This window comes from Streptomyces sp. NPDC055749 (assembly GCF_053617235.1).
On the sequence record NZ_JBSHFH010000051.1, the window covers coordinates 1 to 54,927 of the forward strand.

Consider the following 54,927-nt stretch of genomic DNA (forward strand, 5'->3'; position numbering starts at 1 on the left):
ACGCCCGAATAGCTCCGCTATTAGGACGCTCCGGCGCCTTGCGATGCACCGCACCAGACGCCGCGCCCTATCCGGCCCTGATCCGCCGGACAGGCCCTCGTCGTCCCCGGGAGAATTGATGGCCACGCCGCCCCACCAGCCCCTGCCCCCGTACGGGTTCGGCCGCCCCGCGCCGTCGCCGTGCGACATCTGCGGTGCGATACCCGCCACGCACACCGTCGTCCGCGGTCATCAGGGGCTCGTCGTCACCCTGCGCTTCCTGACGAAGGAAGGCACGTTCTGCCGCACCTGCGGAACCTCGCTGTACCGCAAGATGACCTCGGACACTCTGTGGCAGGGCTGGTGGGGACTGCTGTCCGTGTTCGCCGCCCCCGTCACCCTGTTCATGAACATCGGCGCCCGCTCCCGGATCCGCGCCCTGCCGCACCCGGTGGGGAATCTGCGCCCGCAGCTCGCCCCGGGCCGCCGCGTCCTGGCCAGGCTGCCCGCCCTGGTCATCATCGGCGCCCTCGTCACGGTGGTCGGCATCTTCGTCGTACCGCGGCTGATCCCCTCCACGCCGGCCAGCTTCACGGCGGGCGACTGCGGACGCAACAACGCCGAGTGGCCCGAGCAGGATCTCGAAGAGGTCGTGTGCAGCTCGGAGGAGGCCGAGTTCTGGATCTCGGAGAACGAGAAGTGCTGGGGCAGGGACTGGCTGGTGTACCTCGATTACAGCGCTGAGCAGGAGACGCTGTGCGCTCACCCCATGAAGAAGTGACCCTGGGCCTGTCGTGAAGTGACACCTGCGTCCTGCCGTAGGGGGATGCCCTGTCCCCGCGCACAGCCGATGCGGCAACAATGGGGGCATGAGCGACACGCCTGCCCCTCTCGCCGACCCGCATCTGATCTTCGACCCCGCGGAAGGCCGCCGGGATCTCGTGATCCTCGGCTCCACCGGGTCCATCGGAACCCAGGCCATCGACCTGGTGCTGCGCAACCCCGACCGCTTCCGGGTCACCGCACTCTCGGCCGCGGGCGGCCGGGTCGCCCTGCTCGCCGAGCAGGCGCGCCGCCTCCGGGTGCGTACGGTCGCCGTCGCCGCCGAGGACAAGGTGCCCGCCCTGCGCGAGGCGCTGCGCGAGGAGTACGGGGCGGGCGAGCCGCTCCCGGAGATCCTGGCCGGGCCCGACGCGGCCACCCAGCTCGCCGCCGGTGACTGCCACACCGTGCTGAACGGCATCACCGGCTCGATCGGCCTCGCCCCGACACTCGCCGCCCTCAAGGCGGGCCGCACGCTCGCCCTCGCCAACAAGGAGTCGCTGATCGTCGGCGGCCCGCTGGTGAAGGCGATCGCCGCCCCCGGCCAGATCATCCCGGTCGACTCGGAGCACGCCGCGCTCTTCCAGGCCCTGGCATCCGGCACCCGCGCCGATGTGCGCAAGCTCGTCGTCACGGCCTCCGGCGGTCCCTTCCGGGGTCGTACGAGGAGTGAGCTGGCCGACGTCACCAGGGAGCAGGCCCTCGCGCACCCGACCTGGGCGATGGGCCCGGTCATCACCATCAACTCGGCGACCCTGGTCAACAAGGGCCTGGAGGTCATCGAGGCGCATCTCCTCTACGACATCCCGTTCGACCGGATCGAGGTGGTCGTCCACCCCCAGTCGTACGTCCACTCCATGGTCGAGTTCACCGACGGCTCCACGCTCGCCCAGGCCACCCCGCCCGACATGGGCGGCCCGATCGCCATCGGTCTCGGCTGGCCGCAGCGCGTCCCGGACGCCGCACCCGCCTTCGACTGGTCGAAGGCGTCCAGCTGGGAGTTCTTCCCGCTGGACACCGAAGCCTTCCCGTCCGTCGGACTCGCCCGGCACGTCGGCACCCTCGGCGGCACCGCCCCCGCCGTCTTCAACGCAGCCAACGAGGAGTGCGTCGACGCGTTCCTGGCGGGCCGGCTGCCGTTCAACGGCATCATGGATACCGTCACCGCAGTGGTGGCCGAACACGGCACCCCTGCCACGGGAACTTCACTGACGGTCGCGGACGTCCTCGAAGCGGAGACCTGGGCGCGTGCCCGCGCCCAGGAGCTCTCGGCGAAAGCGACAGCGGAGGCGCGCGCATGAGTATGACGACGATCCTGTTGACGATCCTGGGGATCGCCATCTTCGCCGTGGGTCTGCTGTTCTCGATCGCCTGGCACGAGCTGGGACACCTCTCGACCGCCAAGCTCTTCGGCATCCGCGTACCGCAGTACATGGTCGGCTTCGGCCCGACCATCTGGTCGCGGAAGAGGGGCGACACCGAGTACGGCATCAAGGCGATCCCCGCGGGCGGCTACATCCGCATGATCGGCATGTTCCCGCCCGGCGCCGACGGACGTCTGGAGGCGCGCTCCACCTCACCGTGGCGCAGCATGATCGAGGACGCCAGGTCCGCCGCCTTCGAGGAGCTCGAGCCGGGCGACGAGACCCGTCTCTTCTACACGCGCAAGCCGTGGAAGCGCGTGATCGTGATGTTCGCCGGCCCGTTCATGAACCTGGTGCTGGCCGTCGTGATCTTCATGGGCGTGGCCATGACCTTCGGTTTCTCGACGCAGACCACCGAGGTCGCGGGAGTCCAGAAGTGTGTGATCTCCCAGAGCGAGAACCGCGACAAGTGCAAGAAGTCCGACCCGGTCTCGCCCGCGCAGGCCGCCGGACTCCAGAAGGGCGACAAGATCGTCTCCTTCGGCGGGCAGAAGATCGACGACTGGGCCACGCTCTCCGACCGCATCCGTGAGACCACGGGCCCCGCGACCATCATCGTGGAGCGTGACGGCCGTGAGGTGACCCTCGACGCCGTGCTCAAGAAGAACGCGGTGCAGCAGAAGGACTCCGACGGGCAGGTCATCCCCGACAAGTACGTGGTCGCGGGCTACCTGGGCTTCGCCGCACGCAGCGAGATCGTGCCGCTCTCCTTCGGCGACTCGGTCGTCCGCATGGGAGACATGATCGAGAACGGCGTCGACTCGATCATCGCCCTGCCGTCCAAGGTCCCGGACCTCTGGGACGCGGCCTTCAGCGACGGGGAGCGCGCTGACGACTCCCCGGTCGGCGTCGTCGGCGCGGCCAGGATCGGCGGCGAGGTGATGACGCTGGACGTCCCGGCGCAGAACCAGGTCGCGATGATGCTGTTCCTGCTGGCCGGCTTCAACCTCTCGCTCTTCCTCTTCAACATGCTGCCCCTGCTGCCGCTCGACGGCGGGCATATCGCCGGCGCGCTCTGGGAATCCCTGCGCCGCAATCTGGCCCGGATCTTCAGGCGCCCCGACCCCGGCCCGTTCGACGTGGCGAAGCTGATGCCGGTCGCCTATGTCGTCGCCGGAATCTTCATCTGCTTCACGCTGCTGGTCCTGGTCGCCGACATCGTCAACCCGGTCAAGATCACCTGACCCGGCCCCATGCGCACCACCGGTGGCCACCGGACACACGCGTCGTGTCCGGCTGGTCACCATTGGGTGGTTTGCCGGGGCGGAGTGCACACGCCGTTCCTCCGGTGCCGTAACCTCGAAGACCGGAGCCCGCCGATCTCGGGACCTTGATCCACACCTTGGGGATGCTCAGCGCATGACTGCCATTTCTCTCGGAATGCCGGCCGTTCCGACCAAGCTCGCCGACCGAAGGGTCAGCCGCCAGATCCAGGTCGGATCGGTCGCGGTCGGCGGAGACGCACCTGTGTCGGTGCAGTCGATGACCACGACGCGTACGTCGGACATCGGGGCGACGCTGCAGCAGATCGCGGAGCTGACGGCTTCCGGGTGCCAGATCGTGCGGGTGGCGTGTCCGACGCAGGACGACGCCGACGCGCTGTCGACGATCGCGCGGAAGTCGCAGATCCCGGTGATCGCGGACATTCATTTCCAGCCGAAGTACGTGTTCGCGGCGATCGACGCGGGCTGTGCCGCGGTGCGGGTGAATCCCGGGAACATCAAGCAGTTCGACGACAAGGTCAAGGAGATCGCGCTCGCGGCCAAGGACGCGGGGACGCCGATCCGGATCGGCGTGAACGCGGGTTCGCTGGACGCGCGGCTGCTGAAGAAGTACGGCAAGGCCACCCCCGAGGCACTGGTGGAGTCGGCGCTGTGGGAGGCGTCGCTCTTCGAGGAGCACGGGTTCGGTGACATCAAGATCTCGGTGAAGCACAACGACCCGGTCGTGATGGTGAACGCCTACCGACTGCTGGCCGCGCAGAGCGACTACCCGCTGCACCTCGGTGTCACGGAGGCCGGTCCGGCGTTCCAGGGGACGATCAAGTCCGCGGTGGCGTTCGGCGCGCTGCTGTCGGAGGGCATCGGGGACACGATCCGTGTCTCGCTGTCGGCCCCGCCCGCCGAGGAGGTCAAGGTCGGGCTGCAGATCCTGGAAGCGCTGAATCTGAAGCAGCGCCGTCTGGAGATCGTGTCGTGCCCGTCGTGCGGGCGCGCGCAGGTGGACGTCTACAAGCTGGCGGACCAGGTGAGCGCCGGTCTCGAAGGCATGGAGGTCCCGCTGCGGGTCGCGGTGATGGGCTGTGTCGTCAACGGTCCCGGTGAGGCCCGTGAAGCCGACCTGGGTGTGGCCTCCGGCAACGGCAAGGGACAGATCTTCGTGAAGGGCGAGGTCATCAAGACCGTCCCGGAGTCGAAGATCGTCGAGACCCTCATCGAGGAAGCCCTGAAGATCGCCGAGCAGATGGAGAAGGACGGCATCTCCTCCGGCGAGCCCCAGGTCTCCATCAGCTGACCCGGACCAACGCTTTCCACGTGCCCCGCCCGACGCTCCCCGTCCGGCGGGGCGCGGCCGTTCCGGGGCCGGGCCGGCCGCCCACTCTTCCGTCCCCCTCCCGGACGCGAGGGGCGCCCGCCGCGCCCTTTCGGTACAGTGCGGAAATCAGCAGACCGCATGGTGAGGCCCCCTCGTGTTGACGCAGACCACCACCCGGGTCCTCGAACCCAGCGACCTCGGCGCAGCGCTCGCCATCCTGGAGAGCGAGCCCGTGGCCAACGCTTTTGTCACGTCCCGCGTACAGGTCGCAGGACTCGACCCCTGGCGCCTCGGCGGCGAGATGTGGGGCTGGTACGCCGACGGGCGACTGCGCTCCCTGTGCTACTCCGGGGCCAACCTCGTCCCCATCTGCGCCACCGACGAGGCCGTCAGGGCCTTCGCCGACCGGGCCCGCAGGGCCGGCCGCCGCTGCTCGTCGATCGTCGGCCCCGCCGAAGCCACCTCCCAGCTGTGGAGCCTGCTCGAACCGGGCTGGGGCCCCGCCCGTGAGGTCCGCGCCAACCAGCCGCTCATGGTCACCGAGCGCCCCTCCGCCACCGTCGAGCCCGACCCTCTGGTGCGCCGCGTCGCCAGGGAGGAGATGGACATCCTCATGCCCGCCTGCGTGGCGATGTTCACGGAGGAGGTGGGCATCTCACCGATGTCGGGCGACGGCGGACTCCTCTACCAGGCCCGCGTCGCCGAGCTGATCGGCACCGGCCGCTCCTTCGCCCGCATAGAGGACGGCAAGGTCGTCTTCAAGGCGGAGATCGGCGCCGCCACCACCCTCGCCTGCCAGATCCAGGGCGTCTGGGTAGCCCCCGAACACCGTGGCCGCGGCCTCTCCGAGACCGGCATGGCCGCGGTCCTGCGTTACGCGCTGGCCGATGTGGCGCCGATCGTCAGCCTGTACGTGAACGACTACAACACCCCCGCACGCAAGGCGTACGCCCGCGTCGGCTTCCGCGAGACCGGAGCCTTCATGAGCGTCCTCTTCTGACCACCCGTTTTTGACCACCGCTTCTCACCACGCGGTCCCGTCCCGCCGGGTACGGCCAGTAGGGTTCGCGCATGGCAGCAGCAGTTCCCGGGAGCGGCCCCGGGGTTCCTGACGTCCTGGTCGGCCCCCTCGACCTGGCCGAGCGCGTCGACGAGGCACTGGCGGTGCAGGCCGTCGCCTTCGGCCTGGGCCCGGAAGAGGTCGAGGTACGCCGCCACATCGTGCTGCGCCACCTCGACCATCCCGAGGCGCGGGCACTCGGAGCCACGACCGCCACCGGCAGGCTCGTGGGATTCGTGTACGGGATGCCCAACGACCGCTCCCAGTGGTGGTCCACCGTCGTCGAGCCCTATCTGCGTGCCACCGGCTCCGAGGGCTGGCTCGACGGTTCGTTCGTGATCACGGAGCTCCACGTCCACCCGGACTTCCAGCAGCGCGGCATCGGACGCACCCTGATCACAGCGGTCACGGACGCCGTCGGCCTGCCGCGCTCCATCCTCTCGGCGATCGACACGGAGAGCCCGGCGCGTGGTCTGTACCGCGCCCTCGGCTACCGGGACCTGGCCCGGCAGGTGCACTTCCCCAGTGCTCCCAGGCCGTACGCGGTGATGGGCGCGCCCCTCCCGCTGCGCCGCGTGGAACCAATCGATTACCGCCCGCCCCTGCCGCCCGGCTAATCTCGGCCACATCACCCTTCCGAGCAGGAGTTCATCATGGCCCAGGTCCAGCGCATGTCCCGATTGATGATCAAGACACTGCGCGACGACCCGGCAGACGCCGAGACGCTCAACCACAAGCTGCTCGTCCGGGCCGGATACGTACGTCGCACCGCCGCCGGTATCTGGACCTGGCTGCCGCTCGGCAAGAAGGTCCTGGAGAACGTCACCCGTGTCGTCCGCGAGGAGATGGACGCCATCGGCGGCCAGGAGGTTCTGCTCCCGGCGCTGCTCCCCAAGGAGTCCTACGACGCGAGCGGGCGCTACGAGGAGTACGGCGACCTGCTGTTCCGCCTCAAGGACCGCAAGGGCTCCGAGTACCTCCTCGGCCCCACGCACGAAGAGATCTTCACCCAGATCGTCAAGGACCAGATCACGTCCTACAAGGACCTGCCCGTGGTCCTCTACCAGATCCAGACCAAGTACCGCGACGAGGCCCGCCCGCGCGCCGGTGTGCTGCGCGGACGCGAGTTCCAGATGAAGGACTCGTACTCGTTCGACACCACCGACGAGGGCCTCATCGAGGCGTACCAGCTGCACCGGGCCGCCTACATCCGCATCTTCGAGCGCCTCGGCCTCGACCACCGCATCGTCTCCGCGGTCTCCGGCGCCATGGGCGGCTCCGCGTCCGAGGAGTTCCTCGCCCCCGCCCCGGCCGGTGAGGACACCTTCGTCGACTGCCCCAACTGCGACTACGCCGCCAACACGGAGGCCGTGACCTTCAAGGCCGCCCCCGTCGACGGCTCGGCGCACGGTCCCGTCGAGGAGCTCGACACCCCGGACACCCCGACCATCGAGACGCTCGCCGCCTTCCTCGGCATCCAGGCGTCCGAGACGCTCAAGAACCTCCTGGTCAAGGTCGACGGCGAGATCGTCGCCGTGGGCGTACCCGGCGACCGCGAGGTCGACCTCGGCAAGCTCGGTGAGCACCTGGCGCCCGCCGTGGTCGAGCTGGTCACCGCCGAGGACTTCGAGGGCCGCCCCGACCTCGTACGCGGCTACGTCGGCCCGCAGGGCCTGGACAAGGTCCGCTACATCGCCGACCCCCGTATCGCCTCCGGCACCGCCTGGGTCACCGGCGCCAACAAGCCCGGCACCCACGCGCGCAACGTCGTCGCCGGCCGTGACTTCGAGGTCGACGACTACCTCGACGTGGTCGTCGTCGAGCCGGGCGACCCGTGCCCCAAGTGCGGAGCGGGACTCAAGCTGGACCGTGCCATCGAGATCGGCCACATCTTCCAGCTGGGCCGCAAGTTCGCCGACGCCTTCCAGCTCGACGTGCTCGGCCAGAACGGCAAGCCGGTCCGGGTCACGATGGGTTCGTACGGCGTCGGCGTCTCCCGCGCCGTGGCCGCGCTCGTCGAGCAGACCGCCGACGAGCAGGGCCTGTGCTGGCCCCGCGAGATCGCCCCGGCCGACGTCCACGTCGTCGCCGCGGGCAAGGCCCTCCAGACGGAGCTGGCCCTCGACGTCTCCGAGAAGCTGAACGCGGCGGGCGTCCGGGTCATCGTCGACGACCGTCCGGGCGTCTCGCCCGGTGTGAAGTTCACCGACGCCGAGCTGATCGGTGTGCCGAAGATCCTGGTGGCCGGCCGCCGCTCGGCCGAGGGCGTCCTGGAACTCAAGGACCGCCGCACGGGCGAGCGCGAGGAGCTCACGGTGGACGAGGCGATCGCCCGCCTCACCGACCAGGGCTGAGCCCGGCCGATACACCACGAAGGCCCCCGCGCACCTGCGCGGGGGCCTTCGGGCTGTTCGGGCGGCCCTGTCCTACAGCCAGCCCGCGAACTCCAGGGTCAGTTCGCCGTCCTGCCGCCGCCCCGCGGCCAGCGCCCGGATGCCCGACTCCACGGCCCGGAACAGCGTCCAGCCGTGCAGCCTCTCGCGGTCCACGTCGAGGGAGTCGGCGAGTTTCTTGATCCGGCGGCGGGCCGTCGCGGCGCCGCCGGGGGAGGCGATCAGGTCCTCGGCCCGGTCGCGTACCAGCCGCGCCAGATCGTAGGCCCGCTCGCCGACCAGCGGCTCGGGGCCGACCGTCAGCCAGGGGGAGCGCTCACCCGAAAGCACCTTGCTCTGGCGGAAGTTGCCGTGCAGCAGCAGGAGTTCGGGGGAGTGCGCGACCAGCTCCGCACGGGCCGCCAGAGCGGCGGACACGAGCGGCGCCAGCGTCGGATCGGCCTCGGCGGCCGCCCGCATAGGCCCCGCCTGACGGTCCGTCCGGTCGGCCACCGATTCGAAGGAGTGCCCCGCCGGCGGGTCGACCCACAGCCGGCGCAGCGTGCCCGCCGCCTCCAGCAGGGCCTTGGCCTCCGGGAGCGAGCGCAGCGACACCTCGTGGTGCAGCCGCTCCAGGAGCAGCGCGTCGCCCGGCAGGGCCCCGCCCGCGGGTTCGAGGAGCTGTACGGCGCCCCAGCCGTTCCAGTGCGCCAACGCCGCCCGCTCGCAACCGGGTGCGGCCTCGGAAGGCGCGATCTTCAGCACACCAGGGGTCCCGTCGGACCGCCGCACCAGGAGGACGAGGCTGCTGCGTCCGCCGGGGGCGGCCACCCGCTCGACGGAGAGGTCCTGCGTGTCTGCCGAGAGCGCCTCTTCGGTCAGTGCGGGAAGCCGCCCGAGCCAGTCGGCCGCGGCGGCGTCCCCGTACATCTCGCCGAGCGCTCGCACCAGACGCTGCGACGGTTCGAAACCCATGCGTGCCTTGTTCCCTTTCAGAGCCCTGGACCGCCCGGCAATTGGGGGCGGTCCATTCAGTGCGTCCCGCTCGTCCCTTCCGGACTCGCGGCTTCCCCGGCCGTGGCCTTCTCGGCAAGCCCGGGAAAGGCTACGCCGGTGCCCCGCCAGCGGACCGCGCGTACGGCGGCCTCCCGCAGGGCGCCCGCGGCCTCACGTCGCAGCGGCCCTTCGGCCGCCCGTACGAGATCGGAGTAGACGCCCGCGATCCGGTCCTCCAGTACGGCGGCGAGCCGCACCGCCGCCGCCGGGTCCCGCACCGCGAACGGCAGAGCGTACGCGGCATCCGCCGCTACGGGTGCACCGCCCAGGTCGCGCACGGTGCGCACCAGCGCGTCGCGCCGGGCGCGGTGCCCGTCGTACGCGGCCGTGGCCTCGCTGCCGCGCCGCCCGTCCAGCCGTCCGCCGAGCGCCGCGTAGCCGTACACCGCGGCGTGCTCGGCGGCCAGCGCGGCCTGTGCGGCCTTCAGTTGCTCCGTGCCGTCCCCGGCCCGCGTGTCCATGGCGCTCATGACGAGGTGTCCTTGGCGAGTTCGGTGAGCAGGTAGGCGTGCACGGCGCCGGCCGCCGCGACGGAGGCCAGCAGCCGGGCCAGCTCCGGTTCCGCTTCCATCAGGGACACGGTGTGGGCGTCGGCCGATCGGCGCGCCTCCGCGGCCAGTTCCTTCAGGGCGGCCTTCGCGTCGGCGGCCGGAGCCGGTCCCGGCGGGACGGCCGTTGTCCTGCCCGCGCCCTTCGACAGGGCCGCCGTGTGCTCCCGTACCGCCGACCGCAGCGGGTCGAGTCCGGCGGCCGTCGTGGGATGCGCCGCCGCGACCTGGTCGTACCGGGCGAGCAGGGATGCGCTGATCCGTGTCGCGCTGCCGCGCAGTGTCCGCTGCGCGCGGGCGTCCGAGGCCCGGGCGCGGGCCTGCGCGTCGGCCCGTGAACCGGCGTTCGTGGAATCCTTCCGGGCCTTCGGCCCGTCACCGTCGCCGCAGCCCGCCAGCACCGCGCCGATCGAAAGCGCTCCAGTGGCCGCGAGCGCGGCCCTGCGCGTCGTCCCCGTCCGCCGCACGTGTCTCCTCCGGGTCCCGTTCGGTACTGACTGGTTCTGTCCTGAAGTGATCACCGGTGGCGAGCGTACCCGCGCCCCGGGGCAGGCGGACGGCAACACCCCTCCGGACCGGATACCCTTTGACCTGACACACGACGATCCCCACAACAGCACACGCGGCCGAGGAGTCACCCGGGATGAGCACCACCCAGAGCGAGAGGCTGCGCGAACTGCTGGAGCCGCTCGTCAGCGCCGAGGAACTGGATCTCGAAGAGATCGAGGTGACCCGGGCCGGCCGCCGGCAGGTGCTTCGAGTCATCGTCGATTCCGAACAGGGTGTCGAACTGGACGCCTGCGCCGAGCTGAGCCGCGCGATCTCCGAGAAGCTCGACGAGACCGACGCGATGGGCGAGGGCGAGTACGTCCTCGAAGTGAGCTCTCCGGGCGCCGACCGCCCGTTGACCGAGCACCGCCACTACGTACGCGCCACCGGCCGCCTCGCGCGGCTCCAGCTGACCGAGGGCGACGAGCTGGTGGCCCGCATCCTCGCCGTCGACGACGAGGGACTCGACCTCGAAGTGCCGGGCGTCAAGGGCCGCAAGCCCACCGCCCGGCGGGTCTCCTTCGACGAGATCGCCAAGGCGCGCGTAGAGATCGAATTCAACCGCAAGGACAAGAAGGAAGAGGAGGCGTAGCCGTGGACATCGATGTGAAGCTGCTGAAGGGCTTGGCGCAGGACAAGGAGATCCCCTTCGACGTGCTCGTCGGGGCGATCGAGTCGGCCCTCCTCATCGCGTACCACCGCACCGACGGCAGCCACCGCAAGGCGCGGGTCGAGCTGACCGATCGCGGCCACGTGACGGTGTGGGCCAAGGAGGACCCGGCCGACCTCGAAGAGGGCCAGGAGCCCAAGGAGTTCGACGACACCCCGTCCGGCTTCGGCCGGATCGCGGCGACCACCGCCAAGCAGGTCATCCTGCAGCGGCTGCGCGACGCGGAGGACGACAGGACGTTCGGCGAGTACGCGGGCCACGAGGGCGATGTCGTCACCGGCCTCGTCCAGCAGGGCAAGGACCCGAAGAACGTCCTGGTCGACATCGGCAAGATGGAAGCCATCCTGCCGGTCCAGGAGCAGGTGCCGGGCGAGGAGTACACGCACGGCCTCCGGCTGCGTTCGTACGTCGTACGGGTCGCCAAGGGCGTCCGCGGCCCGTCCGTGACGCTGTCGCGCACCCACCCCAACCTCGTGAAGAAGCTCTTCGCGCTGGAGGTCCCGGAGATCGCCGACGGCTCGGTCGTCATCGAGGCGATCGCCCGTGAGGCCGGTCACCGCAGCAAGATCGCGGTGCGCTCCACCCGCGCCGGTCTGAACCCGAAGGGCGCCTGCATCGGCCCGATGGGCAGCCGGGTGCGCAATGTCATGGCCGAGCTGCACGGCGAGAAGATCGACATCGTGGACTGGTCGGACGACCCGGCCGAGATGGTCGCCAACGCGCTGTCGCCCGCACGGGTGAGCAAGGTCGAGGTCGTGGACCTCGGTGCCCGGTCCGCCCGGGTCACCGTGCCCGACTACCAGCTGTCGCTGGCGATCGGCAAGGAGGGGCAGAACGCCCGCCTGGCCGCCCGTCTCACCGGCTGGCGCATCGACATCCGCCCGGACACGGAGACGGACGAGGAGCGCGACATCGCGGACCGTGAGCGCGCCGAGCGCGCCAGGGACCGGTCCGAGCGGGGCTGATCACCAGCTCGGCCCGAGAGACCCGAGGGAATAGATCTGGGCGCCACGGCGCTGAGATCACGACAACATCCGTTCGATTCTTGCCCCAAAGGGGTGAGGTCGTTGCGGGGAGGTAGACTTAAACGTGTCTGGCCGGACGCACGCCCGCGCTTGCCCCGAACGAACCTGTGTGGGATGCCGGGAACGGGCGGCCAAGAGCGAGCTGGTGCGCATCGTGGTGGATGAGGGTGAATGCGTCCCTGATCCGCGCGGTACGCTGCCCGGCCGGGGTGCGTATCTGCACCCCGCCTCTGTCTGTCTCGACCTGGCGGTTCGCCGCCGGGCATTCCCCCGGGCCTTCAAGGCCAAGGGGCCGTTCGGTTCCGCGGCACTGCAGCGGTTCGTCGAGCGGGTGACAACGCAAGAAAAGTGAACGGCACGGGTCCCCGTGCGGTCAGGTACCTCGCGAGTTGGAAGTAGGTCGAGATTGCGATGAGCACTCGATGAGTACGCGATGAGTACGCCCATGAAGTAGCGACGGTCCGGCGGTAACCCGGACCTAAAAGGAGCGAAGTGGCTAAGGTCCGGGTATACGAACTCGCCAAGGAGTTCGGGGTTGAGAGCAAGGTCGTCATGGCCAAGCTCCAAGAACTCGGTGAATTCGTACGTTCGGCGTCCTCGACGATCGAGGCGCCGGTTGTACGCAAGTTGACTGACGCACTGCAGGGGCCCGGCGGCAACGCCGGCAAGTCCGCTGCCAAGCCTGGCGCGCCCCGCAAGGCCGCCCCCTCGAAGCCCGCAGCGCCCTCCCCGGCCGCTGCGGCACGTCCCGCTGCCCCGAAGCCCGGCGTCCCGGCCCCCAAGCCGGTCGCAGCCGAGGCCCCGGAGAGCAGCGCTCCCACCGCACCTTCCGCGCCGTCCGCGGGCCCGCGTCCGGGCCCCAAGCCCGCGCCGAAGCCCGCACCGGTCACCCCGGTGCCCGCGGCAGAATTCTCCGCTCCGGCCCCGGCTCAGCCGGCCGCGCCGCAGCAGCAGGCCCCGCGTCCCGCGGGTGCCACCCCCGGGCCCCGCCCCGCCACCCGTCCGGCTCCCGCAGCCGGTGGTCAGCGTGACGGTGGCCGCGAAGGTGGTCAGCGTGACGGTGGCCGTGGTGGCGAGCGTGGCGGCGACCGCCCCGCACGTCCCGCGGGCCAGGGCGCCCCGCGTCCGGCAGGCGCACGTCCGGCCGGACCTCGTCCCGGCAACAACCCCTTCACATCCGGTGGCTCCACCGGCATGGCGCGCCCCCAGTCCCCCCGGCCCGGCGGCGCCCCGCGTCCCGGTGGCGGTCAGGACCGTCCGGAGCGCCCCGGCGCCCCGCGTCCGCAGGGCGGCCCCGGCGGCGCCCCGCGCCCGCAGGGTCAGGGTGGTGCCCGTCCGTCTCCCGGCGGCATGCCCCGTCCGCAGTCCCCGCGTCCCGGCGGTGCCCCCGCGGGTAACCGTCCGAACCCGGGCATGATGCCGCAGCGTCCCGCTGCGGGCCCGCGTCCCGGCGGTGGCCCCGGCGGCGGCGGTGGCCGTGGTCCCGGTGGCGGCGGCGGTCGTCCCGGTGGCGGTGGCGGCGCAGGCCGTCCCGGTGGCGGCGGTTTCGCAGGCCGTCCGGCCGGTCCCGGTGGCGGTGGCGGCGGTTTCGCCGGTCGTCCCGGTGGTCCGGGTGGCGGCGGCGCTCCCGGTCGTCCCGGTGGTGGCGGCGGCTTCGGCGGTCGTCCCGGCTTCGGTGGACGTCCCGGCGGCCCGGGTGCCCGTGGTGGCACACAGGGTGCGTTCGGCCGTCCCGGTGGTCCCGCGCGTCGTGGTCGCAAGTCGAAGCGGCAGAGGCGCCAGGAGTACGAGTCGATGCAGGCCCCGTCGGTGGGCGGCGTCATGCTGCCTCGCGGCAACGGGCAGGCTGTCCGGCTGTCGCGCGGTGCGTCCCTCACGGACTTCGCGGAGAAGATCAACGCGAACCCGGCGTCGCTCGTCGGCGTGATGATGAACCTCGGCGAGATGGTCACTGCGACGCAGTCCGTCCCGGACGAGACGCTGAAGATGCTCGCGGACGAGATGAACTTCGTCCTGGAGATCGTCAGCCCCGAGGAGGAGGACCGCGAGCTGCTCGAGTCCTTCGACATCGAGTTCGGCGAGGACGAGGGCGGCGAAGAGTCCCTGGTCTCCCGTCCGCCGGTCGTGACCGTCATGGGTCACGTCGACCACGGTAAGACCCGACTGCTGGACGCGATCCGCAAGACGAACGTCGTTGCGGGCGAGGCCGGCGGTATTACGCAGCACATCGGTGCGTACCAGGTCGGCGCCGAGGTCAATGGCGAGGACCGTCGCATCACCTTCATCGACACCCCGGGTCACGAGGCGTTCACCGCCATGCGTGCACGTGGTGCGAAGTCCACCGACATCGCGATCCTCGTGGTGGCGGCGAACGACGGTGTGATGCCCCAGACGATCGAGGCGCTGAACCACGCCAAGGCGGCCGACGTGCCGATCGTGGTCGCGGTCAACAAGATCGACGTCGAGGGTGCCGACCCGGTCAAGGTGCGCGGTCAGCTCACCGAGTTCGGTCTGGTGGCCGAGGAGTACGGCGGCGACACGATGTTCGTCGACATCTCCGCCAAGCAGGGTCTCAACATCGAGGCTCTTCTGGAGGCCGTCGTCCTCACCGCCGACGCCTCGCTCGACCTGCGGGCCAACCCGAACCAGGACGCGCAGGGTATTGCGATCGAGTCCCACCTCGACCGCGGTCGTGGCGCCGTCTCGACCGTTCTGGTCCAGCGCGGCACGCTGCGCATCGGCGACACGATGGTGGTCGGCGACGCGTACGGCCGTGTCCGGGCGATGCTCGACGACAACGGCAACAACGTCCAGGAAGCGGGTCCCTCGACCCCCGTCCTGGTGCTGGGTCTCACCAACGTCCCGGGTGCCGGCGACAACTTCCTGGTCGTCGACGAGGACCGTACGGCCCGTCAGATCGCCGAGAAGCGTGCCGCTCGTGAGCGCAACGCCAACTTCGCCCGCAAGGGTGTCCGGTTCTCCCTGGAGAACCTGGACGAGGCGCTCAAGGCCGGTCTGGTCCAGGAGCTCAACCTCATCATCAAGGGCGACGCGTCCGGTTCGGTGGAGGCTCTCGAGTCCTCGCTGCTCCAGCTCGATGTCGGTGAAGAGGTCGACATCCGGGTCCTGCACCGCGGTGTGGGTGCGGTCACCGAGTCGGACATCGACCTGGCGACCGGCTCCGACGCCATCGTGATCGGCTTCAACGTGCGCGCCGCAGGGCGTGCGCAGCAGATGGCCGAGCGCGAAGGCGTGGACGTCCGGTACTACTCGGTCATCTACCAGGCGATCGAAGAGATCGAAGCGGCCCTCAAGGGCATGCTCAAGCCGGAGTACGAAGAGGTCGAGCTCGGTACGGCGGAGATCCGCGAGGTCTTCCGCTCGTCCAAGCTGGGCAACATCGCCGGTGTGCTGGTCCGGTCCGGCGAGGTCAAGCGCAACACCAAGGCGCGCCTGCTTCGCGACGGCAAGGTCATCGCGGAGAGCCTCAACATCTCCGGTCTGCGCCGCTTCAAGGACGACGTCACCGAGATCCGCGAAGGCTTCGAGGGCGGTATCAACCTCGGAAACTTCAACGACATCAAGATCGACGACGTCATCGCGACGTACGAGATGCGCGAGAAGCCCCGCGGCTGACCCGTACCTCAACAGTCGGGGCCGCTCGGCGGAGAAAGTATTCCGTCGAGCGGCCTCGGCCGTTCCGTGTACGGTTCTTGTGTCCCTGCCAAGCACTGGCAGGGCACGACCCCGAACCGGCGGGACATCCGGACACACATGTATGTGGGGACACTGTCCTTCGACCTGCTCCTCGGCGACGTACGTTCGTTGAAGGAGAAACGCTCCATCGTCCGGCCGATCGTTGCCGAACTTCAGCGCAAGTACGCGGTGAGCGCGGCGGAGACGGGTGAACAGGATCTCCATCGCAGGGCCGAGATCGGTCTCGCGGTGGTCTCCGGGGACACCGGGCATCTCACAGATGTACTGGACCGGTGCGAGCGGCTGGTGGCCGCACGCCCCGAGGTGGAGCTGCTGTCGGTTCGACGGCGGCTGCACAGCGACGAAGACTGAACGAGCAAGGCAAACCCAGAAGGAAGAGTGACGGACCGGTGACCGACAACGCGCGGGCCCGAAAGCTGGCCGACCGCATCCAGGTCGTGGTCGCGGAGACCCTGGACCGGCGAATCAAGGATCCGCGGCTCGGATTCGTGACGATCACGGACGCTCGCGTCACCGGTGACCTGCGGGAGGCCACGGTCTTCTACACGGTCTACGGGGACGACGAGGAGCGCGCGGCGTCCGCCGCCGCCCTGGAGAGCGCCAAGGGCGTCCTCCGCTCCGAGGTCGGCAAGCAGATCGGGGTCCGGTTCACGCCGACCCTGGCCTTCGTGCCGGACGCCCTCCCGGACAACGCCCGCACCATCGAGGACCTCCTCGACAAGGCGCGTGCCAAGGACGCGGAGGTGCGCGAGGTGTCGACCGGCGCGACGTACGCGGGCGGGGCCGACCCGTATCGCAAGCCGGAGGACGAGGACGACGAGGCCGACGGGTCCGACGAGAACGAGGGCCCTGCCTCCGTATGACTCAGCAGAACAAGACGCCGGACGGCCTTGTCATTGTCGACAAGCCGTCCGGCTTCACTTCGCATGACGTAGTCGCCAAGATGCGCGGCATCGCCCGTACCCGCCGTGTCGGCCACGCCGGCACGCTGGACCCGATGGCCACGGGCGTGCTCGTGCTCGGCGTGGAGAAGGCCACCAAACTGCTCGGCCACCTCGCGCTGACCGAGAAGGAGTACCTGGGCACGATCCGGCTCGGCCAGGACACCGTGACGGACGATGCGGAGGGCGAGATCACCTCGTCCACCGACGCGTCGGCCGTGACGCGCGAGGGCATCGACGCCGGGGTCGCGGCGCTGACCGGCGCGATCATGCAGGTGCCGTCCAAGGTCAGCGCCATCAAGATCGACGGCAAGCGGTCGTACGCGCGAGTGCGCGGCGGCGAGGAGTTCGAGATCCCGGCCCGTCCGGTGACCATCTCGTCCTTCAACGTCTACGACGTGCGCGCGGCCGTGGCGGAGGACGGGACCCCGGTCGTCGACCTGGTCGTCTCCGTCGTCTGTTCCTCCGGTACGTACATCCGTGCCATCGCCCGCGACCTCGGTGCCGGGCTCGGCGTCGGCGGACATCTCACCGCGCTGCGCCGCACCCGGGTGGGGCCGTACGGACTGGACATGGCCAAGACGCTCGACCAGCACCAGTCCGAGCTGACCGTGATGCCCGTCGCGGAGGCCGCCTCCTCGGCGTTCCCGCGCTGGGACGTCGACGAGCGGCGGGCCAAGCTGCTGCTCAACGGGGTCCGCCTGGACATGCCCTCGTATCCGCCGGGGCGGCCGGTCGCGGTCTTCGGTCCCGACGGGACGTTCCTGGTGCTTGTCGAGGAGCAGCACGGCAAGGCCAAGAGCCTCGCCGTCTTCGCCTGACCCGTCCTGCCGTTGGTCCCGCCGTGGAGCGGGCAGTGCCCCCTGTGCCCGCTCCACGATCCCCCTCCCTCGGAGAGCTCTGTCCAACGAGCTCCCGCGAATTCACCCCAATGGATGGGCGCTCGGAGTGAATACGGGGTGCACAGGGGCGCTTTTCCCCGGACCGTCACTCGCGCCGTCCGGTGCCGACCTACGGTCGGACCATGGGCAGCGGGGACCGGCCGGAGCTGGTAAGAATCTGCGATCGCGCGGGCCGGCCGCGGGGGACGGGATTTGTCGCGGACGACCGCGGCACGGTCGTCACCAGCCATGAGGCCGTCGCCACTTCCGTACCTCTGACGCTGCACGGGCGGGACGGCCGACGCTGCGCGGTCCGGCCCGACGACATCACCCCGCTGCCGGAGCTCGGCCTCGCGCTGGTGCGTACCGGAGGGCCCGAAGCCCTGGACGCGCAGCCGTTGCCGGTGACCGCCAGGGACCGGATCGGGACCGGGACGTATGTACGCATCGCCGCCCACGGGTGGCGCGAGGCGCGCGTGCTCGGGGTCACCCCGGCGACGTACACCGAGTCCGGCCGGAGCCACCGGATCGACGCGGCGATGGTTCTGGCCCTCGGCACCGACGGACGGGACGCGCTGCGGTCGGGCGGGACGGCCGTGGGTGGGCCGGTGATGGACCCGGAGACCGGTGCGGTGCTGGGCGTGCTCTCCACGGCCCTGAGCGCCGGACACGAGTCGGCAGGGCTCGCGGTGCCGCTCACCGGGCGCGTACGAGGGCCCGGCTCCGATCTCCTTCAGGCCCTGATGCGGCGCAACGCGGCCACGGTGCCCGGCTACGGACGCGACCTCAACCTGGCGGGCGCCCATCAGCTGACGGCCACGTCGGTCGGCTCGCTGGGGGGCCCTGGCAACCGTACGGAGCCCGTCGAGCGACCCGAGGTCGCCGGGGCCTTCGCCGCCTTCGAGGCGGGTACGGGGCAGGTGCTCGGCCTCGTGGGGGCGCCCGGCACCGGCCGCACCACCGAGCTCGCCGCCCTGGCCGCCCGCCGTGCGCAGGGTGCCGTACCCGCCCTCACGCTCTGGCTGCGCGGCGCCGACCTGCTGGCCGACGACACCTCGGTCGCCGACGCGACGGCCCGCACCCTCCAGCGGTCCGGCCGGATCGTCGCCGCCGCCGGTGCCGGGGGAGACATGGCTGCGGCCACCCCCGAGCGCGTGGCCGCACTCGCCACCGCTGCCGGAAGCCCAATGCTCGTCGTGCTCGACGGCCCGGAGGAGATGCCGCCGCTGCTGGCCCACCGGCTGGCCGAGTGGACCGGGGGGACGGCCCGCTGGCTGAGCGCCCACGGGGTACGGATGGTCGTCGCCTGCCGCCCCGAGCACTGGGAGACCGCCGGAGCGCTCTATCCGCCCGAAGCCCTGCACCGCCCCGAGCGGCCCGCCGGACGGCTGCCGTCCGCCGTCCGCCTGGGCGACCTGACCGCGAGCCAGGCGGAACGGGCCCGGGAGCGGTACGGCATCCCGGCCGACGCGATCACCCCGGGCCACGACCGCCATCCGCTCACACTGCGCCTGCTGGCCGAGGTACGGGACGCCCTGCCCCCGGACGTCGAGGGCCGGCCGGGCACGGAGGACGTCTTCTGCGCCCACCTGGACCTGATGTGCGTCCGCATCGCCGTCCGGATCGCGGCCGGGGACGAGCAGCGGCTCCGGGGCACGGCGGTGCGCCGCTTGGCGGCGAAGGTGGCGGGCCAGGTCCACGAGGCCGCCCGGCGCTGTCTCGGCCCGGGACAGGGGGAGCTGGACAGGGCCGCGTTCGAGGAACTCTTCCCCTGGCGTACGGGCTGGGCATCGGCGGTCCTCACCGAGGGCCTCCTGACCCCGGCGGGCGCGGGATACCGCTTCGCCCACGAGGAACTGGGCGACTGGGTCCAGGGCGCACACCTGGACCTGGACGCGGCACTGCAAGCCCTGGTCCACCGCTGGCACGCGCCCCCGCCCGCACCGGCCGCGACCGGACCCGAAGGCGGCCCGTCCGTCCGAGGTGGCCACGGCAGGAACCGTTACCGGAACAGCGGGAGCGTGCTCCCGCCCGACGACAGGGACGCCCCGCGCCACTACCGCAGAGGCGACGGCGGGCCGCCGCCCCAGGCCGGGAACGGCGCGGACCTGCCCTCCGCGCGCCGCCGTGCGGTCAGGAGCGGACGCGGGATTCCGGCACCTCGGCCCGCTTCCGAGCCGGTACCGGGGGCCGCCCCGGGCCCGGAGGAGCCCCGCACGCTGCCCGTGCCGCGTCACCGGATCGGCCCGGTCATCCAGGCGATGCTGCTGCTGGGACGGCGCCAGGGGACGTCCGCGCTCGCGCACCGCATGGCGGATCTCATCGAAGCGATCGACCGGCTCTCGACGCAGCCGGGGGCCGACGGGGACCCCGAGCGGCCGGCCGGCCCCGCCCCCGGGTCGCCGGCCGGGGGGTCCGGGGTCGGTGCCGGGCGTGGCGACGGCCGCCCTGGCGGGCCGGCGGGGGAGAGCCTGGCCGGTCGCAGCGGCCCCCACGGGCGGGCCCGGGAGAGCGCCGCCGGAGCGGACGGGATTCCCGTCTCCCCGGCGGGGAACGGGGACGCCGTCTGGTGGGCTGCTCATCTGCTGGGCGAGAGTCTGCTCCGGGTGCCCGACGCGCGGCCGTATCTCGGTGTGCTCCGGGTGCTCGCCGGGCGGATCACCCGGCGGACCGTCGCCGGTGACCCGCCCTCGCGACCCGGGGCGTACGGAGAGTTCGGGCCGTGGTTCTGGGGGCGGCTGCGGCTGCCCGAGGACGAGCGGATCGATCTGCTGCGGCGCCTCCTGCCCGCCGACGGCGCCCCGCGCACCGACGGGGACGCGCGGTACCTCGACGCCGTGGCACGGCGGCTCTCCGCCGCCCCGCACACCGTGCAGGCCCTGCTCTGCCGCTGGTTCACCGACGAACGGGCCCTGCACTCCGGGGATGGGCTGCCGATGCGGCCCACCGTGGCCGCCGCCGCGCAGGCGCTGCTGTACGCCCGACGCGACCTGGACATCGACGCGCTGACCGAGGCGCTCGTCGCCACCGCCCATCCGCGCGCCGAGGAGCTGCTGGGCACCCTCGTCGAGGACGAGCCGTCCGCGCTCTGCCGGGCCGTCGAGCGCTGGGCACGCGACGACGACCGGTCCGCACGGCGGGCCGCCGCGGCGGCGTACGCCACGGTCCTCCTCGCCCACGCCGCCTCGGACGCCGACCGCGCGCTGCTGCGCGGCGCCGCCCTCCACCTGCTCGCGCGCCCCGCCGACTCCGCACTGCACGGAGCTGCGCTCACCGTCCTCGTACACGATCCTGCGACCAGGGACCGCTACCTGCCACAGGCCCTGCGGGTGTTCGCCGCAGGGGACCCGCGGCTTCCGGTGGCACTGCTCGCCGAGGTGTTCCCAGCCCACCCCGGCCCCGTGCTCGCCGCACTGCGGGTGCGCCTGGCGCTTCCGGGCGAGGGCGCGGGGGACGTACTCCTGGCGCTGGCCGGGCTCGACACCCCCGCCCTGGCGTTGCACGCCGCCGATCTCGTACGGGAGTACATCGGCGCCCATCCCGAGGACGGGGCGAGGGCCGCCGCGTACGTCGACGCCCGGCTGGAGCACGGTCCCGCCGCCCGCGCGCTGCTGCTGCCCCTGGTCACCGGCCTGCTGCGGGACCGTCCCGCGCCGCCGCCCGTCCGCGGCGCCCTCGCCCAGGTGCTGGCCGCGCCCGGGAGCAGTGCCTCGCGTCCCCTGCGGGCCGAGCTGCTGGAAGTGCTGCTGGAGTTCGAGCAGGGCGCCGGCAGGGACCCCGGGGTGCTCGACGCGCTCCTGCACGCCGCCGCCACCGGCTCCGGCGCACGCTCCCCGGTCCGTACGAGGGCGCTGGTGCACCGCACGGGCATGCTCCTTGTACGTACCCCGGAAGGCGCCGCCCGCTTCGACCGCCGGCTGGTGGAACTGGCCCGCGACGTACCGGGATTCGCGGGCATGGTCACCGGCTGGCTGGCCGACGCCCCGCAGGAATGGGCGGCCGTCGTCGGTCCCAGCGCCCGGCGGACGCTGGAGGCCCTGGAGGCGTCACAGCCTGCGATGACGGTGCCGATGCAGGCCGTGGGACGTGAGCATGGCAGTCTTAGACCTGCGTAATGGACAGAGACACGTACACGGGTTCGGGCGAGGAGCGGTCACAGTGCAGCGCTGGCGTGGCTTGGAGGACATCCCCCAGGACTGGGGACGCAGCGTCGTCACCATCGGCTCCTACGACGGTGTGCACCGCGGACACCAGCTGATCATCGGCCGGGCCGTGGACCGGGCCCGCGAGCTGGGCATCCCGTCCGTGGTCGTCACCTTCGACCCGCACCCCAGCGAGGTCGTCCGCCCCGGCAGCCACCCGCCCCTGCTCGCCCCGCACCACCGGCGCGCGGAGCTGATGGCGGAGCTCGGTGTGGACGCGGTGCTGATCCTGCCGTTCACCACCGAGTTCTCGAAGCTTTCGCCTGCCGACTTCATCGTGAAGGTGCTGGTCGACAAGTTGCACGCGCAGGCCGTCATCGAGGGCCCGAACTTCCGGTTCGGCCACCGTGCGGCCGGGAACGTGACACTGCTCACCGAGCTCGGCGCGACGTACGACTACACCGTCGAGGTCATCGACCTCTTCGTGAGCGGCGAGGCCGGTGGCGGTCAGCCGTTCTCCTCGACCCTCACCCGCCGGCTGATCGCCGAGGGCGATGTGACGGGCGCCGCCGAGATCCTCGGCCGGCCGCACCGCGTCGAGGGCATCGTGGTCCGTGGCGCACAGCGCGGCCGTGAGCTTGGCTTCCCGACGGCGAACGTCGAGACCCTGCCGCACACCGCGATCCCCGCCGACGGCGTGTACGCGGGCTGGCTGGAAGTGAACGGCGAGTCGATGCCCGCCGCGATCTCCGTGGGCACGAACCCGCAGTTCGACGGGACCGAGCGCACGGTGGAGGCGTACGCGATCGACCGCGTGGGCCTCGACCTCTACGGCCTGCACGTGGCGGTGGACTTCCTCGCCTACGTACGCGGAATGATGAAGTTCGACTCGATCGACGAGCTGCTCGTGGCGATGGCCGCCGATGTGAAGCGCTCCAGCGAGCTGATCGCCGCCCACGACAACCGCGGCTGACGTACCGCGGCACACCTCACGGCCGTGAGGTGTGCCGGTTCCATGCCGGGGGCGCTACACCGCCGCAGCCCAGTGGCACGCGACCTGGGTCGCCCCGCCGCCCGCGAGCACCGGCAGATCCTTCGTACGGCACGCGTCGGCCACGCCCGCCCGCTCCGCCTCGCCCGAGGCGAGGATCTGGCAGCGTGCGTGGAAGCGGCAGCCCGACGGCACCTTCGACGGGTCCGGCGGCTCCCCGGTCAGGATCACCGGTTCGCCCTCGGCCTCCGGCAGTACGGACAGCAGGGCCTGCGTGTACGGGTGTTGAGGCGCCGTCAGGATCTGCTCCACCTCACCCGTCTCCACGATCCGGCCGAGGTACATCACCGCGACCCGGTCCGCGATGTTCCACGCAAGACCCAGGTCGTGCGTGACCACCAGCGCCGAAAGGCCCAGCTCGTCGCGCAGCCGCAGCAGCAGCGCCAGGATCTCGCCGCGCACCGACGCGTCCAGTGAGGCCACCGGCTCGTCGGCCACGATGAGTTCCGGCTCGAGCACCAGTGCGCCGGCGATCACGACCCGCTGGCGCTGACCGCCGGACAGTTCGTGCGGATACCGCAGGAAGAACCGCTCCGGAGGCCGCAGCCCCGCCCGCGACAGCGCCTGAGCCACCGCCTCACGCTCGTCGCCCGGGTACCCGTGGATCCGCAGGCCCTCCGCCACCGCGTCGTACACCGTGTGCCGGGGGTTGAGGGAGCCGCTGGGGTCCTGGAGCACCAGCTGGACCCGCTTGCGGTACGCCTTCAGCGCGCGGCCCGAGTAGTCCAGCGCCTCGCCGCCGAACGTGACCCGGCCGGCGGACGGCGGGACCAGGCCCAGCAGCGACCGGGCCAGCGTCGTCTTGCCGCAGCCCGACTCGCCGACCAGGGCGACGATCTCGCCCGGGCGGATGTCGAGATCGACCCCGTCGACGGCGCGGGCCGGGTCGGCGCCGCGACGGCCGGGGAAGGTGACCTTCAGGGCCTCCGCGCTGAGCAGGGGGGACAGGGGGGTCGTGGTCATGTCGTGCTCCTTGCTTCCTCGACGGCCGGTTCGACGACCGGTCCGCCCCCCGGCCCGACGAGCACACACGCCGCCCGGCGCCCCTCTCCGGCGCTCCGCAGCTGCTGGTCCTCGGTGGCGCAGGCGTCCAGCGCGACCGCGCAGCGGGGATGGAACGTACATCCTGACGGCAGCGCCGACGGGTCCGGCGGGTCGCCCGGCAGACCGCGCGGGGCGTGCCGCGACGCGAGGTCGCCGATCCTGGGGAAGGCGGCGGAGAGCGCGTTGCCGTACGGGTGCGAGGCGTTCTCGTACACCTGCTTGGCCGGGCCCTCCTCGACGACGCGGCCCGCGTACATCACGGCGAGCCGGTCGCAGGTGTCGGAGAGCACCGCCAGATCGTGGCTGATCATGATGAGGCCGAGATCCTGGTCGGCCACGAGCTGCTCGATCAGCCGCAGGATCTGCGCCTGGATCATCACGTCGAGCGCGGTCGTCGGCTCGTCGGCGACGACGAGCCGCGGATCGCAGGCCAGTGCCATGGCGATCATCACGCGCTGGCGCTGACCGCCGGACAGCTCGTGCGGATACGCGTCGGCGCGCGCGGCCGGAAGTCCGACCTGTTCCAGCAGTTCCCCCGCCCGCTTCCGCGCGGCCGCGGGTGTCGCCTTCTTGTGGAGCAGGATCGGCTCGGCGATCTGGTCCCCGATGCGGTGCACGGCGTTGAGCGAGTGCATCGCGCCCTGGAAGACGATGGAAGCCCCCGCCCAGCGCACCGCGCGCAGCCGGCCCCACTTCATGGCGAGGATGTCCTCGCCGTCGAGGAGGATCTCGCCCGACATCGTCGCGGACGCCGGCAGCAGTCGCAGTAGGGCGAGCGCCAGCGTCGACTTCCCGCAGCCGGACTCCCCGGCGATGCCGAGCTTCTGGCCGGCCTCGACCCGCAGATCGATGCCACGCACGGCGGGGACGGCAGAGGCCCCGGATCCATAGGTGACGTGGAGGTCTCTTACTTCGAGCAAGGGCTGCGACGCCTGCCTGGTCGTTGTCTCGGTCGTGGTCAACGGGTCACCCCCAGCTTGGGGTTGAGCACGGACTCGATCGTCCGGCCGCACAGCGTGAACGCGAGCGCGACGACGGCGATGGCGAGTCCGGGCGGAGCGAGGTACCACCAGTTCCCGGAGCTGACCGCTCCCGCTTCGCGGGCGTCCTGGAGCAGTCCGCCCCAGGAGACGATCGTCGGATCGCCGAGCCCGAGGAAGGCCAGGGTCGCCTCGGTGAGAATGGCGGTGGAGATCACCAGCGTGGTCTGCGAGAGCACCAGCGGCATCACATTGGGCAGGACGTGACGGGACATGATGTGACCGTGCCCGCCGCCGAGCGCCTTGGACCGCTCGATGTACGGGCGTGACTCGACGGACAGCGTCTGCGCACGGACCAGCCGTGCCGTCGTCGGCCAGGTCGTCACCCCGATCGCGAGGATCGTCGTCCAGACGGACCGGGAGAGCACGGTGGCCAGCGCGATGGCGAGCACCAGGGTCGGCATGACCAGGAACCAGTCGGTGATCCGCATGATCACGGTCCCGTACCAGCCCTTGAAGTGACCCGCGGTGATGCCGACCAGCGTGCCGATGGCCACCGAGAGGAACGCGGCGAGCAGACCGACGGTCAGCGATACCCGCGTACCCCACAGCAGCAGGGCCAGCAGACTGCGGCCGAACTGGTCGGTTCCCAGGGGGAATTCGGCGCTGGGGGACTCCAGCGGTCCGCCCGTGGCCTCGGTGACGCTCTGCGATTCCGCGCCCACCAGCACGGGAGCGGCGATCGCGAGGAGCGCGATCACTCCGAGCACGGCGAGTCCGACGAGGCCCGCCCGGTGGGTGCGGTACTGGCTCCAGAAGCGGGCCACGGCCCGGCGGCGGCGGGCCCAGGTGAGGGCGCGCGGGCTGATGTTCTTCACGGCGTCGGTCGCGGCAGTCATCGGCCCACCCGGGGATCGAGCAGCGGATAGATCACATCGGCGAGCGTGTTCATCAGGATCACCGCGGCGGCGAAGACGAAGAACAGTGCCTGCACCAACGGCAGGTCTGGCACGCTCAGCGCCTGGTAGAAGAGCCCGCCGAGACCGGGCCAGGAGAACACTGTCTCCACGAGGATTGCGCCCGCCACCGTATTGCCCAGGTTCACGAAGAGCAGGGTCACGGTCGGCAGCATCGCGTTCGGCACGGCGTGGCGGCGGCGTACGAGATCGTCGCGCAGCCCCTTCGCACGCGCCGTCGTCAGATAGTCGCTGCCCATCTCGTCGAGCAGCGAGGAGCGCATCACCAGCAGGGTGCGGGCGTACTCGACGGCGACGAGGGTGACGACCGGCAGCACCAGATGGTGGGCGACGTCGAGGACGTAACCGAACCCGCTCTCGTTGCCGGACTCCATGCCGCCTGTCGGGAAGATGCCGGGGATCGGGCCGATGCCCACCGACAGCGTGATGATCAGCAGCAGACCGAGCCAGAAGGACGGCACCGAGTACAGCGTCAGCGCGAAGGCGGTGTTGAAGCGGTCGCCGTAGGAACCGTTGCGCCAGGCGGACCTGGCACCCAGCCAGATGCCGATCACCGTGTAGATCACGAAGGCGGTGCCGGTGAGCAGCAGCGTCGCGGGCAGCGCCTCGGAGATCTTGTCCATGACGGGGGCACGGAACTGGTACGACGTACCGAAGTCGCCGGTGAGCGCCTTGCCGCAGTACTCGGTGAACTGCTGCCACAGCGGCAGGTCCAGGCCGAACTCGCGCCGCATCGCGGCGATCTGTTCCGTGGACACCTGCCGGCCGCCGGTCATCTGCTTCACCGGGTCGCCGGGAATCATCCGGAAGAGGAAGAAGCTGGTGACGAGCACGGCGAACAGGGAGATGGCCGCACCGGCCAGCTTGCCCGCCACATAGCGGAGATAGGCGGTCGTGCTACGGGATCGCGGACCGCGGGCCGACGGCCCGGCCGGAGCCGGGCCGTCGGTCTGCGCACTGTCCACGCCCGGCGCGCTCTTCAGCAGCGCGGGTGTGCTGTCTGTGCTCATGGACTATTCACGGTCTTCCGCGGTGGAACGACGACGCATGGCGAACAGCAGCCCGCCACCGGCGAGGACGACGACGGCGACACCGATCCCGATGAGGACTCCGGTGGAACTCCCACCGTCGTCGGAGGAACCGCCGGAGGCCGCGGCGGCCGGAACCGCCGACCACCAGCTCCAGTACCCGTCCTGACCGTAGATGTTGCCCGCGGCGGACGGCATCGTCGTGATCGACTTGATCTGGTCGGTACGGTACGCCTCGACGGCGTTCGGATAGGCCATGACATTCATGTACCCGGTGTCGTACAGCCGCGATTCCATCTGCTTCACGAGATCGGCGCGCTTGGCCGGGTCGTACTCCGCCAGCTGCTGCTTGTAGAGCGTGTCGTACTGCTTGTCGCAGATGAAGTTGTCGGTCGCCGCCGACTCCTTCGGCTTGGCCGGCAGGGCGTCACAGGTGTGGATCGACATGACGAAGTCCGGGTCCGGGTTGACGGACCAGCCGTCGAAGGCGAGGTCGTACTCACCGGCGTACCAGGGGTCGGAAACGTTGTCGATGCAGTTGACCTTCAGGCCGATGCCGAGGTCGCCCCACCACTCCTGGAGGTACTTGCCGATCGCCTTGTCGTTCGGGTCCGTGGCGTGGCACAGGATGCGGAAGTCGAGCGGCTTGCCGTCCTTGCCCACCCGCTTGCCGTCACCGTTCTTCTTGTAACCGGCCTCGTCGAGCATGGCGGCGGCCTTCGCCGGGTCGAAGGCGAGCTTCTGGTCGGCCGACGGCTGCCAGAAGTATTCGGCGTAGCGCGGCGGGATGTAGCCCTCGCCCTCCACGGCGTGGCCCTGGAAGACCTTGTCGATGATGGTCTTGCGGTCGACGGCCATGAAGAGCGCCTGACGGACCTTCTGGTCGAGGAGCGCCGGATGCCCGTTCCCGAACTTCTTGCCGTCCTTCGTGCGCGCGCCCGGGTTGGTCGCCAGTGCGTAGAAGCGCCGGCCGGGTGCGTCATTGACCTTGATGTTCTCGGCGGTCTTCAGCGAGGCGGACTGAGCGGGAGTCAGGCTGGGGCTGCCCGCGACGAAGGAGACCTCACCCTTGCGCAGGGCGGCGACGGCGGCGTCCTGGTCCTTGTAGTAGCGGAAGACCAGCTCGTCGAACTTGGGCGAGCCGCGCCAGAAGTCCTTGTTGGCCTTGAGCTTCACATAGCTGTCGACCTTGTAGTCCGTCAGGATGAACGGACCGTTCCCCACGATCGGGAACTCGGTGTCGTTGTTGAACTTCGAGAAGTCGCCGACCTTCTCCCAGACGTGCTTCGGCACGATCGGCACATCGAGCGCGGCCATCGTGGCCTGCGGCTCCTTCAGCTCGACGACGAGCTGCTCCGGGCTCGGAGCGGTCACCTTCTCGAAGTTGGCGACGAAGCTGCCGTTCGAGGTGGCCGCGCCCTCGTCGGTCATCATCTTGTTGAAGGTCCACGCCGCGTCCTCGGCGGTGACCTTCTGTCCGTCCGACCACTTCGAGTCGGACCGGATGGTGTACGTCCAGGTCAACTTGTCCGCCGACGGCTCCCACTTGGTGGCGAGCGCGGGGATCGCGTGGTTGTCCTTGGCGTCGTAGTTGGTCAGGTAGTCGTACATGAGCCGGTGGATGCTCGTGCTGAGCAGGCGCTGCGCGAGGAACGGGCTCAGGGAGTCGACGCTCTGTGCGACCGCGACCGTCAGAGTCGTCTTGCCGCTGTCGGCCTGCGCCTCCTGCGGCGCGGGTGCGAGTGGATTTCCCGGTACGACCGAACCGGCGGCGAGCGCCAGTGCGGCGGTGCCGGAGGCCAGGAGGAGACGCACGCTGCGCCGTGGGCGGGGGGATCGGGGTGGAACTCTTGTGACCATGGGACGTTGACCTCGCGTCATGACTCGCATGGAGAAGGCGGGTGGATCTCTGGTTCGCCAGCTGGTGAAGCGAAGGTTTATCAGCGGGGGTCGAGCCCCGTCAACGGTGTGTCAAACGGCGTGTGGGCTGCGGGAATGCAAGAAGGGCCCGCATCGTGTGAACGATGCGGGCCCTCATTGGTTTAGACCTCTACTGCCCTACTGCTGAGGGGCTGGTGGGGGCTGCTGCTGCCATCCGGCGGGCGGCACGGGACCCTGAAGTTCCGGATCGCCGGTCCGGCCGCCGTGCTGCTGGGGCGCCGGCGGAGCACCCGCCGGACTCGCACCCGACTGGGCCTGCGAGGGCAGCGACTGCTGCCAGCTGTTCTGCTGTGCACCGGGGCCCGGCTGCGGCGGATACGGCTGCTGGGGCGGCAGCTGCTGGGGCGGCTGCTGTCCTCCGTACGGCTGCTGCGGGTACGGCTGTTGCGGGTGCTGAGGCTGCTGCGGCTGCGGCTGCGGGGGATACGGCTGGTAGGGCTGTCCGGCCTGCGGCTGCCCCGGCTGCTGCTGCGGTACGTAGGGCTGCTGACCCGGCGTCTGCTGACCTGGCATCTGCTGACCCGGCGTCTGGTGTCCGGGCATCGGCGGGGCGTACTGCGGCGGCGGGTTCTGGCCATCCGATGTCCACAGCCCCTGCTGCTGCTGAGCGCGCGGGAAGTCCTCGGCGACCATGGCCGAGAGGTTGAAGTACGCCTCACGGGTCTTCGGGCGCATCATGTCGAGGTCGACCTCGGCGCCCGCCGACAGGTGCTCGTCGAACGGCACGACCACGACACCGCGGCAGCGCGTCTCGAAATGCTGCACGATGTCGTCGACCTTGATCATCTTGCCGGTCTCGCGGACTCCGGAGATGACCGTGATGGAACGCTGCACCAGGTCCGCGTACCCGTGGGCCGACAGCCAGTCCAGCGTGGTCGACGCACTCGACGCACCGTCGACGGACGGGGTCGAGATGATGATGAGCTGGTCGGCGAGGTCCAGCACGCCGCGCATCGCGCTGTAGAGCAGGCCGGTGCCCGAGTCCGTGAGGATGATCGGGTACTGCTTGCCGAGCACATCGATCGCGCGCCGGTAGTCCTCGTCGTTGAACGTCGTCGAGACCGCCGGGTCCACGTCGTTGGCGATGATCTCCAGACCGGAGGGCGCCTGCGAGGTGAAGCGGCGGATGTCCATGTACGAGTTGAGGTACGGGATCGCCTGGACCAGGTCACGGATGGTGGCCCCGGTCTCGCGGCGCACCCGGCGGCCGAGCGTACCGGCGTCCGGGTTGGCGTCGATGGCGAGGATCTTGTCCTGCCGCTCGGTGGCCAGCGTCGAACCGAGCGCGGTCGTCGTCGTGGTCTTGCCGACACCGCCCTTGAGGCTGATGACCGCGATCCGGTAGCAGGACAGCACCGGTGTACGGATCAGGTCCAGCTTGCGCTGCCGCTCGACCTCCTCCTTCTTCCCGCCCAGCTTGAAGCGGGCGGCGGCGGAGGGGTTGCGGCTGCTCTTGGCCTTCTGCTTGCCCCGGACCAGGCGGTCCGAGGAGAGCTCCACGGCTGCCGTGTACCCGAGCGGCGCGCCCGGTACGGAGCGCTCGCGCTGGTCATGGGTGACCGGGGTCGGCCAGGCGTGTCCGGTGCGCGGGTCTACGGGTGCTCCCTGCTGCTGCTGCTGCGGCGGCTGCTGCGGCTGCGGGTGCGGGTGCTGAGGGTGCTGCTGGGGCGGCTGCTGCTGCTGTTGCTGGGGAGCCTGGTAGAGCTCCGGCTGCTGCTGCTGCGTGACGGGAGCAATGGGGGCGGGCAGGTTGGGCGTTCCCTGGACCGGCTGCTGCGGGGCCTGCGGGGGGAGCGGTGCGCTCTGCGCGGGGAAGTGCGGCTGCTGGGGCTGCTGGGGCGCGGGGGGCTGCGGCGACTGGGGCGGTTGCGGGAAGCCGTAACCTCCCTGGGCCTGCGGCTGCGCCTGCGGGAACCCGTAACCGCCCTGCTGTTGCTGCGGCGCCTGCGGCTGCTGAGGTGCTTGCGGCGCCTGCGGTGCCTGGGGGAACCCGTAACCGCCCTGAGGGGCCGGGACACCGGGCTGCGCCGCGGGCACCGGCCCCTGCGGCGGCTGCGGCGCCTGTGCCGCGTGGGGGAAGCCGTAGCCTCCGGGCACCTCGTTCGTGGGTACCGGTGCGGGCCACTGGGAGGCCGGCTGGGGTGCCACGGGCTGCGGAGCGGCCGGTTGGAAGGCGGGCGGCAGAGGAGGAAGTGCGCGCTGCGCGGGAGGCGCGGGGGACCAGGGGGCCGGCGCATGGGACGGTGCGGCGTCCTGGGGCGCGTCGGCGGGCGGTACGTCCTGGGGCGCCGCGTCCGCCGGAGCGTCAGAGGGCCTGTCGGCGAGCACGACATCCGTGCCGACCGGTTCGGCCCCTTCCGGCGCCTCGGCCGTCACGTCCGCAGCAGGCGGTACGGAGTCCTCCACGTCGGCTTCCGGAGCGTCCGCCTCGTCCGTGGACGCGTCATCGGCAGCCTCGTCGGTCACCGGGGTGACAGCGAGGACCACGTGGTCCTCGTCATCGGAAGACGTCGGCTCCGACCCCGAAATCGCGGCCTCGGCCCCCGCCGCCGCCTCCCGCTCAGCGATCTCCCGCTTCAGGGCCGCGGGCGAGAACCGCATGGTCGCGCCGCTCTCCAGGTCGCCCCCGCCGAACGGCTCCGCCGCCGCGCCGGAACCGGCGGACTCGGCGGACTCCGCGGACTCCGCGGACGGCTCCGAGGTTTCGGGCGCCGAAGAAGGTTCACCCGCCGCGGACCCGGCCGAAGCCGCACTCGCGTGCGGCGCCGCCGGTTCGGACTGCGACGGTGCCCAGTTGGGCTCGTAGCCGCCCCCGGCCGGCAGTCCCGGTACGGAGACCGGCGCCCCGTTGGGCGGCGGAGGCGGTGCGAGATGCGAACCGGCCCCGCCCGACGAGTCGCCCGCCGCGTTCTGCGTGTACCAGGCGGGAGGGGTGTAGTCGATGGTGAACTCACCCGTCATCTCGGCGGGATCCGCGTCGGACGACTCGTCGACGGGCGTGTTCCATCCCCCGCGGATCTCGTCCCGATCGCCGTTCACTTTGCCTCCTGGTGTGGTCGAGCACCCTTGTGCCGTGGTGGGTGGGGGCGACCGTTCCCGTTGTCCGATCCGCCCGGCTCTCCCCCTTGGGACGCGCATGGCCTGCCCACAGGTTCTGCTGCCGCGCCCTCACCCACCCTAATCGCCATCGGGCTCACTACGGCAGGCCGTACCGCGTCGCAAGGGGCGTCCCGGTACGACACGTACTGCGCCCAAGTGAGCCCCGAGCGGCTGAGCGTGAGGACAGAAGCGGTCGAATTCGGATATCTGCGTACGGAACGCGGAGCTTTCCGTGCACATAGAGCCCCTCATGGGGCGCTCAGTCCATCCGGCGTGCGCTGCCCAACAATCCGGTCTCGGAGTCGGTCGCCTGCGTCATCACGAACTGCCGGTCACGACCGGCGCACCACAGGGTGACACCGTCGGCCAGAGTGGACAGCGCCTGCGACTCGGAGGGCGACAGATGCAGGATGCGGCCGATCTGCGCGGCCTCGTCCGGCGAGACCCGCTGGATGCCGACGAGCGCCGACTTCTCCATCAGGCGCGGAGCCACCGGGCTCAGATACGGCAGCAGGGTCACCACCGACTGCCAGGGGCCCGCCACCACACGTCCGCGCGGCGGTCGCATCCCGCAGTCCCGCACCACGACAACCGGGGACCCGGCCGACGCTCCCTGCGGCGGCACCCGCCCCACGTCGTGCAGCGAGACGCACGGCTGCCCGCCGCCCGCCGCCTGGGCGAGACCCGTCCAGGCGGCTGCCCGGCCGGTCTCCACGGCGATACGGGCGCCCGTGGCGGCGGCCCGCAGCGCGAGCACCTGCGCCGTCCACAGACCGCCGATCAGCGTGACCTCGTACGGAGTGGGCCGGTTGATGCCCATTACGGCGGGGCGGCCCTCGGCGTCCACCCCGATCACCGTGCCGTCGTCGCCGACCGGCAGGGCCAGCGACTCCAGCTCGTCGAAGGAGACCGCGTGCCGGCTGCGGCGCGGTCCGATCAGGCCGAAACCGAGCCGGGCCCTGGTGCTCGAAGGTGTGGACATCAGCGGGTACCCCCGAGCGGCAGCGTGGCGAGCACACCGGGCAGTTGCTCGCGGTCCAGTCGCACCAGCGCCGTCTTCACGCCGCGCGCGGTGCGCTCCAGCTCATGGCGTGCGGCGACCAGCTCCTCGTCGCTGCGCCCGGTGATCCGGATGTGTCCTGTCACGGAGACCTCCGAGCGGTCGCCGTGGCCCAGCGTCAGGCTGAACGTCGTGGCGAGCGCCGGAATCGAGGTCAGCAGCGCGACCAGCTGCGGCATCGAGGCGCCACCGCCGCCCAACTGCGGCCAGCGGCCGACCCAGTACGTCGTGTGGCGCCGGTCGTCGCAGCGCCAGGTGCGCGAGGTCTCCTCGGTGCGGCGGCCCGGTGTCTCCGAGCGGCTGGCCTGCGCCATCGCCAGCGGACTTACACAGGCCGAGGTCGCGATCGCGGAGGTCAGCTCCTGCTCGGTCAGCACCGTCGCACGGAATCCGGCCCCGGTCAGCCGGCTGGCCAGCTGGTCGGCGGCCCGTACCGCGCACTTCTGCGCCCCGACGATGCCGCCGCCGCGCGCCTGCACCGCCTCGGGGCAGAGCTCCGGGTCGAGCTTGAGCGCGATCCAGGTGATCCGCAGAGCGGGCGAACCCGTCTGTGCCTGAAGCGGCGCGTAGTTCCGTGCCGCCACCGACTGCGGCGGCAGGTGCGGGGCGGGCGCGGGCTGGGTGTGCTGCACGATCTGTGCGGATTCCAGGCGGATTCCGTCGACGTCGAGCACATCGCGTACGAGTGTCAGGGGCAGCGGCTGCGCCGAGCGGTCCGGGCGCAGCGCCGTGGCGTCCGACTCGACCTGGACGACCGCCGTGAGGAACGTACCGTCGCCGATCATGCCGACAGGACGCCGGTCGCGGTCGCTGAAGGAGTACGTGCGCAGTGCGGGCTCGCACTCGACTGCGGGCGCGAGGCCCGGCTCCGTACCCGCGGGCAGGACGAGGGAGGCCGCACGGCGGCTGCGGGCCCGCAGAGCGAGCACCGTGCTCAGCCACTCCGGCAGCGAACGGCGGTGCCGGCGGACGACGGCGAGCAGCACCAGGATCGCGGCGGCGACTCCGGCCGGAACCAGCAGCAGCGGTTCGACGACCCAGGCCGCGACCAGCAGCGCTGCCGCGATCTCGACCAGTACGAGTTGTTGCAATCGGAACGAACCGAACTGCCCGGCCCGTCCGTTCAGTCGCGGTGAGGCCGCTCCACCGGAACCCGGGACACCCGGGGAGGAGCTGCGCGAACCGCGGCGGGAGGCCCGTGGGCCACCGGATCCGGGAGCCCCGGACGCCTGCGTGTTCCCGGCCGGACGTGTCCGCGTTGCGGAAGCCATCATTCCGGCATTCCCCCGTTCATAAGGCCCCAACTCCACCCGATCGCCCCTGCCCCGCCGGGGCTTGGCGGCTGGATCACCCTACCCGGCCCACGGGCACCCACGATCAGCAGGCATAGTAGGGGGCCGGTCCGGCACCAGGGTCCGGCATCCGGGGTCCGGCACAGGGGTCGGGGATGCGTCCGCTCCTGGGCCGCGCGGGGAGACACGGGAGACAGACAGACTCATGGCATCACGGCGGGATGAGCTCAACGCGTACACCTTTGCGAAGAAGCGCACGGTGGCGGCATTCCTCCAACCGTCGCCCACGGGGACCGAGGAAGGTGCGCCCCGTCCCTTGCGGGCCGTCGTCCCGAGCCTGATCGTCGGTGCGCTGATCCTCGCGGGGTTCGGCGCCTGGGGGATGTTCAAGCCCACCGCGCCCAAGGACTGGGACAAGCCGGGCGCCAAGGTGATCGTCGGCAAGAAGTCCACCACCCGTTACGTGGTGCTCAGTACGGGCAAGGGCAAGGGAAAGAAGACACTGCTCCACCCCGTACTCAACCTCGCATCGGCCCGGCTGCTCCTCACCCCGCAGCAGTTCGACGTGGTCCAGGTCGGCGACAACATCCTGGACGCGGGCAAGCCCCCGCGCGGACCGATCCTCGGCATCCCCTACGCCCCCGACCGGCTCCCCGAGCCGGAGGACGCGGGCACCCCCAAGCGGTGGGCGGTCTGCGAACAGCCCGGCGGCAAGGGCAACACCGTGCAGAAGGCGGCGTTCGTCTTCGCCGAGCGGGACCTGAAGCTGACCGAGAACAAGAAGCAGCTCAGCGGCGGCCAGGTGCTCTACGTCCAGGGCCAGGACAGGACCCGCTACCTCGTAGACGCGAGCGGCACCAAGTACCGCGTCGACGAGATCGCGACCGACAACGGCCATCTGACCAACGCTCTGGTCGGCAGCAGCCTCCCGCAGGCCGTCACCGACGACTGGCTCGCCACCCTGCACGAGGGCAGTCCGGTCGCCTTCCCGCAGATCCCCGGCACGATCGGCGCACCCGCCCACATCCAGGGCCAGCTCTCCGCCGAGGAGAACAAGGTCGGCATGGTGCTCAGGACCGAGACCGGCAACGGCACCCAGCACTACGTGGTGCTGGAGGGCAAGGTCCAGCCGATCTCCGAGTTCACCGCCTGGCTGCTGATCAACTCCCCGCAGACGGCGCCCCTGAACCTCGACAGCGAGGCGCGCGCCGTCGGGCTCCAGGACTTCGTCCCGGACGGTCAGACCTTCGCGGGCCAGGGCGCCCGCTGGCCGGCCGCCAAGGCCGAGCAGGTCAACTCGACGACCGGCGGCGGCAGCAGGGACACCGTCTGCAGCGTGCTGCGCAAGGTGGACGACAAGGGCCGTACGACACTGGGCGTCTGGGCCGGTACGGAGTACCCGGCCGCGATCAACGCCGGTGGCACGAGCACCTACGTCACCCCCGGCAGCGGCCTCCTCTACACCCAGGTCCAGGGCCGCCAGACCCGTCCCGACGGCTCGCTCTTCCTGGTCACCGACACCGGACTGCGGTACGCGGTCCAGGCGAACGGCGACAGCGACGCCCAGCGGTCCGACATCGGCACCGGCGACCAGCAGAGCGGGAGCGACGGCCGCCCCGAGCCGAGCCAGGCGCAGATCCGGCTCGGCTACGAGAAGATCGTCCCCTCCCTCGTACCGATCGCGTGGTCGGAGTTCCTCGCCAAGGGTCCCCGGCTCGACACCAACAGTGCCCGCCAGCCCCAGGGCTCGTAACCGCCTCGTTCGCAGTGGGACCACGGACTCGGGGGAGAGGAACAGATGTTGTACCGGAAGACCGCGCTGCTGACGGCGGCCACGGCCGCGCTGGCCGCGCTCGCGGCGCCGCAGGCGGCGTACGCGGACACGGGGACCGAGGAGCCGGGCGGCCTCGGGATAAACGGCAGCGGTGAGTGCACGTTCCCGATGAAGAAGCAGTTCGAGGGCAGGCCCTGGTCGCTCCAGCGTGTACTGCTCGACGAACTCTGGCAGGACACCAAGGGCAAGGGCGTACGCGTCGCTGTCATCGACACCGGTGTGGACAACGTCAACCCGCAGCTCAAGTCGGCCGTCGACACCTCCGCCGGCCGTGATCTCCTTGAGCCCAAGGGCGACGGCACGGCCGACGAGGTCGGGCACGGCACCAAGGTCGCCGGCATCATCGCCGCCCGTCCCCGCAAGGGCACCGGATTCGTCGGACTGGCCCCCGAGGCCACGATCATCCCGATCCGCCAGAACGACGAGAAGAACAGCGGCAAGGACACCACGATGGCCACCGCGATCGACCACGCGATCGCCAAGGGCGCCGACGTCATCAACATCTCGCAGGACACCACCAAGCCGCTCGCCCCGACGTCCGCCCTCGGCAGAGCCGTGGCCAGGGCGCTCGCCAGGAACGTCGTCGTCGTCGCCTCCGCGGGCAACGACGGCATGGACGGCAAGCGGAAGACGACCTACCCGGCGGCCTTCGACGGCGTACTCGCCGTCGCCTCGTCCGACCGCAACAACGAACGCGCCGAGTTCTCGCAGGCCGGAGCGTTCGTCGGCGTCGCCGCCCCGGGCGTGGACATCGTCTCCACCGTCCCCGGCAACGGCCAGTGCGCCGACAACGGCACCAGCTTCTCCGCACCGTACGTCGCCGGGGTCGCCGCCCTCCTCAAGGCCAAGTACCCCACCTGGACGGCCGCCCAGATCGTCGCCCGTATCGAGCAGACCGCCGAGCGGTCCATCACCGGCCACGACGACTTCGTCGGCTGGGGCGTCGTCGACCCGGTCCGCGCCCTGGCCGGCGACAAGGACGACGTACCGCAGGACGCTGCACGCCCCGACGCCCCGCTGCCCAAGGCGCAGGCCCCGGAACCCGCGTATCTGGCGATGTCCGAGACACCGCAGGAACGCAGCGAGCGCTACGCCACCTACGCACTCGCCCTGGCAGCGGTTCTGGTCTCCGTCGTGGCCGGGACCGCGACGGTCGTCCGTGATGTCCGGCGGCGGCGCGGTTTGCGGGAGAGTGCCACCCAGTGAAGTACCTCTCTCCCCGGAAACCCCAGTTGGGACGAGATGATGAAGTGACTAGGGTGGTAGCAGACTTCACGTGTGTGACGGGGGAACGAGAAGTGGTCGAGTCCGGCGCAGGCGGATGGGAACTCCGCCGCGCGCTCCGAGGACCCCGCACTTACCCCACTCCGTATCCGGAGCACACGGGGGCAGGAAGAAGCCTGACCGCGACCTGCGGACAGGCCCGGGAACTGAGAGATAGGACCTCCGGATGACCAACCCCGCAGGTGGTTTCGGACTTGCCGACGATCCGATCGTCCAGGCGAAGAACAAGATCATCGACACCGCCGAGGCGGTTTCCAAGCAGGCCAGGGAGCTGGCCGACATCCTCGCGACGGTGAGCGCGGGCTGGACCGGTGTGGGCGCCTCGGGATTCTCGTCCGCGCAGATCGTGATCAACGAGGACCACGACGAGATCCGCCGGCTGCTGAACGTGCTCCTCAACGCCGTGAGCCAGACCAAGAACCTCAGCAACGCCAACGACGACGAGGTCCGCGCGGCCTTCAACGCCGTGAAGGCGCCGGCGTCCTCCGGCAACACGTCCGGACTGAACGGCGTCTGAGCCGCGCCGCCGCACCCTTCCACGTACACGCTGAGCTAAGAGGAGAAGACTGATGGCTGGGGATCCGAACACCAAGGTCAGGTACGAGAACGTCCAGGAGATGGCGAACCGCATCCGTGTGGTCTCGCGCAACATCATCAAGGACCTCCAGGAGATGGACGCCGCCCTCAAGGTCGTCACCGACACCTGGGACGGTGACGCCCACGCGGAGTACATCACGCTGCAGGGCAAGTACAAGGGCAAGGCCGACCACATGAAGGACCGGCTGGAGCAGGTCGCGAAGATCATCGAGACCGGCAAGGACAGCTACCGCTCCACGGACGTCAAGGCCTCGCGCCTGTTCACCGAGTCGTACTGACTCAACCCAGACGCAGGTACGCAAGAGGGGCACGCTCCACGGAGCGTGCCCCTCTTCGTCGTACCGTTTCGCCGTACCGGCTACTTGAGGTCGAACTCGCCGTCGCGCGCGCCCAGTACGAAGGCGGTCCACTCGGCCTCCGTGTAGCGCAGCACGGTCTCCGGGTCCAGCGAGGACCGCATCGCCACGGCCCCGCCCGGCAGATAGGCGATCTCGACGCGCTCCTCGGCCGCCTCCGCGTCGGGAGCGCTCACCCACTCCACTCCCGATATGTCGAGTGCGTACAGCTCGTCCTTCTCCTGTTGACTGCCCATCAGACGCCTTTCCTCCTACGCAATCCGTGTACGGGGCCCGCGCCCCGATTATTCCGGGTCCGGTCCGGCCACGAGGGCCGAAAATCAAGTCCGTCCTCGATCGGAGGACAAACCGTCAACCTGACGGCCCCGCCCCTCACCGCTGCTCGGGCAGCCGCCCGATCTGCACCAGCGGAGTCCCGCGCCTGCGCGAGGCGAAGTAACCCCGGCCCGGCGGCATCGCGTGACCGCGTACCGAACCGATGAGATCGCCCTCGGACGGATCGCCGGACAGCACGACACCCTGCGCGCCCAGCTCCTTGATGCGCTGCATGAACCCCTCGTACATCGACCTCGACGCACCCGCCGAGTTGCGCGCGATGATGAACCGGACGCCGGTGTCCCGGGCGAACGGCAGATACTCCGCGAGCGGGGCCAGCGGGTTGCCCGCGTTCGTCGCCACCAGGTCGTAGTCGTCGACGATGATGAAGATCTGCGGACCGCTCCACCAGCTGCGGTCCCGCAGCTGCTGCGGAGTCACATCCGTCGGCGGCTGCCGGCGGGCGAACACCCCCGCCAGCGCCTCCATGTGCATCTGCATGGAGCTCGCCATCGGCGCGTACTCCAGCAGATGGGACTCCGGCAGCGCGCCCAGCAGGGCCCGCCGGTAGTCCCCGACGACGAGCTTCGCCTCGTCGGGGGAGTAGCGCTCCGCGATCTGCTTGGCGATCAGCCGCAGCAGGTTCGTCTTGCCGGACTCGCTCTCGCCGAAGATCAGGAAGAACGGATCCGTCTCGAAGTCGACGAACACCGGCTCCAGCGCCGTCTCGTCGATCCCGATCGCGACACCCCGCTCCGGGAACTCGAAGCCCTTCGGCAGCCGGTCAGCGGCCAGCTTGCGCGGCAGCAGCCGTACGGCGGGCGCCGAGGGACCCGACCAGTTCGCCCGCACCGTGGCGACGAACGCGGCCGTGCCCTCGGAGAGATCCGCGGCGCTGCTGACCGAGTCGATACGCGGCAGGGCGCCCATGAAGTGCAGCTTCTCCGGCACCTGTCCACGGCCCGGCACACCCGGCGGCACGTTCACCGCGACCTTGCGGTCGAACTCCGAGTCCATGACGTCGCCGAGCCGCAGTTCGAGCCGCCCGAGGATCTGGTCCTTCAGCGCCGCCCGGACCTCCATGTAGCGGGCCGCGGTGATGACCACGTGGATGCCGTAACCGAGACCGCGCGAGGCGATGTCGGTGACGGTCTGCTCCAGCATCTCGTACTCGGCCCGGAATCCGCCCCAGCCGTCGATGACCAGGAACACGTCACCCCACGCCTCACCGGGCAGCTCGCCCAGGGCGCGCTTGCGCCGGTAGGTGGCGATGGAGTCGATTGAGTGCGCCCGGAAGAACTCCTCGCGCCGGTTGAGCACACCCGCGACCTCGGCGACCGTACGCCGCACCCGCTCGGGGTCGAGCCGCGAGGCCATCCCGCCGACGTGCGGCAGCTCCGCCAGCGATACGAGACCGCCACCACCGAAGTCCAGCCCGTAGAACTGCACCTCGTGCGGGGTGTGCGTGAGCGCGAACGACGAGATCAGCGCCCGCATCATCGTGGACTTGCCGGACTGCGGACCGCCGACGACCATCATGTGGCCCGCCGCACCGGAGAAGTCCCGGTACAGCACCTCACGCCGCTGCTCGAAGGGCTTGTCGATCAGGCCGACCGGGACGGTGAGACCACCGGGCCTGGTGTACTCGGTCGCCGTGAACCCCCGTTCCGCGGTCGGCGCGAGCCCGGGCAGCAACTGGTCCAGCGTCGGCGCCCGGTCCAGCGGGGGCAGCCACACCTGGTGCGCCGGCACCCCCTGGCCCTCCAGACGCCGCACGATCACATCGAGAACCGTGTCGGCGAGCGCGTCCTCGTCCGCCTCCGACCGGGCCGCCGCCGCCAGCTGCGCCGGGTCCGGAGCCGCGTACACGACCGGTACCGGAGTGGCACTGAACACCGCGGGCCGCCGCTCGAGGGGCAGTTGCCCCACCGAGAGATCGGGACCACCCGTGCGGTAGGCCCCCGACACGTACGCCGCCTTGAAGCGGGTCATCTCGTCCGTACCGAACTTGAGATAGCCGGAACCCGGCACCGAGGGCAGGTGGTACGCGTCCGGCACACCCAGCGCCGTGCGCGACTCCGCCGCCGAGAAGGTCCGCAGACCGATCCGGTACGAGAGATACGTGTCCAGACCGCGCAGCTTGCCCTCTTCCAGGCGCTGCGACGCCAGCAGCAGATGCACACCCAGGGAACGGCCGATCCGGCCGATCTGGATGAACATGTCGATGAAGTCCGGCTTGGCCGTGAGGAGTTCGGAGAACTCGTCGATGACCAGCACCAGCGAGGCCAGCGGCTCCAGCGCGGCGCCCGCGCCCCGCGCCTTCTCGTAGTCGTGGATGTTGGCGTAGTTGCCTGCCGAACGCAGCAGCTCCTGACGGCGCTGGAGTTCACCCCGGATCGCGTCGCCCATGCGGTCGACCAGCGTCAGGTCGTCCGACAGGTTGGTGATCACCGCGGCGACATGCGGCATCTGCGACATCCCGGCGAACGTCGCACCGCCCTTGAAGTCGGCGAGCACGAAGTTGAGCGTCTCCGAGGAGTGCGTGACCGCGAGCCCCAGCACCAGCGTCCGCAGCAGCTCCGACTTGCCGGAACCCGTCGCACCGACACACAGTCCGTGCGGACCCATGCCCTCCTGCGCGGCCTCCTTGAGGTCCAGCATCACCGGCTGGCCGTCCTCGCCGACACCGATCGGCACCCGCAGCCGCTCCGAGACCGACCGGGGCCGCCAGGTGCGCGCCACATCGACCGAGGCGGCGTCGCCCAGGTTCAGCAGGTCCGTGAAGTCCAGGTTGGCGAGCAGCGGTTCGTCGTCGTCGCCCCCGCCCATCATGAGCGGCGCCAGCTGCCGGGCCAGTGCCTCGGCGGCAGGCAGCGAGATCCCGTCCGGCACACCCTCGTACGCCAGTCCCGCACCGGACTCCAGCCGCAGCAGCCCCGGCCGAACCACCACCGAGAGACCACCGCGCGGCTCGTCGAGCTCGCCCGGCACCACCTCGACGATCGTCACACCCTGAAGGCCCTCGGCCGCCGCGAACAGCGAGTCCGGCGGCACCATCCCGCCGTCCAGGACCACCACGACGTGCGGCTGGTCCAGCACCGGCTGACTCTCCCGGCCGAACCGCGGACGGCCCTCCAGACGGCTCGCCAGCAACTGCTCCAGCTCACCCAGATCGTCGCCGAACAGCCGCTTGGTACCGGCCCCGTCGACCTGCCCGCGCACCTGAGTGTGCGGCAGCCACTTCGTCCAGTCCCAGCGCGCCACGGCGCCCGGCGCCGCCACCACGGCGACCAGCAGATCCTCGGGGGAGTGCAGCGTCACCAGCTGCGCGACCAGCGAACGGGCCGTGGACTGCGCCGCCTCCGGCTGACCGGAGACCGTCACGTGGTAGAAGGCCCGCATCGAGACGGCCATCGGCAGTCCGTCCAAGGACCCGTGCACCGCGAGGAACTGCTGCATCGCGCCCGCGCACATCGGCTCCAGCTCGTCCACCGGAGCGGTCTCGGGAGCGATCAGCGGAGTCGCCAGCTGCTGGGCGCCGAGCCCCACCCGCACATGGGCGAAGTCCTTGTCGCCCACGCGCCGTTCCCAGACCCGGCTGCCCTCGGCGACCACCGACCACAGCTGTTCGGGCGCGGGGTGCAGATACAGCTGTACGTCACGCTGCGCGCGGGCGGTCCTGCGGACCGTACGCCGGGTCTGCGCAAGGTATTTGAGGTAGTCGCGCCGCACATCCGCCATTTGCCCCTGTGTACCGCGACGGTGACGGACCAGCTGGGCGACCACCATTCCGACGGTCGAGACGAGCATCAGGACGCCCATGATCCGCATGAACGGCGGCGCCTGCGGCGAGAAGAAGAACACCACCGACGAACCCATGCCGAGCACCGGCAGGATCTGCATCAGCATGCCCTCCTGCTGCCCGCGCGGCAGTTCGGGAGGGGCCTCCAACGTCAACTCGTCACCGGGTACTTCCGGCGGCAGAGACCGCGGAGGTCGTTTCACGACGATCTGGCTCACCGGAACATCAATCCCTCAATACGGACGGGCGGAAGGCCGGTCTGGTCCGCACCGACGCCCCCGTGGCTGCGTGTCCGCGGACTTCCCTCCGCGCGACGGTGATCCTACTTGCAGATCACCTGGTCCCCTCCCGGTAGGGTGGCGCGCGCACTGTGCGCAACCGCGAATCAGGGGGACCAGACACGTGAGTACGACCGCAGCGACGGGTTTCTGCCGCGTCACTGTCGTGGCGCCCGACAGCCGGATCGACGTCGCCCTTCCGGAAGACATCGCCGTGGCCGACGTCTACCCGGAGATCCTGCGCCTGACGGGCCAGACCCAGGCCGCAGGCACACCCACCGGCTATCACCTCGTACGCCGCGACGGAACCGTCCTCGACGGCGCCCGCACACTCGCGGCCCAGCAGGTACTCGACGGCGAACTCCTCAGCCTGCGCCCCTTCGCCCAGTCGCTGCCGCCCGCCGTCTTCGACGACGTCTCGGACGCCGTCGCCTCGGCCGTCACCCGCGACCGCCAACTGTGGAACGACGAGCTGCTGCGCGGCGCAGGCCTGGTCGGCGGCGTCCTCCTCCTCGTGCTCATGGGCTTCGTGCTCTGGTTCGCGGACCCGGTCCGCCACGACATGCACAGCCTGCCCGGCATCATCGCCGGCTCCGCCGGCCTGTTGCTGACCGCCTTCGCCGGCGTACGCGCCCGGGTCTACGGAGACCGCGCCACCGCCGTCGCCCTCGGCCTCGGCGCACTCCCGCTCGTCCTCATCGCGGGCTCCGGCATCATCGGCCCGGACGCCGGACAGGGACCCGGCCGCCTGCAGTTCCTGCTCGGCTGCGTCGCCGTCCTGGTCGCGTCCGTCGCCCTGGTCGCCCTGACACCCAGCGGGGACGCGCCGTTCGTCGCGGCCACCTTCCTCGCCACCGTCGGCACCCTCGCCACCTTCCTCGCGATCCTCACCGAGGCATCCGCCACGCAGACCGCGGCCGTCTGCGCCCCCGTGGCCCTCGGCGTCGTCGCCTTCCTGCCCGGACTCTCGGCCCGCTTCGCCCGGCTGCCCATCGGATACGCCTCCCCGCGCACCACGCCGGCCGGCTACGACGACAGCTTCGCCGACGCGAACGGCGGCCCCGAGGCCGACGGCGAACCCGTCGACGCCGAACGCATCGCGGCCCAGGCCCGCCGCGGCCACGAGATGCTCCTCGGCCTGGTCGGCGGCTGCGCCGCCGTGGCCGTCGGATCGGCCGCCGTGCTCGGCTTCAGCGACAACATCTGGGGCCAGATCCTCGCCCTCGCGGGCGGCCTCGCGATGCTGCTGCGCGCCCGCCTCTTCCGCTACACCTCGCAGGTGGCCTGCGTCCTCGTCGCGGGAATCGGCGCGATCGCCCTGCTGGTCCTCGGCCTCTCGCTCAACCCGCCGACCGACCTGCTGTACGAACTCGTCCGGTACGGCGACCGCGGCTCCCTCGACATCCGTACGATCTGGCTCTCCGCGGCGGTCGCGGCCGGTGCGGCCCTGCTCACCGCGATCGGCCTGATCATTCCCCGCAAGGGCCTCTCGCCCTTCTGGGGCCGCCTCCTCGACCTCACCGAGAGCGCCCTGCTCCTCTCGCTCGTCCCGCTCTGCCTGGCCGTCCTGGACATCTTCAGCCGCGCCCGCGCGATGACCAGCTAGGGCGGGCCGAAGCCCTCCGGAACGGCTGGTACTCTGACTGGTGGCCGTTTGTGTACGCGTTCCCGGTTCGTTCTGGGGGCTGCGCTCATCGGACCTTCGCTCCCGAGTCACACAAGCTCCCCTGAGAACAAGACCAGGGGCACTCGTGGGCGCTTCGAACACCAGAGGAGTACCGCGTGCCGCTCGACGCCGTTACGAAGAAGCAGATCATGACCGAGTTCGCGCAGAAGGAGGGCGACACCGGTTCCCCCGAGGTTCAGGTTGCGATGCTCTCCCGCCGGATCTCGGACCTGACGGAGCACCTCAAGCTCCACAAGCACGACCACCACTCCCGTCGTGGTCTGCTGATCCTGGTCGGCCAGCGCCGCCGCCTTCTGCAGTACCTCGCCAAGAAGGACATCCAGCGCTTCCGTGCGCTCGTCGACCGCCTCGGCATCCGCCGTGGCGCGGCCGGCGGCGCCAAGTAAGGCAGCTGTGAGAGGGAGCGGTTCCCACTTCTAGGGGGCCGCTCCCTTTGCTGTACGTGCGGGACCGGGGTCAAGCTCAGTAACCTGGACGTACAACACCAGAACGAGGAGGAGCGCCCTCCAGCCTCCGCCGGTCCTCGGTAGTGGCCCCCGGGACAACGCCCGGGTGCTTCGATCGAAGACCGGCCCGCACACAAGGAGCGCTTCTCCGTACCGTCCCCCCGCCACACGGGCGGAAGGACGAAAGACGACGAGTATGGAGAAATATCTAGTGGAGAACGAGACCCACTACGCCGAGGCCGTTATCGACAACGGAACCTTCGGCACCCGCACCATCCGCTTCGAGACGGGCCGCCTCGCCAAGCAGGCCGCCGGCTCCGCCGTCGCGTACCTGGACGACGACACCATGGTGCTGTCGGCCACCACCGCCTCCAAGAGGCCCAAGGACCAGCTCGACTTCTTCCCCCTCACGGTGGACGTCGAGGAGCGGCAGTACGCGGCCGGCAAGATCCCCGGCTCCTTCTTCCGCCGGGAGGGCCGGCCCTCCGAGGACGCGATCCTCACCTGCCGCCTGATCGACCGCCCGCTGCGCCCCTCCTTCAAGAAGGGCCTGCGCAACGAGATCCAGATCGTCGAGACGATCATGGCGCTCAACCCCGACCACCTGTACGACGTGGTCGCGATCAACGCCGCCTCCTGCTCCACGATCCTGGCGGGCCTGCCCTTCTCCGGCCCCATCGGCGCCACCCGCGTCGCCCTGATCAAGGGCCAGTGGGTCGCGTTCCCGACGCACACCGAGCTCGAGGACGCCGTCTTCGACATGGTCGTCGCGGGCCGCGTCCTCGAGGACGGCGACGTCGCGATCATGATGGTCGAGGCCGAGGCCACCGAGAAGACCATCCAGCTCGTCCAGGACGGCGCCGAGGCTCCCACCGAGGAGATCGTCGCCGCAGGTCTGGAAGCCGCGAAGCCCTTCATCAAGGGTCTCTGCAAGGCCCAGTCCGACCTGGCCGCGAAGGCTGCCAAGCCCACCGGCGAGTTCCCGGTCTTCCTCGACTACCAGGACGACGTCCTGGAGGCGCTCACCAAGGCCGTCCGCACCGAGCTCGCCAAGGCGCTCACCATCGCCGGCAAGCAGGAGCGAGAGGCGGAGCTGGACCGCATCAAGGAGATCGCGGGCGAGAAGCTCCTCCCGGCCTTCGAGGGCCGCGAGAAGGAGATCTCGGGTGCCTACCGCGCGCTGACCAAGAAGCTGGTCCGCGAGCGCGTCATCAAGGACAAGGTCCGCATCGACGGCCGCGGCGTCACGGACATCCGTACGCTGGCCGCCGAGGTCGAGGCCATCCCGCGCGTGCACGGCTCGGCGCTGTTCGAGCGTGGCGAGACCCAGATCCTGGGCGTCACCACCCTCAACATGCTCCGTATGGAGCAGCAGCTGGACACCCTTTCCCCGGTGACCCGCAAGCGCTACATGCACAACTACAACTTCCCGCCGTACTCCGTCGGTGAGACCGGCCGCGTGGGCTCGCCCAAGCGCCGCGAGATCGGCCACGGAGCGCTCGCCGAGCGCGCCATCGTGCCGGTGCTGCCCTCGCGCGAGGACTTCCCGTACGCGATCCGCCAGGTCTCCGAGGCGCTGGGCTCCAACGGCTCGACGTCCATGGGCTCGGTCTGCGCCTCCACCATGTCCCTGCTGAACGCCGGTGTGCCCCTCAAGGCCGCCGTCGCCGGTATCGCCATGGGCCTGATCTCGGAGGAGATCGACGGCAAGACGCACTACGTCGCCCTCACCGACATCCTCGGTGCGGAGGACGCCTTCGGCGACATGGACTTCAAGGTCGCCGGTACGAAGACCTTCGTGACCGCGCTCCAGCTCGACACCAAGCTCGACGGCATCCCCGCCTCGGTCCTGGCCGCCGCGCTGAAGCAGGCCCGTGACGCGCGTCTGCACATCCTGGACGTCATGAACGAGGCCATCGACGTTCCGGACGAGATGTCCCCGAACGCCCCGCGGATCATCACGGTCAAGATCCCGGTGGACAAGATCGGTGAGGTCATCGGCCCCAAGGGCAAGATGATCAACCAGATCCAGGAGGACACCGGCGCCGACATCACGATCGAGGACGACGGCACCATCTACATCGGTGCCCAGCAGGGCTCGCAGGCCGAGGCCGCGCGCGCCACGATCAACGCGATCGCCAACCCGACCATGCCGGAGGTCGGCGAGCGTTACCTGGGTACGGTCGTCAAGACCACCACCTTCGGTGCGTTCGTCTCCCTCATGCCCGGCAAGGACGGCCTGCTGCACATCTCGCAGATCCGCAAGCTCGCCGGTGGCAAGCGCGTGGAGAACGTCGAGGACGTGCTCGCGGTCGGCTCCAAGGTCCAGGTCGAGATCGCGGAGATCGACTCCCGCGGCAAGCTCTCCCTCATCCCCGTGATCGAGGGCGAAGAGGCCGACGAGAAGGACGACGCTGCCAAGTGACGTCCCGTAGTTCCGTGACGACGGCCCGCACCTCCTCGGAGGCGCGGGCCGTCGCCCGTACCCAAACGCTTCTCAAGGGCAGCAACGGCATCGGCACGGTCCGCCGTACGACCCTCCCCGGCGGTCTCCGGATCGTCACCGAGTCGCTGCCCTCCGTACGCTCCGCCACCTTCGGCATCTGGGCCAACGTCGGATCACGCGACGAGACGCCCGCGCTGAACGGCGCGACGCACTACCTCGAACACCTCCTCTTCAAGGGCACCGCCACGCGCAGCGCCCTCGACATCTCGTCCGCGATCGACGCGGTCGGCGGCGAGATGAACGCCTTCACGGCGAAGGAGTACACCTGCTACTACGCGCGGGTCCTCGACACGGACCTGCCGCTGGCCATCGACGTCGTCTGCGACATGCTGACCGGCTCCCTGATCGCCTCCGAGGACGTCGACGCCGAGCGCGGCGTCATCCTCGAAGAGATCGCGATGACCGAGGACGACCCGGGCGACTGCGTGCACGACCTGTTCGCGCACACGATGCTCGGCGACACCCCGCTCGGCCGCCCGGTCCTGGGCACGGTCGACACGGTCAACGGGCTGAACCGCGGCCAGATCGCGCGCTTCTACAAGAAGCACTACGACCCCACGCGCCTGGTCGTCGCCGCAGCGGGCAACATCGACCACGCCACGGTCGTACGCCAGGTCCGCAAGGCCTTCGAGCGCGCCGGCGCCCTGTCCCGTACCGACGCCGTTCCGATGGCGCCGCGCGAGGGCTCCCGCACCCTGCGCACCGCGGGCCGCGTGGAACACCTGAACCGCAAGACGGAGCAGGCCCACGTGGTCCTCGGCATGCCGGGCCTGGCCCGCACCGACGAGCGCCGCTGGGCGCTCGGCGTCCTGAACACGGCGCTCGGCGGAGGCATGTCCTCCCGCCTCTTCCAGGAGGTACGGGAGAAGCGCGGCCTGGCCTACAGCGTGTACTCGTACACCTCGGGCTTCGCCGACTGCGGGCTCTTCGGTGTGTACGCGGGCTGCCGGCCGAGCCAGGTCCACGACGTCCTCAAGATCTGCCGCGACGAGCTCGACCGCGTCGCGACCGACGGGCTCGACGACGAGGAGATCGGCCGTGCCATCGGCCAGCTCTCCGGCTCCACCGTCCTCGGCCTTGAGGACACCGGCGCGTTGATGAACCGCATCGGCAAGAGTGAGCTGTGCTGGGGCGAGCAGATGTCGGTCGACGACATGCTGGCGCGGATCGCGGCGGTCACGCCGGACGACGTCCGCGCGGTGGCGGGCGATGTCCTCGGACACCGTCCTTCGCTCTCCGTCATCGGCCCGCTCAAGGACAAGCAGGCGGACCGCCTGCAAGAAGCGGTCTCCTAACCCTCCTCGTAAGGAAGCAGAGCACATGAGCAAGCTGCGCGTGGCCGTTCTCGGCGCCAAAGGACGAATCGGGTCCGAGGCGGTACGAGCCGTCGAGGCCGCCGACGACATGGAGCTGGTGGCCGCACTCGGCCGCGGCGACAAGCTGGAGACCCTCGCGGACACCGGCGCCCAGGTCGTCGTCGAGCTCACCACCCCCGCATCGGTGATGGGCAACCTCGACTTCTGTATCCGGCACGGCATCCACGCGGTCGTGGGCACGACCGGCTGGACCGACGAACGGCTCGCGCAGCTCAACACCTGGCTCGACGGCTCGCCGGAGACCGGGGTGCTCATCGCGCCGAACTTCTCCATCGGCGCAGTGCTCACGATGAAGTTCGCGGAGCGGGCGGCCCGCTACTTCGAATCCGTCGAGGTCATCGAGCTGCACCACCCCCACAAGGTCGACGCCCCCTCCGGGACCGCCACCCGCACCGCCCAGCTCATCGGGGCGGCCCGCGAGAGGGCCGGCATGGCAGCTCAGCCGGACGGCACCACCACGGCCCTGGACGGAGCCCGCGGCGCGAACGTCGACGGTGTCCCGGTCCACTCCATCCGGCTCCAGGGCCTCCTGGCCCACCAGGAGGTCCTCCTCGGCGGCGAGGGCGAGACCCTCACCATCCGCCACGACTCGCTGCACCACAGCAGCTTCATGCCGGGCATCCTGCTCGGTACGCGCCGTGTGGTGACCACTCCCGGCCTCACGTTCGGCCTGGAACACTTCCTCGACCTGAACTGACTGAGCCGACACCCATGCGCGCAAAGATCACTTACGTTGTCACCGCTGCCGTCCTGGTCTTCTACTTCGCCCTGGTCGGCAGCCGTGGCCTCCTGCTCATACGCCACGGCACGCTGCTCACGGTCACCTTCGGTGTCGCGGTGCTGATCCTGCCGGTGATCGGCGTCTGGTTCCTCTGGAAGAACACCCAGTTCGTCCGCAGGGCCAACGCCCTGGCCGCCGAACTGGAGGCCAAGGGAGAACTGCCGGTCGACGAACTGGTCCGTACCCCGTCCGGCCGCATCGACCGGGACTCCGCCGACGCCGTGTTCGCCCGCCGCCGCGAGGAGACGGAGGACACCCCCGACGACTGGCGGTGCTGGTTCCGTCTGGCGGTCGCCTACCAGGACGCCAGGGACACCCCGAGGGCCCGCAAGGCCATGCAACGCGCCATCGCCCTGCACAAGGCCGACCCGTCCGGCGCTTGAGGGCGAACCCTCAGCCGGACGGGCCCCCGGCCTAACCTCGCCGGTACTCGTCGCCCCACGCCTCGATGGAGTCCGTGGCCCGCTCGAACGCCTCACCACGCGCCAGGAAATCCGCGTTGTGGTCCGTGACCAGCGGCGGCAACGTTTCTCCACCCTGTCGCACGACGATCAGCGCCTGTCCCTGAACGGTGCGCGGCAGCCCGAGCCACTTCACCGGCTGCTGAACCGTACGCACCGCGGCGGCCCGGTCCCACGGCACCGTGGTCGTGCGGAAGAAGCCCACCCGCCGCACCCCGTGCCGGCTGACCCAGGCACCGACCCGCAGCAGCCGCAAGGCGCTGAGGATCACCACCGCGGCGAGCACGAGGCACACGGTGGCCCCGGAGAGCCCTCCGGCCACGGCGGTGATCATCCCCGCGAGCAGGACGAACGAGGCGAGAAGCAACAAGGTGGCCGCCGCCGCGACCCGCCACGGCCCGGGGCGGTAGGGCCGCCGCCAGCTGTCGTGGTCGTCGAACGGCAGCGCGATGTCCTCTGCGCCCGCGTCGAATGCGCGGTCGGCCGTCAGAAAGGGCAGGGGCACGACTGATCCTCACTCACAAGCACGCTCGATTGCTGTGCCCGGTGAGGCTACCGAGGACGCCACCGACCCGACCACCCCAGGGGGTCCGTACGAGTCAGCGGCCCTGAGAGGCCTCGGAATTCTGGCCGTGCGACGGGCTCCGGTCGGTATCGAGTGCCGGAACGCCGAAGAGAAGCGATCCGGCCAGCCCGGCGACCACGGTGAGCCCCACGAGGTAGCGGCCGGCCAGCTGCGAGACGCTGGCCCGCTCACGGGGCGGGGGAGTGACATTGCTGCGGAACCGGTCGGCCTCGGCAACGAACGAGAACGGGACGGATTCACGCCGGCGGAACATGAGGAAGCTCTCCTTGAACTATGGGGCGGGTGCTGCTAATGAGTCAGACGCACGGCGAGCCCGATCGGTGCCCCGAATCGCCGAATCATTCGAAGAATTCCTGCGTACGGCTGCTGCGCGGCGGCCCCCGTCGCGGCCCGTAGAGTGGACGCCGCCCGAGCGCAGCAATTGGAAGGACCCCCGCCGGTGAGCGAGACCCCCGAGCCCACGAAGCTCAGCTTCCGCAGCGATGTAACCGTTGACCTGGTGAAACACGCGGCAGGTGACTCCGACGTACTCTTCGCGGCCCGTGTCTCCACGGCTGGTGAGCAGTCCCTCGAAGAGGTCACCAAGGACCCTGAGCGCTCCAAGGGGCTCATCAACTACCTCATGCGGGACCGCCACGGCAGCCCCTTCGAGCACAACTCGATGACCTTCTTCATCAGCGCCCCGATCTTCGTGTTCCGCGAGTTCATGCGACACCGCGTGGGCTGGTCGTACAACGAGGAATCGGGCCGCTACAGGGAGCTGGAACCGGTCTTCTACGTCCCCGGCGAGTCCCGCAAGCTCATCCAGCAGGGCCGCCCCGGCAAGTACGAGTTCGTCGAGGGCACCCAGGAGCAGCACGAGCTCACCAGCCGCGCCATGGAGGACTCCTACCGCCAGGCATACGAGGCGTACCAGGAGATGCTGGCCGCGGGCGTGGCCCGCGAGGTCGCCCGTGCGGTGCTGCCCGTTGGCTTGTTCTCGTCCATGTACGCCACGTGCAACGCCCGCTCGCTGATGCACTTCCTCGGCCTGCGCACCCAGCACGAGCTGGCGAAGGTCCCGTCCTTCCCGCAGCGCGAGATCGAGATGGTGGGGGAGCGGATGGAAGCGCACTGGGCGCAGCTCATGCCGCTCACTCATGCGGCCTTCAACAAAAATGGACGGGTCGCCCCGTAAGCGGTGTCCGTATTGCGACGTTTCGTGAAGTTCATCTAGGCTGATCAAACGGACCCGGCACTGCTTGAACCCCCGAGCAGGCAGTGCCGGGCTCCACTTCCTCGTCCCCCCGAGGGGACACGGCGCTCCGAGCAACGAGTAGCGTGTTACCCATGGCTCCGATCTCCACTCCGCAGACCCCCTTCGGGCGGGTCCTCACCGCTATGGTCACGCCCTTCACGGCGGACGGCGCACTCGACCTCGACGGCGCCCAGCGGCTCGCCGCCCATCTGGTGGACGCAGGCAACGACGGCCTCGTCATCAACGGCACCACCGGTGAGTCCCCGACCACCAGCGACGCGGAGAAAGACCAGCTCGTACGGGCTGTACTCGAAGCAGTCGGAGACCGGGCACACGTCGTCGCCGGCATCGGCACCAACGACACCCGGCACAGCATCGAACTGGCCCGTACCGCGGAACGCTCCGGCGCCCACGGCCTCCTCGCCGTCACGCCGTACTACAACAAGCCGCCGCAGGAAGGCCTCCTGCGCCACTTCACCGCCATCGCGGACTCCACCGGTCTCCCCGTGATGCTGTACGACATTCCGGGCCGCAGCGGTGTGCCGATCGACACAGAGACGCTCGTACGCCTCGCGGAGCACCCCCGGATCGTCGCCAACAAGGACGCCAAGGGAGACCTGGGCCGGGCCAGCTGGGCCATCGCCCAGTCCGGACTCGCCTGGTACTCGGGCGACGACATGCTCAACCTCCCGCTGCTCTCGGTCGGCGCCATCGGTTTCGTCTCGGTGGTCGGCCACGTCGTCACCCCCGACCTGCGGGCGCTCATCGAGGCCCACCTCGGCGGCGACGTCCAGAAGGCCACGGAGATCCACCAGAAGCTGCTCCCGGTCTTCACCGGGATGTTCCGCACCCAGGGCGTGATCACCACCAAGGCCGCGCTCACCCTCCAGGGCCTGCCGGCCGGTCCGCTGCGCCTCCCCCTGGTGGAACTCACCACCCAGGAGACGGCGCAGCTCAAGATCGATCTGGCCGCCGGTGGGGTAGAGCTGTAACCACAGACTTCACAACTGAATAGCGAGGAACACTCGCGAGAGCACCATCCCCAGACAACAGCAAGTGCACGAATGACATGCGCGCCACGTGCCCTCAGCGGTACGTGGCGTGCGTGGTAAGGAGAGTCTTTTGAGTCATCCGCATCCCGAACTCGGTACCCCGCCGAAGCTCCCGAAGGGCGGCCTGCGCGTAACCCCGCTCGGCGGCCTGGGGGAAATCGGCCGCAATATGACGGTCTTCGAGTACGGCGGACGCCTGCTCATCGTCGACTGCGGTGTCCTCTTCCCTGAAGAGGAGCAGCCGGGAATCGACCTGATCCTGCCGGACTTCACCATCCTCCGGGACCGTCTGGACGACATCGAGGGCATCGTCCTCACGCACGGACACGAGGACCACATCGGTGGCGTCCCGTTCCTGCTGCGCCTGAAGCCGGACATCCCGCTCATCGGTTCCAAGCTGACCCTCGCACTGATCGAGGCGAAGCTCCAGGAGCACCGGATCCGCCCGTACACCCTTGAGGTCACCGAGGGTCAGCGCGAGCGCATCGGTGTGTTCGACTGCGAGTTCATCGCGGTCAACCACTCCATCCCGGACGCCCTCGCGGTCGCCATCCGCACCCCCGCGGGCATGGTCGTCTGCACCGGCGACTTCAAGATGGACCAGCTCCCGCTGGACGGCCGCCTCACCGACCTGCACGCCTTCGCGAGGCTGAGCGAGGAAGGCATCGACCTTCTCCTCTCGGACTCGACGAACGCCGAGGTCCCGGGCTTCGTACCGCCCGAGCGGGACATCTCCAACGTCCTGCGCACGGTCTTCGCGAATGCCCAGAAGCGGATCATCGTGGCGAGCTTCGCCAGCCACGTGCACCGCATCCAGCAGATCCTGGACGCCGCTCACGAGTACGGCCGCAGGGTCGCCTTCGTCGGCCGCTCCATGGTCCGCAACATGGGCATCGCCCGTGACCTCGGCTACCTCAAGGTCCCCGCGGGCCTCGTCGTGGACGTGAAGACCCTCGACGACCTGCCGGACGACGAGGTCGTACTGGTCTGCACGGGGTCCCAGGGCGAGCCGATGGCGGCCCTGTCCCGCATGGCCAACCGCGACCACCAGATCCGCATCGTCCCGGGCGACACGGTCATCCTGGCGTCGTCGCTCATCCCGGGCAACGAGAACGCGGTCTACCGCGTGATCAACGGTCTGACCCGCTGGGGCGCCAACGTCGTCCACAAGGGCAATGCCAAGGTCCACGTCTCGGGCCACGCCTCGGCCGGCGAGCTTCTGTACTTCTACAACATCTGCAAGCCGAAGAACCTGATGCCGGTCCACGGCGAATGGCGCCACCTCAGGGCCAACGCCGAACTGGGCGCTCTCACCGGCGTACCCAAGGACCACATCGTCATCGCGGAGGACGGCGTCGTCGTCGACCTCATCGACGGCAAGGCCAAGATCGTCGGCAAGGTCCAGGCGGGATACGTGTACGTCGACGGCCTCTCGGTCGGCGACGTCACCGAGACCTCCCTCAAGGACCGCCGCATCCTCGGCGACGAGGGCATCATCTCCGTCTTCATCGTCGTCGACAGCTCGTCCGGCAAGATCGTGGGCGGCCCCCACATCCAGGCCCGGGGCTCCGGCATCGACGACGCGGCGTTCAGCGCCGTCGTCCCGAAGGTGCAGGACGCCCTCAACAAGTCGGCGCAGGACGGCGTCATGGAGCCGCACCAGCTCCAGCAGCTGGTCCGCCGCACGGTGGGCAAGTGGGTCTCCGACACCTACCGCCGGCGCCCGATGATCCTTCCGGTCGTGGTCGAGGTCTGACCCCGACCAGGGCCAACACGGAGCGGGGCGCCTCGATTTGCATCGGGGCGCCCCGCTCCAGTACGTTTACGGCTCCGCCTGACCGGGAAGCACCTCGCGCACTCGTGCGCAGGGAGCACCCGAAGCAGGGCGGGAATTCCGACTCAGAATCTCTGATAAAGTCGGATCCGCCGAAAGGCAAAGGCCCTCCAACAGGCCGCCGGAATCAAATTCGGACCGGAAACGGAACGGAAATGAAGCTGGTAAGGTTGGAACCGCCGGAAAGGGAAACGCGAAAGCGAAGAACTGGAAAGCAAATCCCAACTTCGACTGGGAATCGGACACGAAAGAGTCTGATAGAGTCGGAAACGCAAGAACGAAGGGAAGCGCCCGGAGGGCCC

Annotated in this window: 44 protein-coding genes; 29 read left to right on the forward strand and 15 right to left on the reverse strand. The window is 70.4% G+C overall.

Going from position 1 to position 54,927, the window contains the following annotated elements; all coding sequences use genetic code 11:
• The first annotated feature begins 118 nt into the window (after positions 1–118).
• From ACWGO0_RS29575 to ACWGO0_RS29605, 7 genes are all read left to right on the forward strand, one after another.
• Positions 119–760: an LppU/SCO3897 family protein gene (locus ACWGO0_RS29575; RefSeq protein ID WP_453541678.1), complete on the forward strand. Its 642-nt coding sequence runs from the start codon at positions 119–121 to the stop codon at positions 758–760.
• 88 nt (positions 761–848) lie between these two features.
• Positions 849–2,102, forward strand: coding sequence for a 1-deoxy-D-xylulose-5-phosphate reductoisomerase (dxr, locus tag ACWGO0_RS29580; RefSeq protein WP_453541681.1), 1,254 nt, complete (start codon positions 849–851; stop codon positions 2,100–2,102).
• A complete protein-coding gene (locus tag ACWGO0_RS29585) occupies positions 2,099–3,409 on the forward strand; it encodes a M50 family metallopeptidase (RefSeq protein ID WP_453541684.1) in 1,311 nt (436 codons plus the stop codon). The genes dxr and ACWGO0_RS29585 overlap by 4 nt, the downstream gene beginning before the upstream one ends.
• A gap of 175 nt (positions 3,410–3,584) precedes the next feature.
• A complete protein-coding gene (gene ispG, locus ACWGO0_RS29590) occupies positions 3,585–4,739 on the forward strand; it encodes a flavodoxin-dependent (E)-4-hydroxy-3-methylbut-2-enyl-diphosphate synthase (RefSeq protein ID WP_453541687.1) in 1,155 nt (384 codons plus the stop codon).
• A 175-nt stretch (positions 4,740–4,914) separates the two neighbouring features.
• Positions 4,915–5,760 (forward strand): GNAT family N-acetyltransferase, encoded by an 846-nt coding sequence (locus tag ACWGO0_RS29595; RefSeq protein WP_453541690.1) that lies wholly within the window; start codon positions 4,915–4,917, stop codon positions 5,758–5,760.
• 71 nt (positions 5,761–5,831) lie between these two features.
• Positions 5,832–6,437, forward strand: a complete 606-nt coding sequence (locus ACWGO0_RS29600; protein WP_453541693.1) for a GNAT family N-acetyltransferase — start codon at positions 5,832–5,834, stop codon at positions 6,435–6,437.
• Between the two features lie 36 nt (positions 6,438–6,473).
• Entirely contained in the window at positions 6,474–8,174 is a 1,701-nt protein-coding gene (locus ACWGO0_RS29605) for a proline--tRNA ligase (RefSeq protein WP_453541696.1), read from the forward strand.
• Between the two features lie 72 nt (positions 8,175–8,246).
• On the opposite strand, the gene ACWGO0_RS29610 is transcribed toward ACWGO0_RS29605, so the two are convergent.
• From ACWGO0_RS29610 to ACWGO0_RS29620, 3 genes are read right to left on the reverse strand one after another with little or no spacing between them, the layout of a single operon-like run.
• Positions 8,247–9,167: an aminoglycoside phosphotransferase family protein gene (locus ACWGO0_RS29610; protein WP_453541699.1), complete on the reverse strand. Its 921-nt coding sequence runs from the start codon at positions 9,165–9,167 to the stop codon at positions 8,247–8,249.
• A gap of 56 nt (positions 9,168–9,223) precedes the next feature.
• Complete coding sequence (locus tag ACWGO0_RS29615) at positions 9,224–9,718, reverse strand: ferritin-like domain-containing protein (protein ID WP_453541702.1); 495 nt, start codon at positions 9,716–9,718, stop codon at positions 9,224–9,226.
• On the reverse strand, positions 9,715–10,263 hold the full coding sequence (locus ACWGO0_RS29620; RefSeq protein WP_453541705.1) for a hypothetical protein: 549 nt from the start codon (positions 10,261–10,263) through the stop codon (positions 9,715–9,717). Before ACWGO0_RS29620 ends, ACWGO0_RS29615 begins: the two co-directional genes overlap by 4 nt.
• A gap of 176 nt (positions 10,264–10,439) precedes the next feature.
• Between ACWGO0_RS29620 and rimP the strand changes: the two genes are divergently transcribed.
• The 9 genes from rimP to ACWGO0_RS29665 all read left to right on the forward strand — a co-directional run bounded on the left by rimP (position 10,440) and on the right by ACWGO0_RS29665 (position 22,694).
• The gene (rimP, locus tag ACWGO0_RS29625; protein WP_453541707.1) at positions 10,440–10,937 is read left to right on the forward strand and encodes a ribosome maturation factor RimP; all 498 of its coding nucleotides are present in this window, start codon (positions 10,440–10,442) and stop codon (positions 10,935–10,937) included.
• A gap of 2 nt (positions 10,938–10,939) precedes the next feature.
• Positions 10,940–11,980: a transcription termination factor NusA gene (gene nusA, locus ACWGO0_RS29630; protein WP_453541710.1), complete on the forward strand. Its 1,041-nt coding sequence runs from the start codon at positions 10,940–10,942 to the stop codon at positions 11,978–11,980.
• 124 nt (positions 11,981–12,104) lie between these two features.
• A complete protein-coding gene (locus ACWGO0_RS29635; RefSeq protein ID WP_328906157.1) occupies positions 12,105–12,392 on the forward strand; it encodes a YlxR family protein in 288 nt (95 codons plus the stop codon).
• A gap of 140 nt (positions 12,393–12,532) precedes the next feature.
• Positions 12,533–15,676 (forward strand): translation initiation factor IF-2, encoded by a 3,144-nt coding sequence (infB, locus tag ACWGO0_RS29640; RefSeq protein WP_453541713.1) that lies wholly within the window; start codon positions 12,533–12,535, stop codon positions 15,674–15,676.
• A 138-nt stretch (positions 15,677–15,814) separates the two neighbouring features.
• Positions 15,815–16,108, forward strand: coding sequence for a DUF503 domain-containing protein (locus tag ACWGO0_RS29645; protein ID WP_376266884.1), 294 nt, complete (start codon positions 15,815–15,817; stop codon positions 16,106–16,108).
• A 38-nt stretch (positions 16,109–16,146) separates the two neighbouring features.
• On the forward strand, positions 16,147–16,620 hold the full coding sequence (rbfA, locus tag ACWGO0_RS29650; RefSeq protein ID WP_453541717.1) for a 30S ribosome-binding factor RbfA: 474 nt from the start codon (positions 16,147–16,149) through the stop codon (positions 16,618–16,620).
• Complete coding sequence (gene truB / locus ACWGO0_RS29655; RefSeq protein ID WP_453541720.1) at positions 16,617–17,519, forward strand: tRNA pseudouridine(55) synthase TruB; 903 nt, start codon at positions 16,617–16,619, stop codon at positions 17,517–17,519. The genes rbfA and truB overlap by 4 nt, the downstream gene beginning before the upstream one ends.
• Positions 17,520–17,722: 203 nt before the next feature.
• Positions 17,723–21,694, forward strand: coding sequence for a trypsin-like peptidase domain-containing protein (locus ACWGO0_RS29660; protein WP_453541723.1), 3,972 nt, complete (start codon positions 17,723–17,725; stop codon positions 21,692–21,694).
• Positions 21,695–21,737: 43 nt separating this feature from the next.
• On the forward strand, positions 21,738–22,694 hold the full coding sequence (locus ACWGO0_RS29665; RefSeq protein WP_453541726.1) for a bifunctional riboflavin kinase/FAD synthetase: 957 nt from the start codon (positions 21,738–21,740) through the stop codon (positions 22,692–22,694).
• A 54-nt stretch (positions 22,695–22,748) separates the two neighbouring features.
• Here ACWGO0_RS29665 and ACWGO0_RS29670 read toward each other — a convergent pair whose 3' ends face one another.
• From ACWGO0_RS29670 to eccE, 8 genes are all read right to left on the reverse strand, one after another.
• On the reverse strand, positions 22,749–23,735 hold the full coding sequence (locus tag ACWGO0_RS29670) for an oligopeptide/dipeptide ABC transporter ATP-binding protein (protein WP_453541729.1): 987 nt from the start codon (positions 23,733–23,735) through the stop codon (positions 22,749–22,751).
• Entirely contained in the window at positions 23,732–24,778 is a 1,047-nt protein-coding gene (locus ACWGO0_RS29675) for an ABC transporter ATP-binding protein (RefSeq protein WP_453541732.1), read from the reverse strand. The genes ACWGO0_RS29670 and ACWGO0_RS29675 overlap by 4 nt, the downstream gene beginning before the upstream one ends.
• Positions 24,775–25,695, reverse strand: a complete 921-nt coding sequence (locus ACWGO0_RS29680; protein ID WP_453541734.1) for an ABC transporter permease — start codon at positions 25,693–25,695, stop codon at positions 24,775–24,777. The genes ACWGO0_RS29675 and ACWGO0_RS29680 overlap by 4 nt, the downstream gene beginning before the upstream one ends.
• Positions 25,692–26,783 carry an ABC transporter permease gene (locus ACWGO0_RS29685; protein WP_453541737.1) on the reverse strand — a complete coding sequence of 364 codons (1,092 nt, stop codon included), beginning with the start codon at positions 26,781–26,783 and terminating at the stop codon, positions 25,692–25,694. Before ACWGO0_RS29685 ends, ACWGO0_RS29680 begins: the two co-directional genes overlap by 4 nt.
• A gap of 3 nt (positions 26,784–26,786) precedes the next feature.
• Complete coding sequence (locus tag ACWGO0_RS29690) at positions 26,787–28,661, reverse strand: ABC transporter substrate-binding protein (RefSeq protein ID WP_453541740.1); 1,875 nt, start codon at positions 28,659–28,661, stop codon at positions 26,787–26,789.
• 198 nt (positions 28,662–28,859) lie between these two features.
• Positions 28,860–31,781 (reverse strand): SCO5717 family growth-regulating ATPase, encoded by a 2,922-nt coding sequence (locus ACWGO0_RS29695; RefSeq protein WP_453541743.1) that lies wholly within the window; start codon positions 31,779–31,781, stop codon positions 28,860–28,862.
• Between the two features lie 319 nt (positions 31,782–32,100).
• Positions 32,101–32,823 carry a hypothetical protein gene (locus ACWGO0_RS29700; protein WP_453541746.1) on the reverse strand — a complete coding sequence of 241 codons (723 nt, stop codon included), beginning with the start codon at positions 32,821–32,823 and terminating at the stop codon, positions 32,101–32,103.
• On the reverse strand, positions 32,823–34,172 hold the full coding sequence (gene eccE, locus ACWGO0_RS29705; RefSeq protein WP_453541785.1) for a type VII secretion protein EccE: 1,350 nt from the start codon (positions 34,170–34,172) through the stop codon (positions 32,823–32,825). Before eccE ends, ACWGO0_RS29700 begins: the two co-directional genes overlap by 1 nt.
• 226 nt (positions 34,173–34,398) lie before the next feature.
• On the opposite strand from eccE, the gene eccB reads away from it, so the two are divergent.
• From eccB to ACWGO0_RS29725, 4 genes are all read left to right on the forward strand, one after another.
• Positions 34,399–35,946, forward strand: coding sequence for a type VII secretion protein EccB (eccB, locus tag ACWGO0_RS29710; protein WP_453541748.1), 1,548 nt, complete (start codon positions 34,399–34,401; stop codon positions 35,944–35,946).
• Between the two features lie 45 nt (positions 35,947–35,991).
• Positions 35,992–37,233, forward strand: coding sequence for a type VII secretion-associated serine protease mycosin (gene mycP / locus ACWGO0_RS29715; protein ID WP_453541751.1), 1,242 nt, complete (start codon positions 35,992–35,994; stop codon positions 37,231–37,233).
• Between the two features lie 244 nt (positions 37,234–37,477).
• Positions 37,478–37,828: a hypothetical protein gene (locus ACWGO0_RS29720; RefSeq protein WP_328906173.1), complete on the forward strand. Its 351-nt coding sequence runs from the start codon at positions 37,478–37,480 to the stop codon at positions 37,826–37,828.
• A 52-nt stretch (positions 37,829–37,880) separates the two neighbouring features.
• Positions 37,881–38,186, forward strand: coding sequence for a WXG100 family type VII secretion target (locus ACWGO0_RS29725; protein ID WP_185298170.1), 306 nt, complete (start codon positions 37,881–37,883; stop codon positions 38,184–38,186).
• A gap of 80 nt (positions 38,187–38,266) precedes the next feature.
• On the opposite strand, the gene ACWGO0_RS29730 is transcribed toward ACWGO0_RS29725, so the two are convergent.
• On the reverse strand, positions 38,267–38,500 hold the full coding sequence (locus tag ACWGO0_RS29730) for a DUF397 domain-containing protein (RefSeq protein WP_453541754.1): 234 nt from the start codon (positions 38,498–38,500) through the stop codon (positions 38,267–38,269).
• 136 nt (positions 38,501–38,636) lie between these two features.
• Positions 38,637–42,599: a type VII secretion protein EccCa gene (gene eccCa / locus ACWGO0_RS29735; RefSeq protein ID WP_453541757.1), complete on the reverse strand. Its 3,963-nt coding sequence runs from the start codon at positions 42,597–42,599 to the stop codon at positions 38,637–38,639.
• A gap of 184 nt (positions 42,600–42,783) precedes the next feature.
• Between eccCa and eccD the strand changes: the two genes are divergently transcribed.
• The 6 genes from eccD (at position 42,784) to ACWGO0_RS29765 (ending at position 49,838) form a co-directional block, all read left to right on the forward strand.
• Positions 42,784–44,265, forward strand: coding sequence for a type VII secretion integral membrane protein EccD (gene eccD, locus ACWGO0_RS29740; protein WP_453541760.1), 1,482 nt, complete (start codon positions 42,784–42,786; stop codon positions 44,263–44,265).
• A gap of 176 nt (positions 44,266–44,441) precedes the next feature.
• Positions 44,442–44,732, forward strand: coding sequence for a 30S ribosomal protein S15 (rpsO, locus tag ACWGO0_RS29745; protein WP_185298166.1), 291 nt, complete (start codon positions 44,442–44,444; stop codon positions 44,730–44,732).
• A 271-nt stretch (positions 44,733–45,003) separates the two neighbouring features.
• A complete protein-coding gene (locus ACWGO0_RS29750) occupies positions 45,004–47,217 on the forward strand; it encodes a polyribonucleotide nucleotidyltransferase (RefSeq protein ID WP_453541763.1) in 2,214 nt (737 codons plus the stop codon).
• Positions 47,214–48,593 (forward strand): M16 family metallopeptidase, encoded by a 1,380-nt coding sequence (locus ACWGO0_RS29755; protein ID WP_453541766.1) that lies wholly within the window; start codon positions 47,214–47,216, stop codon positions 48,591–48,593. The genes ACWGO0_RS29750 and ACWGO0_RS29755 overlap by 4 nt, the downstream gene beginning before the upstream one ends.
• Positions 48,594–48,618: 25 nt before the next feature.
• Entirely contained in the window at positions 48,619–49,371 is a 753-nt protein-coding gene (dapB, locus tag ACWGO0_RS29760) for a 4-hydroxy-tetrahydrodipicolinate reductase (RefSeq protein ID WP_453541768.1), read from the forward strand.
• A 14-nt stretch (positions 49,372–49,385) separates the two neighbouring features.
• Positions 49,386–49,838 carry a hypothetical protein gene (locus ACWGO0_RS29765; protein WP_453541771.1) on the forward strand — a complete coding sequence of 151 codons (453 nt, stop codon included), beginning with the start codon at positions 49,386–49,388 and terminating at the stop codon, positions 49,836–49,838.
• A 31-nt stretch (positions 49,839–49,869) separates the two neighbouring features.
• Here ACWGO0_RS29765 and ACWGO0_RS29770 read toward each other — a convergent pair whose 3' ends face one another.
• Complete coding sequence (locus ACWGO0_RS29770) at positions 49,870–50,421, reverse strand: hypothetical protein (protein WP_453541773.1); 552 nt, start codon at positions 50,419–50,421, stop codon at positions 49,870–49,872.
• Positions 50,422–50,515: 94 nt separating this feature from the next.
• Complete coding sequence (locus ACWGO0_RS29775; RefSeq protein WP_453541775.1) at positions 50,516–50,755, reverse strand: hypothetical protein; 240 nt, start codon at positions 50,753–50,755, stop codon at positions 50,516–50,518.
• A 186-nt stretch (positions 50,756–50,941) separates the two neighbouring features.
• Between ACWGO0_RS29775 and thyX the strand changes: the two genes are divergently transcribed.
• From thyX to ACWGO0_RS29790, 3 genes are all read left to right on the forward strand, one after another.
• The gene (thyX, locus tag ACWGO0_RS29780; protein ID WP_453541778.1) at positions 50,942–51,679 is read left to right on the forward strand and encodes an FAD-dependent thymidylate synthase; all 738 of its coding nucleotides are present in this window, start codon (positions 50,942–50,944) and stop codon (positions 51,677–51,679) included.
• A gap of 152 nt (positions 51,680–51,831) precedes the next feature.
• Entirely contained in the window at positions 51,832–52,731 is a 900-nt protein-coding gene (gene dapA, locus ACWGO0_RS29785) for a 4-hydroxy-tetrahydrodipicolinate synthase (protein ID WP_453541780.1), read from the forward strand.
• A gap of 130 nt (positions 52,732–52,861) precedes the next feature.
• Complete coding sequence (locus ACWGO0_RS29790; RefSeq protein ID WP_453541782.1) at positions 52,862–54,547, forward strand: ribonuclease J; 1,686 nt, start codon at positions 52,862–52,864, stop codon at positions 54,545–54,547.
• Positions 54,548–54,927: the final 380 nt, after the last annotated feature.

Excerpts from the sequence above, each read along its gene's own strand:
- ACWGO0_RS29575 (WP_453541678.1), top strand. The coding sequence starts at position 119 with ATGGCCACGCCGCCCCACCAGCCCCTGCCCCCGTACGGGTTCGGCCGC.
- dxr (WP_453541681.1), top strand. The coding sequence starts at position 849 with ATGAGCGACACGCCTGCCCCTCTCGCCGACCCGCATCTGATCTTCGAC.
- ACWGO0_RS29585 (WP_453541684.1), top strand. The coding sequence starts at position 2,099 with ATGAGTATGACGACGATCCTGTTGACGATCCTGGGGATCGCCATCTTC.
- ispG (WP_453541687.1), top strand. The coding sequence starts at position 3,585 with ATGACTGCCATTTCTCTCGGAATGCCGGCCGTTCCGACCAAGCTCGCC.
- ACWGO0_RS29600 (WP_453541693.1), top strand. The coding sequence starts at position 5,832 with ATGGCAGCAGCAGTTCCCGGGAGCGGCCCCGGGGTTCCTGACGTCCTG.
- ACWGO0_RS29605 (WP_453541696.1), top strand. The coding sequence starts at position 6,474 with ATGGCCCAGGTCCAGCGCATGTCCCGATTGATGATCAAGACACTGCGC.
- ACWGO0_RS29610 (WP_453541699.1), bottom strand. The coding sequence starts at position 9,167 with ATGGGTTTCGAACCGTCGCAGCGTCTGGTGCGAGCGCTCGGCGAGATG.
- ACWGO0_RS29615 (WP_453541702.1), bottom strand. The coding sequence starts at position 9,718 with ATGAGCGCCATGGACACGCGGGCCGGGGACGGCACGGAGCAACTGAAG.
- rimP (WP_453541707.1), top strand. The coding sequence starts at position 10,440 with ATGAGCACCACCCAGAGCGAGAGGCTGCGCGAACTGCTGGAGCCGCTC.
- ACWGO0_RS29645 (WP_376266884.1), top strand. The coding sequence starts at position 15,815 with ATGTATGTGGGGACACTGTCCTTCGACCTGCTCCTCGGCGACGTACGT.
- truB (WP_453541720.1), top strand. The coding sequence starts at position 16,617 with ATGACTCAGCAGAACAAGACGCCGGACGGCCTTGTCATTGTCGACAAG.
- ACWGO0_RS29660 (WP_453541723.1), top strand. The coding sequence starts at position 17,723 with ATGGGCAGCGGGGACCGGCCGGAGCTGGTAAGAATCTGCGATCGCGCG.
- ACWGO0_RS29670 (WP_453541729.1), bottom strand. The coding sequence starts at position 23,735 with ATGACCACGACCCCCCTGTCCCCCCTGCTCAGCGCGGAGGCCCTGAAG.
- ACWGO0_RS29680 (WP_453541734.1), bottom strand. The coding sequence starts at position 25,695 with ATGACTGCCGCGACCGACGCCGTGAAGAACATCAGCCCGCGCGCCCTC.
- ACWGO0_RS29685 (WP_453541737.1), bottom strand. The coding sequence starts at position 26,783 with ATGAGCACAGACAGCACACCCGCGCTGCTGAAGAGCGCGCCGGGCGTG.
- ACWGO0_RS29690 (WP_453541740.1), bottom strand. The coding sequence starts at position 28,661 with ATGGTCACAAGAGTTCCACCCCGATCCCCCCGCCCACGGCGCAGCGTG.
- ACWGO0_RS29700 (WP_453541746.1), bottom strand. The coding sequence starts at position 32,823 with ATGTCCACACCTTCGAGCACCAGGGCCCGGCTCGGTTTCGGCCTGATC.
- eccE (WP_453541785.1), bottom strand. The coding sequence starts at position 34,172 with ATGGCTTCCGCAACGCGGACACGTCCGGCCGGGAACACGCAGGCGTCC.
- eccB (WP_453541748.1), top strand. The coding sequence starts at position 34,399 with ATGGCATCACGGCGGGATGAGCTCAACGCGTACACCTTTGCGAAGAAG.
- mycP (WP_453541751.1), top strand. The coding sequence starts at position 35,992 with ATGTTGTACCGGAAGACCGCGCTGCTGACGGCGGCCACGGCCGCGCTG.
- ACWGO0_RS29720 (WP_328906173.1), top strand. The coding sequence starts at position 37,478 with ATGACCAACCCCGCAGGTGGTTTCGGACTTGCCGACGATCCGATCGTC.
- ACWGO0_RS29725 (WP_185298170.1), top strand. The coding sequence starts at position 37,881 with ATGGCTGGGGATCCGAACACCAAGGTCAGGTACGAGAACGTCCAGGAG.
- ACWGO0_RS29730 (WP_453541754.1), bottom strand. The coding sequence starts at position 38,500 with ATGGGCAGTCAACAGGAGAAGGACGAGCTGTACGCACTCGACATATCG.
- dapB (WP_453541768.1), top strand. The coding sequence starts at position 48,619 with ATGAGCAAGCTGCGCGTGGCCGTTCTCGGCGCCAAAGGACGAATCGGG.
- ACWGO0_RS29765 (WP_453541771.1), top strand. The coding sequence starts at position 49,386 with ATGCGCGCAAAGATCACTTACGTTGTCACCGCTGCCGTCCTGGTCTTC.
- ACWGO0_RS29775 (WP_453541775.1), bottom strand. The coding sequence starts at position 50,755 with ATGTTCCGCCGGCGTGAATCCGTCCCGTTCTCGTTCGTTGCCGAGGCC.
- dapA (WP_453541780.1), top strand. The coding sequence starts at position 51,832 with ATGGCTCCGATCTCCACTCCGCAGACCCCCTTCGGGCGGGTCCTCACC.